Here is a 57,671-nt window from a genome sequence, read left to right as displayed (position 1 = left end):
AAGTATTGATACCTTTTTTCAATGCTTCATTTTCGATACAAGCTTGTTTATATCCTTTATTTGCAATTTGTAATGCATATGGAACTGTATTATTCGTTAATGCAATTGTAGAAGTACGTGGAACCGCACCTGGCATATTTGCAACAGCGTAATGAACAACACCATGTTTAATGTAAATTGGGTCATCATGAGTTGTAACTCGGTCTGTTGTTTCAAAGCTACCACCTTGGTCAATCGCAATGTCAACGATAACAGAACCAGGTCTCATTGATTTTACCATTTCTTCAGTTACAAGTTTTGGCGCCTTTGCACCAGGAATTAATACAGATCCGACTACTAAATCAGAATCTTTTACAGATTCCGCAATATTATAAGGGTTCGACATTAATGTTTGAACGGAATGACCAAAAATGTCATCGATTTGACGAAGACGTTCAGGACTTACATCTAAAATTGTTACATCCGCGCCCATGCCGATAGCAACACGAGCCGCATTTGTTCCTGCCATACCTCCACCAATAACCGTTACTTTTCCACGTTGAACACCTGATACTCCTCCTAAAAGGATACCCATACCGCCATTCATTTTTTCCAAATATTGTGCACCAATTTGCACGGACATTTTTCCTGCTACTTCACTCATTGGTGTTAAAAGTGGTAATGAACGATTAGGTAATTGAACCGTTTCATAGGCAATTCCTACAACTTTATTATCAAGTAATGCTTGTGTCAACTCAACTTCTGGAGCTAAATGCAAGTATGTGAATAAAATTAAACCTTCTTTAAAATATTTATATTCACTTTGAATTGGCTCTTTTACTTTCATAACCATTTCTTGATTCCATGCTTCACTTGCTGTTTCAACTATTTTTGCTCCAGCATTCAAATAGTCCTCATCCGTAAAAGAAGAACCTAATCCTGCACCAGTTTCAATAAAAACTTCATGGCCAGCACTTGTTAAAGTTACAACTCCCGCTGGTGTCATTGCTACACGGTATTCATTGTTTTTAATTTCCTTTGGTACTCCAATTTTCAACGTTGATCACTTTCCTTTGCTGTTTGTAGTTTTATTACCAAATTTTATACCATTATATCAATTAATGAGAAAATTGGAATCTATTATTTTTCACAAAACTAAAAATAAATTTTTTTAATTGGAAGGTTTTATCGAAATTTAAATAATTCACTTTTTCATCACTTTTGTAAGGAATTTTTGTGAACATTACATAATTTTGTAAATTATATATTTTCTTTATTTTGGTATTTGCTATAATGAAGGTATATTTTAAAGGGGGAATTTTAGATGACTCATTATAAAAGTATCGTAGTTGCAGTAGATGGTTCGAAAGAAGCTGAATACGCTTTCAAAAAATCTATTGAAGTAGCAAAAAGAAATCAAGATGCAAAATTAAACTTAGTAAATGTAATCGATACTAGATCATTCGCCGCTATTGAAGCTTACGATCGTTCTATCGCAGAACGTGCACAAAGTTTCTCTGAAGAATTATTAGCAGGCTATAAAAAACAAGCAGAAGAAGCTGGCGTAAAAGATGTAAACGTAATCATCGAATACGGTTCACCAAAAACGATCATTACAAAAGAACTTTCAAAACTTGTAGATGCAGATCTAATTGTCTGCGGTGCTACTGGTTTAAATGCTGTTGAACGTTTCCTAATCGGTTCTGTTTCTGAAGCAATTGTACGTTCTTCAAAATGTGACGTTCTTGTTGTTAGAACTCCTGATACTCCATAATTTAACAATGAATGTAATGCAAAAAGCCAAAGAATCCTCTTTGGTTTTTTTATTTTCTGTAAAATATATGATATCATGATAAATATTTTGTATAGAGATTCTTACTAAAATATGTTTTAGTTATAATGTGCGTTAGAAAAGAGACGATACAAAAATGAATAGAATTCCATATTTTGATAATGCTAGGGCAATATTAATTTACCTAGTCATCGTTGGGCATATTCTTTCAAAGTATATTGATGATAGTCATTTATTGGGCAGCATATATATGTTTATTTATACTTTTCATATGCCAGCATTTATTTTAATTTCCGGATTTTTTGCAAAAAAAATATACGAATCTGGCTATTTAACAAAGGTTATAAAAAAATTATTATTTCCCTATATACTTTTACAAATTTTCTATAGTGTTTACTATTATTATATTTTTGATGACTCAATTGAACTTAGTTTGTTTATTCCGAGATGGGCTTTATGGTTTTTACTAAGTTTAATATTATGGAACATATTATTATACTTTTTTGGAAAAATTAAGTATGGATTACCATTAGCTTTAGTTATTTCAATTCTTATTGGTTATGACGATTCGATTAATGAGGTATTAAGTCTTTCACGGACATTTTTCTTCTTTCCATTTTTCCTAGTAGGTTATTATTTAAAGACCGAACATTTATTAAAACTAAAATCACGCACGCATGTACTTAACGGAGTCCTACTAGCGATGATTGGTTTTATTACTATCTATTACTTTGTTCCAATCGAACAACATGTATGGTTATTAGGGAAACGTCCATATGATGAAATATCGACCGTTCCTATGCAATGGGCTTGGCTAGGTCGATTCGTTGCATATATCGTTATGTTTACTGCGACATATATGTTTTTAACTCTCGTATCAAATAAACGAAGATTTTATACATCCATCGGTTCAGTAACAATATCAATTTACTTATTACATATGGTTGTAATACGAATTTTTTACGATTCACCAATTAAAGAGTATATTCTAGAATCAAAACAATACTGGCTTATCTTTGTTTTTGCTGCTAGTATTTTATTTATTCTATCGAGAAAACCTGTTTACACTGTTGTTAACCAGATATGTACCCTCCCAACAAAGAAAAATATCCTAGGACATAAATGATTTTCTTTAAAGGTTGAGTATGATTCTGCATATAAAAAATCAACATTTCACATACGAAATGTTGATTTTTTGTTTTTAAAGTTTGTTTATTTATTTTGTTTCCAAATTTGAACTTTCTCAAAGAACATAGCAAGTGCTTGCTTGTTTGACATGTTTGGTACTTTTGCCAGCAGTACCTCACGTGGAGCTCTTTGCTCATCACTTTTCTTTTGTAAAATTAAAATGCTCTTCTCATGGGCTTTTGAAGCAAACAAGTTTTCAGGAAGTTGAATAACTGCTTGAATCCATGTGTGTTTCTTTAAATATTTATGTAGATCTTTAGCTTGTTCTGATTCAAAAAGATTAGCAGGAATTAAGAAAAATAAATATCCGCCATCTTTTGAATGATTTACGGATTGCTCAATTAATAAGTGATGAGCATAACTTAACCCTTCATGTGCACATAATTCATAATCAAGGGCAACATCTTCATTTGGATAATAACCAACAGGCAAATCACATACAACAGCATCAACTGGATCAACAAGCATTTTTTGTAAAGCATCTTGATGATAGAACATGACTGGTTGTTCAATTATTTCCGCTGTATCTGCTGCTAATCGTATTAACAATTCATCTACTTCAATACCTGTAGCAGAGCTTTTTCCATCAAGTAAATTCATTACAGTTAATAATAAATTTCCTGTTCCAACGGCTGGGTCTAAAATAGAAATTTGATTATTTTTAATATGTTCTTCAAAAAACTGCTCTACAAAATAACCAACAAGTAATCCAAGTGTATCTGGTGTCATTTGATGATTTGGTTGAGAAGTTTTTCTCATCCCTTTTAATATCGCAATTTGTATGGCTTTACGAATTTCTTCTTTTGATGCAGTACTACCTAACCATGAATCTTTTTCATCTAGGATATCTTCAAGAGCTTGTAAAACACCATCTAAAAATGTGATACTTTCTTTTTTCTCGTATTCTTTCGCTTTTTCATTAATATACGAAAATATTTGTTCAAACTTTTCCATCATAGACTCCTTTTGAAATGAACAACCCACTCAAAAATAGAGTGGGCGAACATTTAACGTATATTTTTCATCCTTGTTTATTCTATATTACAACAATTAAACAAGATACGAAAATAATTATTTCGCTAATGCTTCTTTCACAGCATTAATAGCAGCCTCATAATCTGGATGGCTTGTACCTTCTGAAACATACTCTACATAAGTAACAGTATCATTTCTATCAATTACAAACACCGCACGAGCAAGTAGACGGTTTTCTTTCATATATACCCCATAACTTTCTCCAAAAGAAAGATCACGATAATCTGATACAGTGTGAACACCATCAATACCTGCTGCTGCACACCAACGTTTTTGAGCAAAAGGTAAATCTACTGATACTGTGTAAAACGCAACATCTTCACCTAAACCTGCTACTTCCTCATTGAAACGACGCGTTTCTGCATCACATACCCCAGTATCTAATGACGGTACTGACGCAATTAAACGTACTTTTCCTGCTGAATCTTTTAATGTAACTGTTGACATATCATTTGCTAACACAGAAAAGTCAGGTGCTTTATCCCCTACTTTTACTTCATTACCTACTAATGTTACTGGTTTGTTAATAAATGTTACTTGTACCATAATCTCATCCTCCTTTTCTGAACTTATCTTACTAAAGGTAAAGTAAAATTTGCAAACAACTAAGCTTGAAAAATATAGCGTGAATCGTTACTGTGATCTTTAAGATTGAAGTGAAAAATAAAAACCATCTGTAAAACAATTACAGATGGTTCTCTTCCTAAGTTGCTGAGATTGATTGATCTGTTTCGTAATCTACTTTCTTTTGAACAATCACTTTATTTTTTGTATATACTTTTTCATGAACTACAATCGTATCGGCAATAACATCATTCAGCCCTTTATTTTTAGGCATAAAAGCAACAATAATATATAAAATTTTAATCGTATTATTAATAAATCGTCCTACAATCTCTCTGAATAAAACGGTCATCCAATCTAGCTTTTCCCCATTAACTCGTTTTACTTTTAATCCAAAAATCATTTTGCCGATTGTTTGATTCCAAATCTTCGTAGTTAAAACAAAGTAAGCATAATAAATTATCGCTGAAATAATCGTTATTGGTGCATACCAATTTGAGTCATTTAAACTCCAACCAAACAGACGAAAAACAGGATTTACTAAGATGCCAACAATTGCACTCACCAATAATGAATCAATGGCAAAAGCCCAAAATCTTACCCAAAAGCCCGCAGTTTTTTCTTCGTACTGTTCAATTTCTTCTACTGAATACTTATTAGGAGCAGGAACGATCTCATTGTTTGTATTAGACAAATTTGATTCGTTATTTCCAAATTCAGACATCTAATTCCCCTCCTTAAAATTCACCATATAAATACATCATACGTGGTGCATCATAACAAGACATAAGTTTTGTTAACATTCTCTCTTCAGGAGAAGGTCCAAAGAATGAGCTGATCTTCATACCAAGTAATGAAGTGAAATCACCAAAACCTGTTTCATATTCAAAAAGCTCTGCATCTTCTAAACCGTAGTCTGCTCGAAGTGAAGCAATTGCATCTTCTAGCCCGCCAAGCTCATCAACAAGACCTGCCTTCAATGCTTGTGAACCACCTAATACACGACCATCGGCAACTTTTTTCACTTGTGCTTCAGTCATTCCACGTCCTTGCTCAACTACATCTACAAATACCTCATAAGAATCGTTAATCATTTCTTGCAACATTGCTTTTTCTTCTTCTGTAGTTGGTCTTGTGCCACCGAACATATCTTTATGAGCACCAGACTTAATTGTTTCAAATTTAATACCAACTTTATCTGCTAGTTCCGAGAAATTATAACTTTGCATGATTACACCGATTGAACCAGTTAAAGTTTCACGATGTGCATAAATTTTATCTGCTGGTGCTGAAATATAATAACCACCAGAAGCAGCCATTGAGCCCATTGATACATAAATTGGAATTTCTCTTTTTTCTTTAATTTCTAATAATTTTTTGTGGATTTCAGCAGATTCAATGACACCACCACCTGGTGAATCAACAGCTAATACAACAGCTTGTACGCTATCGTCATTTAAAATTGCTTCTAGCTGTGCTAAAAAGTTTTGATGGTCATATTCTACTGTTGTCCAAGGTGTACTTGAACCCACATCTTGTATCGTCCCATCAACGGATAATAATGCAATGCGTTTATTAAAATCTCCTGGTTCCAATACAATTTCAGATACTTCTTGTTCAGTACTCATTAGACTATCAAAATTACTAAAGAAATCTGTTTTAAATAAAGCCATCACTGTGTTTAATCCAATAGAAAAAACTAATAATACTACTGCAGCTCCCAATGCGAGCCATCTTTTCATATTCATGTTATTGATTCCTCCTCACTCCATACATACGTATAAGATGTTCAATTGTTTCAAAAAATTTTGTTTCGCCTTTAAATTTACCAAAAAAAATGGAGATTCGAAATAAATACCATTTCAAATCTCCATAATGCGACACTATTCCCTAGGAAATAATATCTGCATTCCTATTTCACTGTTTGTTTATTCAGTTCTTTTTGACGTAATTCAATACGACGAATTTTTCCTGAAGATGTCTTCGGAAGTTCGTCGATAAATTCGATTGCACGAGGATATTTATATGGTGCTGTAATGTTCTTTACATGATCTTGAAGTTCTTTTATTAAATCTGGATTTGTTTTTAATTGTGGATCACGTAACACAACAAATGCTTTCACAATACTACCTCGAATTTCGTCAGGGCTTCCTACAACAGCACACTCTTTAACTGCTGGATGCTTAACTAGAGCATCCTCTACTTCGAATGGCCCTATAGTATAGCCAGAAGAAATGATAATGTCATCTCCTCGACCTTCGAACCAGAAGTAACCATCTTCATCCTTATATGCACGGTCACCAGTTAAGAACCATTCGCCTCGGAATTGCATTTGTGTTCTTTCTGGCTCTTTTAAATAACCTTTAAATAATGCTGGTGTTGATGAGTGAACTGCAATATCCCCTACTTCTCCAGGCTTTGTAGGTTCACCAAGATCATTAATAACATCTACAACATTTCCTGGAGTAGGTTTGCCCATCGAACCTGGTTTTGGTTGCATACCTAATAATGTTCCAACTAATAATGTATTCTCAGTTTGTCCATAACCGTCACGAACCTGTAGTGAAAATACGTCTAAGAATTTATTAATTACTTCACTATTTAACGGTTCTCCTGCAGAAACAGCACTTTTTACACTAGATAAATCATATTGTTCCAATTGATCTACTTTCGCCATTAAGCGATATTCAGTCGGAGTACAACATAAAACATTTATTTTATTATCTTGAAGAAGTTGTAAATATACTTTTGGATCAAATTGACCTTTGTGAACAAATGCAGTTGCTCCACTTCCTAGCACGGCTAAGAAGGGACTCCAAATCCATTTTTGCCAACCTGGAGCAGCAGTTGCCCAAACGATATCATTTTCTTTAACGCCTAGCCAATACTCTGCAGTTGTACGTAAGTGAGCATATCCCCAACCATGGGAATGAACAACACCTTTAGGGTTTCCTGTTGTACCACTTGTATAGGATAGAAATGCGATATCAGATTGTTTTGTTTTAATATCTTCAAAAGTATCTGATAAAACATCTAAGTTTTCATCAATCGAAATCCAGGATTCTGTTCCTTTACCATATACAAAAAGTTTTAATCCATCTAAATGTTTTACATCTTCAAATTGACTAATTTCATCTTCAAAAGCAATAATTGCTTTTGCTTGAGAGTGGGTAATGCGATAATCGATATCTTTTGCACGTAACATTTCAGAGCTTGGAATGATTGTTAGTCCTGCTTTTAATGCTCCGATGTATGTAGCATATGCTTCTACTGAGCGAGGGACCATAATGAGAACCACATCACCTTTGCCGAGTCCGTGATTAGCAAATAAATTAGCAACCTTATTTGCTTTTTTTATTAATTCTTTGTAAGAGACCTTTTCTAATTCCCCGTTTACATGATGAACGATTAAAGCTGTCTTTTCTTCATTTTGTGCATACTTTTCAATTTCATCAACAATGTTGTAATCTTCAGGAGCTAATAAATCTTCTCTTTTCATTTGTATCCCCCTTTTTTGCATCAAATGATACATTATACTAATTATAATAATACTCAATCGAAATTTCAAAATATTCCTCTATTTTGACTGAATTTAGGTAAAATCGTACTCTTATTATTTAAAAATCAATAATAATTTTCCGTTAAAACTAATAAATTTGGGATAAGATAATACAAATGAAAAAAGGCCAGTAGCATTTAGCTACCAGCCCTTTAATTTAATAATTATTGTTGGCCGCCACGTAATTGTGATTCAGCCATTTGCACAAGGCGTTTAGTAATTTCTCCTCCGACTGATCCGTTTGCACGAGAAGACGCTTCAGGTCCGAGTTGAACACCAAACTCTTGAGCGATTTCATATTTCATTTGGTCTAAAGCTTGTTCTGCACCAGGTACTACAAGCTTATTACGGTTACCGCTATTGTTGTTTGCCATGTCTCTCACCTCCTTGTGCATATAGAATGTGCGGTATCACATTTTTAATACACAAAAATTTAGAGGTAAGTATTTCCGGTTAATAGTTAAAAACTATAATAAATCAGCAAACTTATCTTTCGATTCATTTTTTTCAGGGAATCGATACACTTCACGATTTTTTACAGCACGTTCAATTAATTCATCAAACTCTGTGAAGCTTTCATAATATTTTATTTTATCAACTTTTGGTTTCGTTTTTGGATTAGCTGGCGTAAAGATTGTACAGCAATCCTCATATGGACGAATTGACGTTTCATAAGTACCAATTTGCTCAGCAATTTGTATAATCTCTAATTTGTCAAAAGCAATTAATGGTCTTAAAATCGGTGTATTCGTCACATCGTTAATAGCAGTTAAACTTTCTAACGTTTGACTAGCCACTTGTCCTAAACTTTCCCCCGTTACAATCCCAAGAGCACCAATTTCTTCTCGCACTTTATCTGCAATTCGCATCATTAATCTACGAGTAGTTGTCATCAATGTATTACTAGGAACACGATCACGAATTAATGTTTGAATTTCAGTAAAAGGAATAACATGTAAACGAATATTTGCACCAAATTTCGTTAATTCATTTGCTAAGTCTTTTACTTTTTGCAATGAATGATCACTTGTATATGGTGGGCTAAAGAAGTGAATTGCTTCTATACGTACACCGCGCTTCATTACTAAATATCCTGCTACAGGACTATCAATACCACCTGACAACATTAACAATGATTTTCCGTTTGAACCTACTGGCATGCCCCCAGCACCCGGTATTACTTGAGCCATCATATAAACTGCATCTTTTCGTATTTCAATGCGTAGTTCTACATCAGGTTTTCTTACTTGAACCGAAATATTTGGATTACTTCTTAATACATGACCACCGATTTCTCGTTGAATTTCATGGGATTCAAGTGGGAAAGTTTTATCGGAACGGCGAACTTCCACTTTAAATGTAATTTGTTGCTCCTTAAATTGTTCCATAATTAATAAAGAAAGGTTTTTCATTGATTCCAAATCTTTCTCACAATAAGCAACTGGGCTGAATGATTGTATACCAAAAATCGTAGGCATTCTATCCATTAAGACTTCATATTGTTCTTCCGTTTCAATTTCAATGTGCATACGATCGCGTTCTGAGTGAATGTTTAATGGGGCAATATCATTAAAAGTATTTCTTATATTCGTACGTAATCGACTAATAAAATCCTTCTTATTTCGTCCTTTTGTAGACAGTTCACCGTAACGGATTAAAATTTCTTTCCAAATCATTTATTATTCTCCTTTTAATTCTTTCATCACTTCAGTGAAAGCTTTTTTAAATTGTTGAATATCTTCATCAGTAGTTAGCCCACCAAAACTTAGTCGGATTACACCATTTACAAAATTGGGTGGTGTTTTTAATGCTAAAACAACATGACTAGTCTTTTTCTGTTTTGAAGAACATGCACTAGATGTTGAAACAATAATTCCCCTTTTTTGTAATGCATTAATCAAAATTTCCCCTTTTAAATCTTTCACACTAAAGGACAAAATATGGGCCGCACCATTTGGAGTTGAAAGTATATGAATAACGCTACCAAAGCTTGTTAAAAATTCCATTAATTCATTATGCCATTTTCGGTATTTTTTCATAGACTGTTCTAGGTCTTCCACTGCCATTCTTGCAGCTTTCGCAAGGGCAACTGCTTGTGGAACAGCAACCGTACCACTACGCAATCCATATTCTTGTCCTCCACCTAAAAGAAGTGGAGCAATATTCATTTTTTTACGGAATGCGATTACGCCAGAACCTTTTAATCCATGAATTTTATGTCCTGAAATGGATATAATGTCTGGACCTGCATCATCTTTAAAGTAAATAGGCATCTTACCAAAACTTTGGACAGCATCTACATGAAAAGTTGCTCGACTGCTTTCATGAATAATTTTCGCAGCCTCTTCGATTGGTTGAATTGCTCCCATCTCATTATTAACATGCATAATACTTACTAAAACCGTATCTTTACGAAGTTTTTCTTGAAGTTCTTGTAGTGAAATAACGCCATTTGAATCTACTGATAAATAATCAATTTCATACCCATCTGCTTGCAGTACACGAATTGATTCTAAAACAGAAGCATGTTCAATTTCAGTAGTAATAATATGTTTTCCTTTATGTGTATTCGCTTTTGCGATACCGAAAATCGCAAAGTTATTTGACTCTGTTCCACCAGCTGTAAAAAGGACTTGGCGGTCATCTGTACCTAAAATTTTAGCCATTTGAGCTCTTGCACGATCGAGTAAAGTATTAGACTCAACACCTGCCTCATGAATTGAAGCTGGGTTTGCATAAAAAGATTCATTAACCTGAATAAATGTATTTAAAACCTCTTTATAAGGTTTAGTTGTAGCACTATTATCTAAATATATCATTTTATCCTACCTTCTTTTAAATGCTTTTCAATTTGCTAATGGCTGGATTATAGAAGACACTATAATATTTTAAAAATTTGCATAATGTCATATCCATAATAAAGGGCTGTCTGAAAAGTCATTTTGAGACAGCCCTTTGTGACTGACGCTCCGCTTTCGTCACAGATAAATTGCGACGAGGATGGTGTTAACCACCGCAGGAGCAATAATTCATAAGGGATATTTATCAAGAAAGAATAGAGGTGTCCAAAAAGATTTAACTTTTTGGACACCCTCTATTTCTTTATTTCATTATAACGCTTATGTCAATCCACGACTACCCATCTAATTTTTCGCATACATTTCTTCTTCTACAAGCTCTTCAATTCGTTTAATTGCACCAGGCTCAGCTAGTTCAACAGCTGCCGCTGCATCTTCTAATGCTTTTATGTACCGGTATTGCTTAAAGGCTTCTTCTGCCTCTAGTAAAAGTTGATGTACCTTTGGATTTGTCGCTCTATAACGATTGCCATATTGAATCATACGTTCAATTAACATTACATTTAAAATCATTTCATTTGCATGTTTATTTGCTTCTTGAATGCAATGGTTTGCATGTTGTAAATTGCTATGAACTTTTTGCATATTTAATGGAATCTCTTGAAGGCTTTGCATCACAATAAATAATTGTTCCTCCGCTTCTTCAAGGCGAGCATCCATTTCTTCTGGAATACCAGGGATATTAGCTTTATTCAACTGTCGATCTGTTTCTTGTAAAAGACGCTTTAATGATTCAAGTTGTGCTCGAGCTTTATTTTCATCAATTCGTAAATTTTTCAAACGATTTGAGAACTGTTCTTGTTCTTCTTTAATTCGTTCAATTTCATTACTGATATCGATTAGCTCTTCCTGTAAGCTTGAATAAGCTGACTTCTCCTCTTGAACACGAGTAACAAGTAATTCGTAACGCTTTTGAATGACTTCAAGCTGCTTCAATCCGATTTTCGGGATTTCTGCTTCTTTATCAGATAAATGATAACTACTTTGGACATAGATTGCTTCATTACCTACTTCTCTTGTTACAGTTAACACTTCATTTAATATACTGAAAGTTTTATCACAGTTTTTATCAACGTAATTTTTCGCAATAACTTCTTTTTCAAGTAGGTCATAATAGTTATCAATTGTATCGTTGATTTCTTCGATGCGTGGACCCACTATATCTATTTCTAGATTAGCAAGTTTTTCTTTTAAAGCATCGAGTTCGCCTTCAACACTTTCCAAATACTCCGTTAACTCTAGATGTCTTAAATAATAAGCTTGATCTTCCATTTCTCGTTGCCCGTTTTTTAAGTCATGGATAGCAGTTGGTATCTTTGTTTGAATTTCAGTTAGTAAACTTGGAACCTCATTTAACAACTTGAACAATTCTTGAGCCTCATTCGAAAGCTGAAGGACAATTTCTCTTGCTTGTAAATAATTCCCTTCTACTGTTAGCACATCGTATTCTTCAAATTTTGGTGTGAACTGCTCAACTCTTTTTTCAAGAGCTTGTAATGCTGGACCAAAAGAATATTGATGAGCTAAAAGCGTTTTACGAGCCGAACGATACTGTTCTTTTAATTGTTCAATCTCAATTCTATTTTTTTCTTCACTTCCAATTAACTCTTCTAATTCATTTAATATCTTTGTTTTATTTTCTTCGCACTTTGCGATATATTCTTCTATCTCACGTTCGATAATGGAAGCTTTTTTAAATTTAAACCGATCTATGTATTCTTCAGCATCAAAAAGCATAGAATCAATTTTAATGACATGGACATCTATTACTTCTGTCCACATGTTTCGCCAATGTTCAAACATTTCTTCTGTTTGACCATTCATGTTTAATGCTTTGACTTTTGTTAGCTCCTCAAATATTGGATAATGCTGAATTTGCATTTTTTCTTTTTCAAGTCGCTGTATAACAACATTATGTTTTCGCCTGATTAATAACCCAACGATAAATAATGCTAATAGTACGATGACGACAATGATGATATACTTCATCGTAAGCCCCCTATTCCAAAATCACTACGCCTGCTATTTTGTAACTATAATATACCATGTTTTTTGGGTTTTGTTTAAAAAAATAAAGGTTTTTGTTAAAGTAAACTTTAATAATGATATGGAGGTTCCGTTTATGAAGAAAGATGGTCACATACACTCACCATTTTGCCCCCACGGCACTAGTGATGCATTTGAATTATATATTGAAAAAGCAATAGAAAATCAATTTACACACATTACATTTACTGAACATGCACCACTGCCTACAAATTTCGTAGATCCAACACCAGATAAGGATTCTGGTATGAAGCCGAAAGATTTAACAACGTACATTGAAACTTTAAAAAAATTAAAAGAACATTATGCAAAAGATATAACTATTAATATAGGACTAGAAATTGATTATATAATTGGTTACGAAACTGAAACCCGTGCACTTCTTGACATTGTCGGTCCTTCATTAGATGACTCGATTTTATCGGTCCATTTTTTAAAATTCAATGATTCTTACACATGTATCGATTTTTCTGAAGAAGTTTATTTAGATTTCGCACAAAAAGTCGGTGGCATAAATGAAATGTACAACCTTTATTATGATACTGTAATAAAATCTATTGAAGCAAATTTAGGTAGATTTAAACCAAGAAGAATAGGTCATCCAACACTAATACATAAATTCCAACTAGCTCACGGTGAACAAATTGAAGATGGTGATCGCATTAAAGAAATTTTACAATTAATGAAGGATAAAAATTATGAATTAGATGTAAACAGTGCCGGTTTGAGTAAAACATTTTGTAAAGAACCTTATCCACCATTACCAATGATTGAATATGCACGTTCAATCGAGCTACCAATTGTGTTTGGTTCTGATGCGCATTGTGTAAAAGATTTACATCAACACTATCATTTACTTTTTAAGTAACAACATTTGGAGGTCTCTATGTTTTCAAAGATAAATTATGAAGGCTCTATTTCAGCACAGTATAATACTCTATCCCAACAGTTAAATGCACTTCTTGATGGAGAAAAGGATACTATTGCAAATTTAAGCAATGCATCTGCTTTATTAAATCAATTTTTGAATAATATAAATTGGGTTGGCTTCTATTTAATGAAAGAAGGGGAACTTGTATTAGGGCCATTCCAAGGTCTGCCAGCATGTGTAAGAATTGCAGTTGGTCGTGGTGTATGTGGTACGGCTGTTTCTAAAAAAGAAACAATCGTCGTTGAAGATGTCCATGCATTCCCCGGTCATATTGCCTGTGATGCTGCAACAAATTCAGAAATTGTAATACCATTAATTAAAAATAATGAAGTAATTGGTGTTTTAGATATTGATAGCCCAAATAAAGGTCGATTCAGCGATGAAGATCGTCAAGGCCTCGAGCAATTTGTTAACACCTTAATGAAGCATTTATAACCATCTGGAGGTGTCCAAAAAGTAATAATTTTTTGGACACCTCTTTTCTTTCTTGATAAATATCTCTTATGAATTATTGTTCCTGCGGTAGTCGAAATAAATTTCCACTATCCTCGTCGCAAAGCAGTTGTCTCAAAATGACTTTTCAGACAACTCCTTTTATAATACTTAATTCATATTTTTTCAAAACAAAAAAACTTACTATGTATGATGAGAATCACCTCATAAATCATAGTAAGTTTTTTATGATTGTAACAGCATTGAGTCATCATAAAGACAAACTTGATTTTTCCCATTATTTTTTGCAACATACAGTGCAGTATCTGCCTGTAAAAAGATTTTTTGATACTCAGCAGGTGCTTTCTTATTCCAAAATACTAATCCAGCAGAAATCGTTACAGATGGGTCTGTTGCTTTTGGAATTGAATCAACAATTTGCTGAGAAAGTTGGAGTGCTTCATTTTCATGGATGTTTGTTACATAAACAGCCATCTCTTCTCCACCCCATCTTGCACTTATTCCGCGATCGTCAATGATATTCATTAATAGTTCACCAATTTGAACTAATATCGTATCTCCAATTTGATGTCCATAAGTATCATTAATCCGTTTAAAATTGTCTATATCAATAAGTAAAAACATTCCGGAATCGTCATTCTGTAACGATTGCTCCACAAATTTATCTAAATAGTTTCTAGCATACAATTTTGTTAAATGATCATGATCCACCATTTCTTGCAATTGATTTCTTAAAATTGAGTTCGCAATGGCTAATGATGAATGATGTATTAAAGATTGCATTAACTTAAAGCTATCAAAGGAGAAGAAATAAGAATCACGATGTAATACAATACTAAAACCATTGATACGTTGTTCAACAATCATAGGAATTGCCATTACTGATTTATAACGAACATCTTTTGAAATTAGGCGACTAAAATCTGCAATAAACAATGGATCATGGCTTTTATTAAAATGATTACCTACATGATTAATATAGATAGCACCCTCATCCATTTGGAATAAGTCCGTTGAAGCTTCCGTTAGTTTATATTCATCATTCTCTTTTAAGACAAAACATAACTCCATCGGTTGAAACGATTTCATTAATTGCTTTTGTAAGAACATAAACATTTCATTTATATCTAATCTCATATTTAGACGATGTGAAGTTTCATTTATTAATTGTAAATCGCTAATTAGCCGATGCGATTGATGGTAAAGCTTTGCATTTTCCAGCGCATTACCAGATGCATGGGCGAGCATTCGAATAAACTCTTTTTGCGTTGATGTAAACAAATATGAGTATGGTGCACTAACTTGTAGTATCCCATAAATCGCTTGTCTTCCTTTAATTGGTGCGTTCAAAAGAGTACAGTTTAAATCATCTGCATCTTCAGTTATGATTTTACCAGACACAAATGCTTCAATAGCTGATGGTCTTTCAGATAAATAGTCAAATTGCTTTATAGGAATTTTTGTCTGGCGATCTTGGTCATTAGATAAAATTAATTCAACATTAAAGTTCGGGAAATTTTCTTGAATAGTAATTAGTACATTTTCCAAAATCAAATCAATATCCATCGTTGAGTGAAATAAATCAGACATTGTATATAACTTCCGATATTGTTTTTCATTATGGCGAACTACGACATTTTTACTAATCATCGATAATGTTTTTGAGACAACATCGACAAAATCTTCGAAATATTCTGATTGTGTAAAGGCAGACCATTTAGGCGTTGATTTTACTAATAAGACCCCATGTATATCGAAATGTCCAACTTTCAACAAAATCATATGCGTGAGCTGTTTAAACTCGCTTGTCATTAGTAAATCATCCGGTACTTCCACCCATTTTTGTTGTCCAAACCATGATTCAAAATTTTCCCAAGGAATTTCATTTATCTCATTGGTTGAATTTATGTTAAAAGGTTTTAATGTTTCCCCTTCATATAAAAGAAAAAAACATTGATCAATATCAAAATGTTGATGTAAGCATTTATGTAACAGTAAGGAATATTCATAATAACTGTCTTGTTTTTCAAGAGCACTGATACATATACTTAACAAATCTGACTTGATATTAATTAATGTCTGCCGATGCTCAATCATGAAATCACCTTTTCTTTTCCTTTACGAAATCAATTACTATTAGCTTATAATAAAGTATACACCTTTTATGTCTTATTGACTATAAAATTGTAGGATACATACAAGTCCTACTATAGCATAATGTCTTTGTAATATTAATAGCAATAAGTACTTTATTCCTTCTTTTACCAACTACTTTGAAACATTATTTCTTGACGTCATATAGCAGAATATTATACAATGTTTTTTGTGTAAAATGAACGCAGCAGTTATATATGCTTGCTTTGTATTTTATTCCTCTAATATAGACAAGTTTATTGTGAATTAGATGGTGTATTGCGTAACCCTAATCGGCTGCTAGGGCGAAGGTACATGAAAATAAAATGCAATCAGGTTCGGGTATAACTGGTTTTTGTTTTACAACAAAAAAACCAAATTAAAAGGAGGAGACAAAACTATGTCTCGTTATACAGGTCCATCTTGGAAAGTGTCTCGTCGCCTTGGTATTTCATTAAGCGGCACAGGTAAAGAATTAGAAAAACGCCCTTATGCTCCAGGTCAACACGGTCCAAACCAACGTAAAAAATTATCTGAATACGGTTTACAATTACAAGAAAAACAAAAACTTCGTCATATGTATGGTATGAGCGAACGTCAATTCAAAAACCTATTCGTTAAAGCTGGTAAAATGAGAGGGGTTCTTGGTGAAAACTTCATGATTTTACTTGAAACTCGCCTTGACAACTTAGTTTACCGCTTAGGATTAGCTCGCACTCGTCGTGGAGCTCGTCAATTAGTTAACCACGGTCACATCTTAGTTGATGGTAAACGCGTTGACATTCCTTCTTACAGCGTAAAACCAGGTCAAACGATTTCTCTTCGTGAAAAATCTCAAAACCTTGCTGTAGTTCAAGAAGCTATCGAAGTAAACAACTTCGTACCTGAATACTTATCATTCGACGCTGACAAAAAAGAAGGTACATTTGTACGTCTTCCAGAGCGTTCTGAATTGTCTGCTGAAATTAACGAATCATTAATCGTTGAGTTCTACTCTCGTTAGTATTTGCTACTTTCAAATGATAAAAGCCTTAGAAATCTTGTTCTTACAAGGTTTCAAGGCTTTTTTATTTTGACACAAAATTATTACTGCTCCTAGAATGATTTAAAGAAAAAAGGCCAACCCAAGAAAACTTGGATTAGCCTGAAATATCAATTATATAAATTTCACCATATGGTATTTTTTCTTACCACGACGAATGATTGCAAAGGCATCTTCTAAACGATCTTTTGCATCCACTATATAATCAAGGTCTGTTACTTTTTCTCCGTTAATTGAGATAGCACCATTCGTTACATCTTCACGCGCTTGACGTTTTGATGAAGAAATTCCTGCTTCAACAATTAAATCTACAATGTTTTTATCTTCTTTTCCAATTTCAACAGAAGGCACACCTGCAAAGGCCACTTTCATTTCATCAACTGAAAGAGATTTTAAGTCACCAGAGAATAATGCAGCAGTAATACGTTCAGCTTGCTCTAGACCCTCTTCACCGTGAATAAGTTTTGTCATTTCAGCAGCTAATGTTTTTTGTGCTTTTCTTAAATGTGGCTCTTCTTGTACTGCAACTTCTAATGCTTCAATTTCTTCACGAGATAGGAAAGTAAAGATTTTTAAATATTTAACAACATCCGCATCCGCTGTGTTTATCCAGAATTGATAGAATTCGTAAGGTGATGTTTTCTCAGCATCTAACCAAACTGCCCCACCAGCAGTTTTACCAAATTTAGTACCATCAGCTTTCGTTACTAAAGGAATGGTGATACCAAAAGCTTTTGCTTCTTCGTCATGAGTTTTACGAATGATTTCCAGACCCGTTGTTATGTTCCCCCATTGGTCAGATCCTCCAACTTGGATACGAACATTATGATTGTCATATAGATGGCTAAAATCCAGACCTTGTAAAATTGTATAAGTAAATTCTGTAAAGGAGATACCTGTTTCAAGTCGAGAAGCAATTGTATCTTTAGCAAGTAAGTAGTTTACATTTACCAGCTTTCCGTAATCACGTAAAAAATCGATTACGCTCATGCCTCCAACCCAATCATAGTTATTAACTAAGATTGCACCATTTTCACCTTCGCCAAAATCAAAAATACGTTCCATTTGTGCTTTTAAGCCAGCAACATTCTTTTCAATTTGTTCAGCTGTTAATAAATTACGTTCTGAAGATCTTCCAGAAGGATCTCCAATCATTCCAGTTGCACCACCAACTAAAAGTACTGGACGGTGCCCCGCTTGTTGGAATCGACGTAATGTTAATAAAGGAACAATGTGTCCAATATGCATTGAATCAGCAGTTGGGTCAACACCAACATAAAGTGAGACACTTTCCTCATTTAATAATTTTTCCATACCTTCAGCGTCTGTTTGTTGGTATAACAATCCACGCCATTGTAAATCTTCAATTAATTGGTTTGTCATGATGTTTTCCTCCTACTTTCATTATCTTTGGTTTACAAATCAATAGTTTATACATAGACTCTGTTGCACTAAAAAAAGCCCCTACACGCAATTTTTATTGCATGCAGGGACGTTAAATATAAGTTAACGCGGTACCACCCAGCTTGGAAAGTAACAACTTTCCCACTCGAGATCGTCTATCGTGACGCGGACGTTCAAGCTCCAAGAACGTAATTCATGTTCCCACTTTGTCTAGCTTCCACCAGCCGCTAGCTCTCTATACAGTGAATGAAAACACTACTTCAAACTCTTCAACACTTGAAAAACTATAATGAATATTTTACCTGTTCTTCTCTCAATGTCAATATTTATGTTCGAATAATATCGAATTATGCTATAATAAACAAGATTTAGGGAGGTGGATTTATGAAAGAGTGGTTACAACAGTTCAAACAACGTATCGAACAATTCAACGAAAAAATTGAAACAATAGAAACATCTCAACGTTATAAATTTATACGAATTACTGGGAGTGTATTATGGAATTTAACACTCATTTTTGTAATTAGTTTATTAATAGGCATTGTTTTTGTTGGGGCTATCGGTGCAGGTTACTTTGCATCACTTGTAAAGGATGACCCTCTCTACGCTGGCGAAGAAATGAGGGAACAAATATACAGTTATGAAGAAACAAGTGAAATTTACTTTGCCGATGAAATTTATATTGGGAAACTTCGAACTGATTTAGAACGTCGTGAAACAACATTAGATGCTGTATCACCACTTTTAATAAATGCAGTTTTAGCAACTGAGGATGAATATTTCTTAGAACATAATGGCATTGTTCCAAAAGCGGTATTACGCGGACTATTACAAGATTTTACAAATTCATCCACACAAACAGGTGGCTCGACATTAACACAGCAATTAATTAAAAACCAAATATTAACGAATGAAGTTTCGTATGAACGAAAAGCCAGAGAAATATTACTTGCTTTCCGACTAGAAAAATTTATGACGAAGGATGAAATATTAGAAGCTTACTTAAATATTATTCCTTATGGTCGAAATGCGTCTGGTAAAAATATTGCCGGCGTAGAAACTGCTGCACAAGGTATTTTCGGTATTTCAGCAGCTGACTTATCTTTACCTCAAGCTGCGTATATTGCAGGTATTCCTCAAGCTCCTTTTGCTCATACACCATTTACAAATAAAGGTGTCTTAAAGGATCCAGAAGGGTTACAACCAGGAATTGACCGAATGAAAATCGTACTAAGCAGAATGTTGGAAGTAGGTTACATAACAAAAGCGGAATACGAAGAAGCCATAAATTATGACATTACAAAAGATTTCCGCGAACCAGAAGCACAAGCTACAGATAATTATCCATGGCTTACTTATGAGCTAGAAAATCGTGCAAAAGAAATTATTGCAAATATTTTAGCTGAAAAGGACGGAATTGATCCGAAACGCCTAATTGAAGAAGAAAATTTAAAAGATAAATATTTAATTTTAGCCGATCGCAACGTACGTTCAGGTGGATATCGCATTTATTCTACTATTGATAAAGATATGTACGATGCAATGCAAAAAGCAGCTAACAATTTCCAATATTATGGACATACATTTACAACGACAATAACTGATCCTGAGACAAAAGAAGAAAAAACAGTTGAAATGCCTGTTCAAGTAGGAAGTATTGTCATTGAAAATAAAACAGGAAAAATCTTAAGCTTTGTTGGTGGACGAGATTTTGAAATCTCACAACTTAACCATGCTACACAAGCAAATCGACCTAATGGTTCTACAATGAAACCATTATTAGCTTATGGTCCCGCGATTGAATATGGTGTAATCGGAGCAGGTAGTCCTGTGGTCGATGTGAAATTTACACGCAGTTACGATGGTTATAGTCCTTCAAACTATATTGAAAATGAAGAAAGAGGGTTAATGCCGGCTCGAGAAGCATTGGCTCATTCACAAAACTTAACAGCATTACGTTTATATGACTCAATATTAGATCGTCAACCAGCTACATTTTTAGAAAAAATGGGATTCTCTAGCTTATCTGAAGGAGATTATGTCAATCTAGCAACTGCTATTGGTGGACTTACAAATGGGACAACGGTGGAAGAAAATACAAATGCCTTTTCAACATTTGCAAACGATGGTCAATTTATCGATGCATATATGATCGAAAAAATAGTTGATTTAGATGGTAATGTAATTTATGAACACAAACCAGAACCTGTACAAGTCTTCTCAAAAGAAACATCTTATATGATAACTGATATGCTTAGAGATGTATTAGATTACGGTACTGGAGCCCGCGCTAAGAGTATGTTAAAGTTCTCATCAGACTTTGCAGCAAAGACTGGTACTACGCAAGAATATAAAGATGTTTGGCTAGTTGGCTATAATCCAAACATTACATTAGGAGTTTGGATGGGTTATGATCAACCAAAAACACTTTACCAATTTAACAATACTTACTATCAACCAAGTACACGTGTCAACATGCTTTGGGCAAATTTGATGAATTCAATATATGATGCAGAACCAGAACTTGTTGGTACAAAAGAAAGATTTAAACAACCTGAAAATGTTGTATATGCTTCATTCTGTGGAATTTCTGGAATGGCTCCATCAACCGCTTGTTCAAATGCTGGGTATGTTCGTAGCGATTTATTTAATCGAAACGTATTTGTCCCTTCTCAAACTGATGATAGCCTAATTTCAGCATCTGGAGAAAGTGTGATAGTAAACGGCAAAGCTTATCAACCATTAAGCTCTACACCAAGAGAATTTGTTGTTTCTGGTGGTGGTTTTGGCATTAACCCTGATTTTGCTAAAAGAATGCTAGGTCGATTAGGTGGAGACCCATCAAAATTACTACCATCCGGTAAAGTGGTGTCAACTGCTACTTTCAACGCAGACAGTAGTGCGCCTCAAGCAGTCACTGCAACTTTACAAGGGAACACACTTACTTGGACAAGATCTGGATCCAATGATGTCGTAGGATATCGCGTATATGATGTAACAAATGGACGTACATTAATTAGTACAGTACGTGATGGAGAAGGTCGTAGTGTTACAGTTCCAAACAATGGTACATTTACAGTAGTAGCTGTTGATATTACTGGTTTAGAGTCTGCAAATTCTAATCCTATCGCTTCTAATGTAGAAATACCAACAATACCTGAAGTACCGATTGACGGTGTTCCACCAGAAGATGAAAACGGTGGTTCAAATGAACAACTACCAACTAACCCCGAACAAACAGTTCAATAAAATACAAAAAACGCAAGGATGTTGGATAACAACATTCTCGCGTTTTTTATTTATGCTAATACTGTTGAAAGTAAAACTTCTTCTAATATTGCTACAGCTTGATCGATTTCCTCTTTTGAAACTGTTAGAGGTGGTAATAAACGTAGAACCTGTGGACCAGCTGCAACAAGTAATAATCCTTTTTCTTCTGCTTTTGCAACAAATGGTGCAACATCTTTACCGCAATCTATTCCAAGCATTAGACCTTTTCCACGGATTGTGAATTGATCACTTGGTAAAGTATTTTCTAACTTTTCAACGAAGTATGTTGATTTTTCAACAACTTCATCTAAGAAAGATTGTTGGAACACGATATCAATTACTGTTTGAGCTACAGCTACACCGAGTGGATTTCCACCAAATGTTGTTCCATGTGAACCTGGACCAAAAGTATCATATAACTCACTAGTAGCTAAAATACCTGCGATTGGGAATCCCCCACCTAGTCCTTTTGCCATTGAAACAATATTTGGTTTAAGTGAAGTTTGTTCAAAGGCAAATCGCGTACCCGTACGGCCAATACCTGTTTGTACTTCATCCACGATTAATAAAACGTTACGCTCTTGGCAAATTTTATTAATAGCATCTGCAAATTCTTCAGTGACTGAATTTACTCCACCTTCACCTTGAATGATTTCAAGCATGATTGCTCCAACTGAATCATCCACTGCATTATTTAATGCTTCCACATCGTTAAATGGTAAATAAGTAAATTTATCAACTAATGGTCCAAATCCTTTATGAATTTTTTCTTGACCAGTAGCACTCATGGCACCAAATGTACGGCCGTGGAATGAATTTTTAAAAGTAATTATATGACTTTTACCAGTATGTTTACGGGCTAATTTAATAGCAGCTTCATTTGCTTCTGCACCACTGTTACAGAATAAAGCGTATGATAAGTGATTATCTTTTACCAAACTAGCAGCTAAAGCTTCTTGACCTGGACTTTCAAAAAGGTTACTAGTATGCCAAATTTTTTCACTTTGTTCTTTAATTGTGTTAACTAGTGCTGGATGACTATGTCCTAAACAACATACAGCAATACCACTAGTGAAATCTAAATAGCTTTTACCACTGCTATCTTTTACTACTGTTCCATTTCCTTCTACAATACTGATTGGTCTTCTTGCGTAGTTATTAAAAAGCGCACTCATTTGACTAGCTCCTTTGATAAAATTGTAGTTCCTGTTAAACTATCATTTACGATTTGTACTGAAGGGATTCCTGCATTCAATACTTGAAGGGCACCTTGAACTTTTGGAATCATTCCACCATAAATATGACCCTCGTTAATCCATTGATTAATTAACTCTTCTGTTGCCTCTTGTTGATATTCCCCTTCAATACGAATCCCAGCAACATCCGTTACAAGAAGTAAACTTTCAGCACCAATTGCTAACGCAACTTCGCTAGCAACAGTATCTCCATTAATATTTAATGCTTGTCCATCTACTGTAGCACCAATACAAGAAATAACTGGAACTATATTTTGTTCAATTAATTGATTTAGTAAATCCGTATTTACTTTTTTAATTTTCCCAACAAAGCCATATGTTTCTTTGTTTAAAAATTCACTTTCTAGTAAATTTCCATCAAAACCATTTAATCCAATAGCATTTATACTAGCTTTGTTTAATTCATGAACTAAGCCAGGATTCACTTTTCCTACTAGTGTTGATTGCACAATTCCAATAGCATCTTCGCTTGTTACACGAATCCCGTTAATAGCTGTGGAAGTGACATTTTGCTTTTCTAATTCACGATTAATTGCAGGGCCACCACCATGGGTAATTACAATATCATAACCTTGTTGTTGTAATTTTTTGAAATTGGAAAAGAAGGCCTCATTTAAGCCTTCTAATGTGCTACCACCAAGTTTAATAACAATTTTCTTACGAGCGGTATGATGCGTTGATTTGAACGTAGTCATAAGTTAAATCACACCCCCATGCTAATCCTTTTCCTTCACCTTGGCCTAATGAAACATTTATTTTCACTTCATTTGCTTTTAAGATTTTAATCAGTTCTTCTTCAGAAAACTTAACTGGTTCTCCATTTTCAACCATTAAAGCATTTCCGATTTTAATCGTAATTTTTTCAGGATCCACTGTTGCACCACTATAACCTACCGCCGCAATAATACGACCCCAGTTAGCATCACAACCGAAAACAGCTGTTTTTACTAAAGGAGAACCTACTACAGTTTTTGCAATTTTACGAGCCTCTTCGTCAGAAATTGCACCTTCAACTTCTACTTCAATTAATTTCGTTGCACCTTCACCATCTCTTGCAATTGCTTTTGCTAAGTCTTCAGCAACTGCCTTTAATGTACTGTAGAAGTTAGCCCAATCAGGATGTGCTGGTGTTAATGGATCGTTTCCAGCAAGACCATTTGCCATTACAAGAACCGTATCGTTAGTAGATGTATCACCATCAACAGTAATTGAATTAAAAGTTAAATCAGTAATTTCAGATAATGCTTTTTGTAATTCATCGGATTCAATATTTGCATCTGTTGTAATAAAACCAAGCATTGTTGCCATATTAGGTTCAATCATACCAGAGCCTTTTGCTGTACCTGAGATGATAACCTCTTTTCCATCAACAATTGTGCTGTAAGTCGTATTTTTCATAACTGTGTCAGTTGTTAAAATGGCTTGTGCAAAATCAATACCATCTTCTAGGTTATTTCCTAAATTTAACATTCCAACACCACTACGAATTGGTTCCATATTTAAAATTTCCCCAATTACACCTGTTGACGCAACACCAACTAAAGAAGGATCAATACCTAATTTATCTGCAGCTAATTTTTGCATTTCATATGCATCTGCAATACCTTGTTTACCAGTACATGCATTGGCATTTCCTGAGTTAACAATAATCGCTTGCATTTTCTTTGTGTTGTACACTACTTCTTTTGAAACTTTTAACGGAGCAGCTTGTACTGCATTTGTCGTAAATACACCTGCAACACTCGCAGGTACTTCACTTTTTAAAATCGCTAAATCTTTCTTTTTATGTTTAATACCACAATGGATTCCAGAAGCAGAAAATCCTTTTGGTGATACGATGTTTTTACTTGAAAGTTTTCTAACTTCATATATTAAGTTTGTCATAAAGTATGGTCTCCCCCTTAAATGAATAACGGTATTACGTCTAGTCCTGTTTTTTCTGGTAAATCGAATTGTACGTTCATGTTTTGAATCGCTTGTCCTGCTGCACCTTTTACTAAATTATCAATAACACCGACAATCGTTGCTCGATTTGTACGCTCATCTAGTTTTACGAATATATCACAGTAATTTGAGCCTTTTACTCGGTTTGTACCTAAAGAAGCTACATCAGTAACAACACGAACAAACGGATGATTTTTATATGTTTCTAGTAAACAATCAGTCAGTTGTTGATTCGTAACACCTGGTAAAACTGGTGCATATGTTGTGGCTAAAATTCCACGAGTCATGGGAATTAAATGAGTATTAAAGCTAATGCTAGTTTTAGCATCTGCAAACATCTCAATTGCTTGTTCAATTTCAGGAATATGTTGATGTTCATTTACTTTATAGATAGCAAAGTTTTCATTCATTTCACTATAGTGTGTTAATTGAGAAGGTTTATTCCCTGCTCCAGAAACTCCACTTTTAGCATCGATGATTAGATGCTGTGGATCGATTAACCGTTCTTTTATTAAAGGTAAAATCGAAAGTAGGACAGCTGTAGGATAACAACCTGGATTAGCGATTAGTTCCGCTGACTTAATATTCCCAGCATTCCATTCAGTTAAACCATAAACACTTAAATTTACAATTTCCTGAGGAGCTGGTGTCTTTTTATACCATTTTTCATATTCATTTAAATCTTTTAAACGATAATCGCCCGATAAATCGATTAATTTTGGTCCTACACCTACAAGTGGCGGGAGTAATGTACTTGTTACCCCTGAAGGAGTACTAGTGAACACCACATCAAATTTCGATAATGTCTCCGCTTCTATTTTCTTTAAAGCTTGATCATGAATTGTTAATAAATGACCATACTTCGATGAGAAAATAGCTCCTTCCTCCGAAGATGTAAACAATTCAATCTTTTCGACTTCTGGATGATTATGCAAAAAACGGATTAGTTCTAATCCGCCATACCCAGTTGCTCCTATAATTCCAACCTTCAATCCACTCACCCCTAAATTTAGATAAAGATAGTATAAGTCTGTATATTTATTTAGTCAACTGTATTTTTATATATTCCAAATTTATGAAAGAATATATATAAAAAAGGACACTTATTTACATATGCAAATAAATGCCCTTTTATGACAGGTGAATAAATATTTATTTTATATAGTTATTTATTTCTATATAAAAAGTAATTTATTAATCTTCCATAGTAGATAAGTCACCAGTTGGTAAGTTTAATTCCCAAGCTTTTAATACTCGACGCATAATTTTTCCGCTACGTGTTTTTGGAAGTTTTTCTTTAAACTCAATTTCACGTGGAGCAGCATGTGCAGCTAAGCCTGTTTTAACAAAGTTACGAATATCTTCTGCTAATTCATCAGACGGTTCAACACCTTCTCGCAATGCAATAAAGGCTTTAATAATTTCACCACGTACTGGATCTGGTTTTCCAATTACTCCTGCTTCAATTACATCTGGATGCTCAAGTAGTTTACTCTCAACTTCAAACGGACCTACTCGCTCTCCAGCAGTCATAATTACATCATCTACTCGACCTTGGAACCAGAAGTAACCATCATCGTCCATATATGCTGAGTCTCCTGATACATACCATTCACCTTTTAAGAAATAAGACTCGTAGCGAGCAGGGTTCCCCCATATTTGGCGCATCATTGAAGGCCAACCTTTTCGAATTGCTAAGTTCCCCATTGTAAACGGTGGTACTTCATTTCCTTCATCGTCTACGATTGTTGCATAAACACCTGGAACTGGTTTCCCCATTGAGCCTGGTTTAATTTCCATAGTTGGATAGTTACAAATCATATGACCACCAGTTTCTGTCATCCACCAAGTATCATGAATACGATGGCCAAGTTCATCCATTCCCCAACGGATTACTTCTGGATTTAGTGGTTCCCCAACTGAAAGTACATGGCGTAGAGAAGATAAATCGTATTGTTCTAAAATACTATTTCCTGCTCCCATTAACATACGGAATGCAGTAGGTGCACTGTACCAAACTGTAACACCATATTCTTGAATTGCCCCATACCAAGCTTGAGGACTAAAGCGCCCACCAATAATAAGATTTGTTACACCATTTAACCATGGTCCAAATATTCCATATGCAGTGCCCGTTACCCAACCAGGGTCAGCTGTACACCAATAGATATCATTTTCTTGTAAGTCAAGTACCCACTGAGCTGTTTGGTATTGTTGGATCATTGCATTATGAACATGCAACACTCCTTTTGGCGCACCAGTTGAACCTGATGTATAGTGTAAGAGCATTCCATCTTCACGGTCTACCCACTCTATTTCAAATTCAGTAGAAGCTTCTGATAATTTTTTATTGAAATCAATGATATGATTATTTTCATCAATCTCTTCTCCTACTAAAAATACTTTTTCTAATTTAGGTAATTTTTCAACTGGAACTCGACTTAACAAGCTAGGTGTTGTAACAATTACTTTTGCTTCACTATCAGAAAGTCGATCATACACTGCACCTTCCATAAATGCTTCAAACAATGGACCTACAATTACTCCCATCTTAATAGCACCTAATAGTGAAAAATAAAGTTCTGGTGATCGTGGCATAAAAATAAAGAGACGATCGCCTTTTTCTAATGTTGAGTACTGTTTGAACACATTAGCTGCCTTATTTGATAAATCTTTCATTTGACCAAATGTGTAAGATTCTTTTCGAGTGCCATCATTAAAATAAAGAGCTACTTGGTCCCGGCGATGTGATTCCGCATGACGGTCAATCGCTTCATACGCAGCATTTAGCTTCCCCGTTGTATACCAACTAAATGCTTTTTCTGTTTCTTTCCAATCAAATGTCGCAGCTGTTTCATCATAATTTTTTAAATGATGATCCCCATTAACAACTGCTAATCTCTCTGTAATTTTCATCCCCATAAAAATTACCCCTTTCAAATCAGATACGACTCGGCTTATTCGTATAGATGTAATCTGTTGTATAAAAATAGCACTAACTACGAAGATTCCCGAGACATTAACTATTAACTATTATACAACAGTTAATAATTAAACATAATTGTATTTTACAATACTAGCAACATTTTAAGCAAAATATTTTTAATTTTTCAAAAATTAAAGGAATCTTTGCGAAAAGTAGCTTTTTTTTACATAAAATATAATATAATCTATCTATATAAAATTCATTTGGAGCGAATGGGAATGAAACATATTAAAAATTTTAATAGTATAGAGATGGATACGAGGCAAGGGTTAGTAAAAGTGGAGGGTCCAGTCCCACCTGAGCAGCTAGAAAAATATGAATTTCACGAAGATTTAGTAGCATTTAGACCACCTGAGCAGCAGAAAAAAGCTTTGATAGAGATCGCAAAATTAGATGAAGGTCGTATTATCATTATCCGCAATCAACAAACTATCGTAGGCTATGTTACATATTTGTACCCAGATCCTCTTGAACGCTGGGCAGAAGATCGAATTGAAAATATGATTGAACTGGGTGCAATTGAGGTCATTCCTGCATACCGTGGTAGTGGTGTAGGTAAAAAGCTTTTAGAAGTATCTTTTATGGACGAAGAGATGGAAAATTATTTAGTCATTACAACAGAATATTACTGGCATTGGGATTTAAAAGGAACAGGTTTAAATGTTTGGGACTACCGAAAAATGATGGAGCGCATGATGCAAGTTGTTGGTTTTGAGTATTATGCAACAGACGACCCTGAAATTACCTCCCATCCCGCAAACTGTCTTATGGCTCGTATCGGTAAACATGTAAATAATGATACAATTGAACGGTTCGATCGGTTACGCTTTAGATATCGTTTCATGTACTAAATTAATTAGTTTTAAGGGGGGAAATAGATATGATCGTTGAAGAAATTATGAATAGAGAAGTTTATTCATTATTACCAACTAATACAGTAAACGATGCCGTACGACTCATGCGTGAGAAGAAAATACGTCATTTACCAATTGTTAATGAACAAGGCAAGGTCGTTGGAATAATTACAGAGCATGATGTAAAAAATGCCCTTCCATCTTGTTTAAAAGAAGAACCAAATTCGACAATATACCAAACACCTATTGCAGAAATTATGATTAAAAACCCTATCATCGGGCATCCTTTAGATTTTGTTGAAGAAGTTGCCGTTACCTTCTATGAAACGAAAATCAGTTGTTTACCAATTGTATCAGGAGGAGAACTGGTTGGAATTGTTACAACAACAGATTTACTTTACACATATATCGAATTAACCGGTGCACATAAACCTTCATCTAAAATTGACATTCGCGTTTCCGATAAACCTGGTACGTTATCAGACATCACTCAAATATTTAAAAAACATAAAGCCAATGTGCTGAGTGTACTTGTCTTCTCAGATTCTAAAAATGAGAATTGCCGAATTTTATCAGTCCGAGCACAAATTTTAAATCCTCTTAATATCATTAGTGAATTGCGAGAACAAGGTTTTGATGTACTTTGGCCAAATGTTCCGGGTGTACAACAATGAAAAATGCAGTTTTTATTTATTCACCAGAACAACTCGGCTATAAATTTTCAGATTCTCATCCTTTTAATCACAAACGTTTACTATTAACGATGGATTTATTAAAAAATATCGATGCACTATCAGATAATGCTATCGTTCCGGCAAGAGTAGCTACTGATGAAGAAATTGCCCTTGCCCACGATGAAAAATATATGGATATAGTCAAAAAAGCTGGTCATGGATTATTAACAGCACAAGAATGCGAAAATTACGGTATAGGGACTGAAGATACTCCTATTTTCCCTAATATGCATGAAGCAAGTAGTTTACTAGTAGGTGGAACTTTACAAGCGGTTGATTACGTGATGCAAGGAAAAAGTAGACATGCCCTTAACTTAGGTGGAGGGTTACATCATGGTTTCCATGGTAGAGCTTCAGGCTTTTGTATATACAACGATAGTAGTGTAGCCATCAAATATATACAAAAAAAATATAACGCTCGTGTTTTATATGTAGACACTGACGCTCATCATGGTGATGGTGTACAGTGGACTTTTTATGATGACCCTGATGTATGCACGCTTTCTATTCACGAAACTGGCCGTTACCTATTCCCGGGAACAGGGAATGTTACTGAACGTGGGAATGGACAAGGTTATGGAACATCTTTTAATTTTCCATTAGATGCCTTTACTGAGGACGAAAGCTTCTTGAAAGTATATGAAAGTGCAATGCGGGAAGTGTTTGAATTTTTCAAGCCTGATGTAGTATTTACACAAAATGGCGCAGACGCTCACTATTTTGACCCGTTAACACATTTATATGGAACGATGAATATCTATCGAGAAATTCCTAAACTTGCCCACCAGCTTGCCCACGAATATTGTGATGGTAGATGGATCGCAGTGGGTGGTGGTGGTTATGATATTTGGAGAGTAGTTCCTCGTGCTTGGTCCTTTATATGGACTGAAATGAATGACCTACCTTCCCCTAATGGAAATCTCCCTGTAAGTTGGCTTGATAAATGGCAACAAGAATCACCAGTACCGTTAATCCCTACTTGGGAAGATCCAAACCCTTTGTATGAGCCAATTCCAAGAAAGGCCGAAATCGAAGAAAAAAATGAACAAATGCTAACGAAAGCATTACATATCATTCGAAATGAAAGAAAATAATAAAAATGGCAATCATGATTGTAATAAATCACGATTGCCTTTAATTATTAGTTTTAAACTAAACTTTTAATCAGCTGTTTTTACAGAATCTCGAACTTCAATTCTATGTGGAATGATTACTTCTTGATTATCAATCTCTTCTTTGTTCATGATTTTCGTTAATAATCGCATCGCTACAGCACCAATGTCATAGAGTGGTAACACAACACTAGTCAGTTGTGGGCGTACCATTCTCGCCAATTTCGAGTTTTCAAAACTAATAACTTCGATATCTTCTGGCACTTTCAATCCTCTATCTTGAGCCCCATGAATAATACCAATAGCTAATTCATCGCTACCAGCAAAAAAAGCTGTAGGAGGTTGTTCTAAAGTAATAACCGTCTCCAATGCTTCAATACCACTATCATATGAACCTTCTTCTGGGAGAATTAATTGCTCATCAATTTCTAATCCTGCATCAATTAATGCTTTTTTATAAGCTTCTAATTTAAATTTAGAATTGATTGTGTTATGGAGAGGTCCCGATACAAATGCAATACGCTTATGCCCATTCGCAATTAACATTTGTACAGCTTCATATGATGCTTGGAAATAATCGATATTAACAGAGGCAAATTGATTGGATTCATCAACTGTACCAGCTAGAACAATAGGAACTGGAGAATGATCCATAGATTGATGAAGTTTCGGTGTCACAGCATCACTCATCATGACGATCCCATCCACCTGTTTTCCGTACATAGTATCAAGGAGAGAAAGCTCTTTTTCTTCATTTTGGTCAGAGTTTGCCAAAATAATATTATATCGGTACATTGTGGCGATATCCTCTATCCCACGTGCTGCTTCAGCATAAATATTATTCGAAATATCTGGGATAATCACTCCGACTGTTGTTGTTTTTTTACTTGCAAGACCTCGTGCAACTGCATTTGGTCGATACTCTAAACGTTCAATCACTTCTAATACTTTTTTTCTTGTAGCAGGTTTCACGTTTTGGTTTCCATTTACTACTCTGGATACTGTCGCCATTGAAACGTTTGCTTCGCGTGCAACATCATATATTGTTACAGTCAAAGGATACGCCTCCTCGTATTTTTATCTTGTAAACTCATCATACGACAATTCTCATTTCTTTTTCAATATAAAATCTTTCTAAATACGAAGTAATAGAACGACATTTTTCGACTTTTCATCAAAGAAGTATCTAATAATTATTATTTTCCATACAATCTTAAAAAATGTAAAAACGCAAGAATGTTATCGATTTAACATCCTTGCGCTCCATAAGTATTCTTAAATTATGCTTTTAATTCATATTGCTTCATGAATTTTTGAATTTCATCGTAGAAAGCATTGAATTGTGGAATATCCATTTGTTGTTGAGAATCAGATAATGCAACAGATGGATCAGGATGTACCTCTGCCATTACTCCGTCTGCACCAATTGCAATTGCAGCTTTTGCACAAGGCAATAATAAATCACGACGACCAGTTGAATGCGTTACGTCAACAAATACTGGTAAGTGCGTTTCTTGTTTTAAAATAGGTACTGCAGAAATGTCTAAAGTATTACGTGTTGCTTTTTCGTAAGTACGGATACCACGTTCGCAAAGCATAATATTTTCGTTACCTTTTGACATAATATATTCAGCAGCATGGATGAATTCGTCGATTGTAGCAGCTAAACCACGTTTTAATAGAACAGGCTTGTTTGTTTCACCTACTGCTTTTAATAACTCAAAGTTTTGCATATTACGTGCACCAATTTGAATTACATCTACATAGTCAAGTGCCTCTTCAATATGAGCAGGAGTTACGATTTCAGTAACTACAGCTAAACCATATTCTTGAGAAATTTGTTTTAAAATTTTAAGACCTTCTAAACCTAAACCTTGGAAGTCGTAAGGAGATGTACGTGGTTTGTATGCTCCACCACGAATTAATTTTTGACCTTTCTCCTTAAGAGAAGCTGCAACTGCTGCAACTTGTTCATATGATTCAACAGAACAAGGACCAAATACGAATGTAGGAGCACCTGAACCAATTTGTTCTCCATTGATATTAATGACAGTATCTTCTGACTTTTTCTTACGTGATACAAGTAATTCTTTTTTCTTCTCAGCTTCTAATTGTTTTAAAGCTGTTTTAAAGATTTGTTTAAAAATATAATCAACCGTCATTTGATTTAACGGACCTTTGTTATTCTCTCTTAATAGGTTTAACATATGGCGTTCACGAAGAGGATCGTATCGGTTAACCCCTTGTTTTTCTTTAATTTTACCGATTTCGTTTACTACCTCTGCTCGTTCGTTAATTAAACGTAAAATTTCTAAATTTAATCCGTCAATTTGACTACGTAATGCTTCTAAGTTTTGCTCACTCATTCCCTTTTCTCCTCTCCCTGTACCGAACTCTTTCAGAACGCTGAAATGTGTGATACATTTTAAGATAATAACTCTATTATAATCAAGAAAGTTCAGAATGTCACGCTTTTAATTTAGCGCTTCAACTCGCTAAAGTATTTTCATATATTTTCAGAAAGGAAGCGGTTACAATGTGTTCGAAATTATTTGCTTTAGATATAGGCACTCGTTCCGTCGTAGGTATTATTCTTGAAGAGCAAAACGAGCATTTCCATGTATCAGATATTATTGTAAAAGAACATAAAGAACGTGCAATGGTTGATGGTCAAATACATAATGTTTTGTATGTTGCTGAATTAATAAAAGAAATTAAATCTGAACTGGAACAAAAACACGGCCCGTTAACAAAAGTAAGTGTTGCAGCTGCAGGTAGAGCATTAAAAACAGAACAAGCTAGTGTGACAATTAATATTCGCAATCGGCCAATCTTTACAGAAGAAGATATTAGTCGCTTAGAATTACAAGCAGTTCAACAAGCCCAAGCTAAACTACTTCAAAATAAAGAAGACGTAAAAATGAGTCACTATTATTGTGTTGGTTATTCTGTACTTTATTACAAATTAGATGGTGAAGAAATTGGTAATTTACTAGACCAACAAGGTGATGAAGCAACGGTTGAAGTCATTGCCACTTTTTTACCTCGAGTCGTTGTGGAATCATTACTCGCTGCTTTGAAACGTTCCGATTTAGAAATGGAAGCTTTAACACTCGAACCAATTGCTGCAATCAATGTGTTAATTCCACCTACGATGCGAAGATTAAACGTAGCATTAGTTGACATTGGTGCAGGAACTTCCGATATTGCGATTACAAATCAAGGCACCATTGTTGCATATGGAATGGTACCTACTGCAGGAGATGAAATAACAGAAGCATTAAGTGACCAGTATTTATTAGACTTCCCTATAGCAGAAAAAGCTAAACGTCAACTTTCAACAGATGAAACAATTGTTATTCAAGACATTCTTGGATTTGATCAAGAAATACCGAAAGAAGAAGTAATAGAAGCCATTATACCTGCCATTCGAAATTTAGCAGAATCTATAGGTAATGAAATTTTAAGATTAAATAATCAAGAAGCACCTAAAGCGATCATGTTAGTTGGTGGAGGAAGTTTAACACCAAATTTAACAACGGAACTTTGTAACATTTTAGCACTTCCTTCTAATCGTGTAGCAGTTCGAGGAATAGATGCAATTCAAAACTTAACAAAAGAGGAATTCATTCCAGCTACACCAGAGCTTGTTACACCAATCGGTATTGCAATTGCTGCGAAAAAAGCGCCAGTACAATATATGACCGTTGTTGTAAACGAGCAAATAGTTCGTCTATTTGAAATGAAAGAAATGACCGTTGCAGATGCATTTTTAGCTGCCAACATCCGAGCGAAGCAACTTTATGGAAAACCTGGACAAGGTATTTCTATTACTGTAAACGGACAAGATATTTTTATTCCAGGCGAACATGGGCAACCTGCCACAATTCTCGTTAACGGTGAAACGGCTTCAACGAAAACACTCATCCATCATGGGGATAATATTTCATTGATTGAGGGTATTGATGGAGTTGATGCTAAAGCAACAGTTCGTGATATTGTCGATGGTGCTTCTGTAAAAACAGTGACGATTCAAGGAACAATGTATATCGTTGAGCCGAAAGTGAAAGTTAACGGTGAAAATGCCCCTCTTGAGTTGGAACTAAAAGACCGTGACCATGTTGAAATTGAAACGGTTGAAACTATTGATGAATTATTAAAAGCTATCAATCGATTAGATATACTTCATAAGCTGCAGTCATTTTTCATTCATGTCAACGGCCAACCGATGTTTTTACCGGAATTTACTGCTAAGTTATTTATTAATGGAAAACCTAGCAAATTACAGTATTCAATTCAAGGTGGTGATACATTAACAATTGAAGATTCACCTCTTCCAACTGTACAATCTATAGCAAATAAATTAGATACTTTACTTGAAGAAAAAATAATCGTAACCTTCCAAAATGAACAGCTAGAATTAACGAAAGTTTGTAGAGAAGTACTAGTAAATGGTGCTGTTGTACAACCGAATACTACGATTCAAAATGGAGCTACCATTCAAATTATAGAAAAAGATACGAAACCATGGATTTTCCAAGATGTTTTCCGCTATTCTAATTGGCAACTGCCAACTAATTTTAAAGGGCATTTTACAATTTTGAAAAATGGGATTGCATCTTCATTTGACGAGGAAATTTTCGGTGGCGATAAACTAGAAATTATACTATCTGAATATCCTGTAACAAACATGACCGTGTAAAGTTATTCTACAAAATAAAAAAACGCAAGAATGCTGGTTTTTCCAGTATACTTGCGTTTTTCTTATTTAAATGGAAGATGGACGAGCAATCTCTGCCATATCTACACCTTCGTATGTTTCCATTTCTAAAGGTTCTTCCCCTTCGTATGAAACTGTACCATCATCAAATACACGTGGTACTTTTGACGTTTTTGACTTCACTTTATCAACTAATTGAGTTGATTGCTCTTTTAATTGATTTGAAAGTTGTACTGTTTTTTCTTTAGCTGTAGAAGAAAGTACGACACTTTTATCTTTTAATTGGACAGCTTGGTATGCAACGTCACTTCTTAAATCTCTACCTGTTTTAGGTGCAAGTAGCATGCCAGCTGCTGCTCCAACAATTCCCCCTACTAATGCACCAATTACAAAGTCCTTCATATTTAAAGTTTCCTCCTCGTAGATATCAACATTATTTCCCGTATAAACTTGAGGTAAATTTGCTACAACTTCATTTTTTACTTCATTATAATTTGGCTTTTCCCCGTTCATTTTGCCATCCCCCATTCGCTTATTTACTACGTTTTGTTTTTGAAGATTCTTTAACTATTTTTTCTGCTGCTTTATCCACATCTTCTTGGTCAATGACTTTTCGCTGTTTCCACTTATCAGCAATTTCCATGGCTACATTGCTCCATTGAACCACTTGTGCAATCTTTTCTTCATTTTTACTAACTTCTTTTGTAATAGAAGATGTGATTTGATTAATAGAATTGTTTAAACCTGTAACTGAAGTACCAATATTTTTTACCGCATCAACAACAGAATTCAGTTTTTCTGATTTTTGAGTTATATCTTCTGCCAATGTATTTGTTTTAGCAAGAAGAGAGGTTGTCTCACGAGTAATTCCTTCCATTTGTCCTTCAATTCCTGCAACTGTCCCAGCAATACTATTTAACGTATTTTTAAGGGAAAATAATGTCATCCCTACGCTAATACATAGGACTAAAAAGCCAATTGCTGCTATCAATACTGCAACATATAAAATGATTTCCATGATGTCAAAACCTCCGAGACTCGTTTAGTGTTTTATTCGACAAAAAAATAATAAATCCTTTTTTACTTTGAAAAACACGTTCTTTTACAGGAAAAATCATTGAAATGATTTTAGAAAAAACAGCCTAAACATAATTGTTTAAGCTGTTTCTTCACCATTTTTCAAAACATTTTCAAATGCATCTTGATACTTATGAACATCACCTGCACCCATAAACAAGAACACAGCATTAGTATGCTTTTTTAGTATTTCAATATTTTCCAACTGCAGGACGCTACTACCTTCAATTAGATTTGCCAAATCAGAGATTGTTAATTCTCCTTGTTTTTCCCGGGCAGAACTAAAAATCTCGCATAAATAAATGGCATCAGCCTTTTTTAAACTATCCGCAAATTGTTGCAAGAAAGCTTGCGTACGACTAAATGTATGCGGTTGGAAGATAGCCACGATTTGTCTGTCAGGATATTTTTGTCGAGCTGATTGAATTGTTGCATTGATTTCAGTCGGATGATGTGCATAATCATCAACAAGAACATTATTACCAATTTTCGTCTCTGTAAAACGTCTTTTTACACCAGAATAAGTACTTAGACGCTCTTGAATTACATCAGCTGGTATTCCTTCATAATGACATAAAGAAATAACGGCTAATGAATTCAGAATCGCATGATCCCCATATAGAGGAATTGTAAATTTATCATAATATTCATTTCGCACATATACTTCAAATGTTGTACCATCCGTAGTTTTCTCAACGTTTCTAGCAGCAAAGTCATTGTTTGCCCCTAAGCCATAATATACAACTGGAACATTTGCTTGAATTTTTTGTAAATGTTCATCATCACCACACGCGATGATGGCTTTCTTAACTTGTAATGCCAGTTGTTGGAAAGCAGAATAAACATCATTTACGTCTTTATAATAATCTGGATGGTCAAAATCAATATTTGTCATTACTGCATAGTCTGGATGATATGCTAAAAAGTGACGACGATATTCACATGCTTCCATAACAAAATAAGAAGCATTTTCTTCACCTGAACCTGTGCCATCTCCAATTAGGAAGGAAGTTGGCATAAATCCTCCAATTACATGACTCATCAAACCAGTTGTTGAAGTTTTCCCATGAGCACCTGTAATGGCAATAGATGTATAATTTTTGATATAGTCTCCTAAAAATTTATGATAACGAATTACTTCCACGCCTAATTCTTTCGCTCGAACAATTTCAGGATGTTCGTCAGTAAATGCGTTTCCAGCAATTACTGTCATTCCTTTTTGAATATTATCTGCATTAAAAGGTAGGATTGTTATATTTCGATCTCTTAATGGTTGTTCAGTGAAGTAATATGTCTCAACATCAGACCCTTGAACTTGTTCCCCAGAATCAAATAAAATTTGAGCAAGTGAGCTCATACCTGAACCTTTAATTCCTGTAAAATGATAAACTGTCATATTAAAAAACCTCCCGGGATACCTAGGTCCCAATGAATAAAGTAAAACTACACAAATTTTATTAAAATTATTTAAAATTATATTTATAACTAGTTTGTGCCATTTAGTAAAAACTTACCCCATTATAGCACTATTTTTATTAAACATTAACTGTAGGAATGCACGAAATTTCCTAAATTTTTTCTGAAAAAAAATGAGAGGGAATTCCCCCTCATAATGTACCTTTTCACTTGAAAGAAAATTAATTAGTCAAACATATTAGAAATATCAGCATCTGTAATATAAACTTCTCTCGGTTTACTTCCCCTCTGCTCAGAAATAAATCCATGACTCTCTAACAAGTCAATTAGTCTAGCTGCTCGGTTATATCCAATGTGATATTTTCTTTGAATCGAGGAAGTAGAAGCTGTGCCTTGTTCATATACAAAGCGGCAAACTTCTTCAAACAATTCATCTTGTTCTTCAATCATTTCTGTTTTCTTTAATAATTCATCCTGTTCAAATATATAGTCTGGTTCCCCTTGTGAGCGTACATGATCGATTATTTCTTCAATCTCATCATCAGTAACAAATGTACCTTGTAAGCGAATTGGTGCACTCATCCCGTTTCCTAAGTACAGCATATCTCCTCTTCCAAGAAGACGTTCTGCACCTTGACTATCTAATATTGTACGTGAATCCACTTGTGAAGATACCGCAAATGCAATTCGCGTTGGGATGTTTGATTTGATTAGTCCTGTAATAACATCAACTGATGGGCGTTGTGTTGCTACAATTAAGTGAATACCACAAGCACGAGCTTTTTGTGCAATACGGCAAATTGCTTCTTCTACATCAGCTGGAGACATCATCATTAAATCCGCTAATTCATCGATAACGATTAAAATGTAAGGTAACTTAAGAGCATAATCACCATTTGACTCTGCTAATTTATTATATCGCGGTAAGTCACGAACACCTGCATGAGCAAATAATTGATAGCGTCTTTCCATTTCTTCCACAGCCCATTTTAATGCAGCAGTTGCTGCTTTTACATCCGTAATTACGGGACTCACTAAATGTGGAATATGATTAAATGGTGCAAGTTCTACCATTTTTGGGTCAATTAACATTAATTTTAACTCGTGAGGCGTCGCCTTATATAATAAACTAACTAAAATGGAATTAATACATACTGATTTACCCGAGCCTGTTGCACCTGCAATTAAACCATGGGGCATTTTTCGTAAATCAATCGTAACGGGCTTTCCTGTTAAATCAAGTCCTAACGCCGCTTCTAATGGCGACTCCGATTCAATAAAGCTTTCACTATTAGTAACTTCAGATAATCGAACAGCACGAGCAATACGATTCGGAATTTCAATACCTATTGAACTTTTCCCAGGTATCGGTGCTTGAATTCGAATATCTTTTGCAGCTAAAGCTAATTTTAAATCATCTGCTAAGTTCCGTATTTTACTAACTTTTGTTCCATGACCGACTGTAATTTCGAACTGGGTAACAGCTGGACCTTGCATAATAGACTCCACTTGTGCTGTTACTTGGAAGTGAGACAATGCCTCAACTAAAACATCCGCTTGAGATTCCATCCAATCACGGTCTTCTGTTTTTTCTTCAGGTGGTGATAAAAACTCAACAGATGGTTTAACATAAATTTTGCTTGTTTTTTTCTCAACAACATCTTGAATCGGTTCGTCAATCTTTTGTTGTTTTTCTTCTAATGTATCTTTTGGCAACTCATTTTCAACCACATCAATATTCGCTTCTATTTGTTTCTCTGTATGTACCTCTTTATCTGATGTTATATCAGAATTCGGTAATTCAGAAGAGATAGGAGCAGTCACTTCTTCAACTTTTTCTAATTGATTTTTATTTGTTTGTAATAAGCCATTTGTATGCCTAGATAATTCCTTAATTACATCATTATGTTGAGTAAGTTGTTTTTGTGCTAATTTTGCTGCGTATTTTTCTTTGTCAGATTTTAACATTATCACGTTAAATGGCAATGTACCGCGCTTTTTCTCTTTTACATCTGTATCTTGTTCATCAATAATTTCTGTTTTTGAATCTTCAGTTGTGTCTTGATTTTGTTCAATCAAGTCTCTTTCATGAGTAGCATCAAGATTGGAAGAGTCATTTTCTTTTTGTATTTCTTCAGTACCCTTCTCTTTAATCTCTTCAACTAAGATTGGAATTTCTTCGACATGATCATACAGTTCACTTTTCAGATCTATTACAGGTTCCTCTATGTCGTTTTCAATCACTTCTTCAATCTCAATTGAAATAGGCTGATGGAGAATTTCACTTTTTACAGACTCTATAACCTCATTATTTTGAACATGGTGTCCAGTTTCTTCTAGCTTCTCTACAACGATTTCATTCTGTTGATTATTTACCTCTTTTTGAACTGCAATAATTTCAATCATTTCCGATTGTTCTTCATCAATTTTTACCTTTTCAAATGGTACATGCTGATTGCTCTGGTCTTTAAGTTCTTCTAAAATTTCTCGTGCATCTAGTTGATCATCAGAAATTTTAGTTGTATGCGATTTATTGTTAATTATCGTTTGTTGTGTAGTTTTATTTTCAGGGTGTTCTACACTTGATAGCACCTGCTGAGTTTCTTTTGAAATCAATTTTTCATCTACAATTTGTGTTGCACTTGCAATCTCTTTTGAAGTTTGAAGAACCTCGTTATAAATTTTGGCTGCTTCTTTGTTCGGTGGTTTTAAAACCTGCTGATGATTTTCTTCATCTTCCTTTGATTGCTCATACTTTTGTTCGGATCCCTGTTTTTTCGTTAATAATTCATTAATGTTACTTGGTTTCCTAAATCCGTGAACCGGTGATGGCACATTCGTTGGTACAAATCTTCTATGAGCAACCGGTGGATTTGGACTTTCTTGTACGACTTTTGGTGTTGGATTTACTCTTTTAATTCTTGGACTAGTTTCTTCTTTTTTTTCTACTTTTCGAATGCTCGAACTATAGTTAACTCCAGATGTGTTTCCTTTAGAACGTTGACGTTTCTCTAGTAATTCCCGAATACCCGATACTTCCACATCATAGACTTTTGATATTGCATTTTTTTGATAATAGTCTGTTATGTTCCTACTATCTCTAAATTCATTTACTTCTTGATCGAAGTTTTTTGGTGTGGAAGAAACCTCTTTTTCATAGTCATCTATTAGAGGAAACCGAAAACTTGAACGTTTTTGTTGGTGTTGTTCAGTTGTTGTTTCTCTATAGTTAGAGTATTCTTGTTCATCGAATGGCTCTTCTTCGTAATATTCGTCATCATCATCTCTATCATTTAAAAACAATTTATTCAGTTGTTTTTTAAACCAATTCACTTTATATCACTCTCTTCTACAAACATAGCATTTTTATTCTAAAGTAATTATATGTATAAGTGCAGGATAATTTAACCATAAAGAGATATTTAATAGATTTTTTTCTATGTTAATATGTTTTAGATTAATATAAAATTTCTCATACATAATGATACAAATTGCAATATATATATCAAAATCATACCACATATTCATTGCAATATTATAACAATGATGCAACATTTAGTTAAAAGATAAAGGACGTCTAAAATTAATTTTTAGACGTCCCCCTATAATCTCTTGAAGTTTAAAATACAACTTTTAGAGAAAAGAGTTTTAATAAATTTTTTTGATACGAAAGAGGTTGTCCAACTTACTTCGACTTCCTAATTTAACGCATTAAAGAGTTGAAGGTATTTCAAATGGTGCCCCAACTTCTGCATCATAATTTAACACTAAAATTCCTTTTGCAGAAGGTGCATTTGGAATTGCTAATTCTTTTGCAGAGCAAAGCATACCACTTGAAGCCACACCGCGTAACTCTGATTGTTTAATTACTAAACCAGAAGGCATTACAGCACCAATTTTAGCAACTACTACTTTTTGTCCAGCTTCTACATTCGGTGCACCACAAACGATCTGTAATACTTCATCTCCCACATTTACTTTACAAATGCTTAGTTTATCAGCATTTGGATGTTTTTCTTTTTCTTCAACATAACCTACAACAAATTTTGGTGTAAAGTCTACATCAAGTGAAACATTTGCGCCATTCTCTTTTAAAGCAGCCTCTAATTTCCCAACGATTTCAGGTGTTACTTCAACATTTCCTTGAGCTTCAATTTGCATATATTTGCTTGCATTAAATAAATTAAATGCTTTAATTTCACCCGTTGCTTTTTCTTTTAAAATGGCAACATCGCCAACTTTTTCAACTTCTGTATTTACAATACTTTCTGTTGCTAATTGTACTAATAATACATCTCCAACATGTGGTTTGTTATAACTAATAATCATTTTTCATCTTTCTCCTTATTTACTTTATTTTTAGCCAATATAAATATCGGCTCTAATTCGCCTTTTTCATATACAAACGATAAAGAAGTGATCGGCACTGTGCCTACAGTAAAGAAATGCATCGTCATTTGTGCTAATACATCATACCCTACTTCATTACGAATATCACCAATAATTAATACATCTTGATGAGGAACAGATAACGTCATATCCCCTTCTACTTTTTCTTCCATCTCTTTTAAAAATGTTTCATTTAAAATTCGACTCGCATCGTAGCCATCATTATGATTTAGGAAATAGAATACATTTCCTGCCACTTCATCTTTCTTTGTGTTTGTCGGTAATTTTCGAACGGAAAAACGGGCAGCTTCACGAATTTGATTTGCTGATACTTGTAGCTTTTCCAACATTGATTCGTCAATTAGTCGATAGGTTGTCCCTAAATCAAGAGCGTAGAAAATACGAGTTTCAGCAGTGTGGTCTGTCGTAATAAAAGGATGTCCCTCATTAGATTTTAAAGGAAAAGAAGTGGACCTTACAACAGGGTACACAAGGGATAAATCATGGAACCCTTCTTTTTGTTCTTTTTCCATTGCATCAAAGGTTTGTACAATCGTATAAACTACTTCATCAATTGCCTTTTCCTTTATTGAATGATATTTAGCTAAAATATCAGATAAGGTAAGTTCCATACCTTTATTTAGTGATTTATGGTTTAAACGTAATGTTTCTTTTTCATCATCAAAAATATATTCGTATCGTTCAGTACCTAAACGCGACTTTATCTGTTCAACCAGTTGCTTTGATTTCATAGTTTTACGCCTCTTTTACACAATAGTTAAGGATAACAAGTAGAAATCCTATTTAAAAATAAACGGCTCACCAATTGTGAACCGTAATTAATAAAGTATTTATCTAGAGTATTGTACAAAAGTTTTATTAACTAGTCGATTAGTTTGTCCTATAGATTGTACTAGTATTATTCAATTAATTCTACTGATCTAGCAATCGACATCATATCTGTTAATTTTTCATCGATTTTTTTATTTTTAGTGATAGTAGAAATCTTTACACCGCCGCTACTTGTAATAAGTTCGTAATTTTCATCATCAATTTCAACAACAGCTGAAAATCCAAAGGCTCCATCTGATTCGTATGTACTTTCTTTAATCACCTTTTTTGAAGAGTCTTTCTTGAATAAATTGTAGTGAAGTTTGCTATCTTGCTGCTCATATTGATTAACAAAAAGTATATATTGGTCTTTGCCTTTTGTTAAAATTAAGTTATTTAAATCTTCACTCTCTTTAACACTATAGCCTGATGGAACAAATAGCTGTATTTCCCCAATTGTTTTATTTGGTTTGTTTGAGTTTTCCTTGAATACAGTTTCTGCACTTGCTAAGCCAAGTTCCACTTGCTCATCGATTGGTTTCCCACAACCAGTAAGCACAAATGCAACCATCATAAATACAACTACATGAACCCATTTCAATTTCATATGTATCCCCCGCTTTCTGAAAAAGGCGTATGCTATAAAATATTATCTTGATAACATAAATATTGTCCAATAAGAAGTTTGACAATGTGTTCGAACATTTCTGTACGGTTTATCAGTCCAGCTGTAAAAACGCCAATTGCTCCTGAGTGATGTCTAGTATCTTTTTCTTTTGTAAATTCATCCATTACTGGACCTAATTCCTTACCCGCTCGTAACTCTTTTGCAATGTCTTCAGGTAGTAAAAATTGAGCACCCGCGCAAGATAAAACCGTTCCATCTGGCAAGGCTACAGCACCCCAATTACAGCAATACATTAAGCCATCTAATTCATGCACTCCACCTTCTAGCCCAAAATTCAATTCAGCATTAGCAACTTTTAAAGTATTTAATGCCCGATTAATTGCTCCTTGGCGAGTTTCTTCATTAGAAAAGGGTTGTTCCGAAACATTGGACGCAACTGAAAATTGTTCAAATTGAACATCTTCAAAATATGTACGAACTACATTTTCAATAGCAGCTGTTTTTGCTTTATTTTTAGTTCCAATTGCAACTTTCATGGATTTCATCTCCGAAATGTTTAATTTACGTTTAATTAAGACGTTTGTATCAAAAAAAAGTGGCCGTCTGAAAGTACTTTGAGACGGCCACTTTGCGCCGAGGATGGTGGCATTTTAATGCGACCACCGCAGAAGTAATACTTCCTTTGAGTATTTTTTGAATAAGGAAGAAGGTGTCCAAAGAGTATTTTCTTTTTGGACACCTTCTTTTTACTAAATACAATTTTAAGCGTTGTTAATAATTGTTTCAACTGTTGTTCGGTCAAGTGTTCTAATAAGTTTAACAAGTAATTCTTTTGCAGCTGCATAATCATCAACATGGATAATCGAAGCAGCTGTATGAATATAACGCGAACAAATGCCAATTACTGTACTTGGAATCCCTTTTTGTAACGTATGAACTCTTCCTGCGTCTGTTCCACCTTGTGAAACAAAATATTGATATGGAATGTTGTTCGTTTCTGCAGTATCTAGAACAAATTCACGTAATCCATGGTGTGTTACCATTGTTGGATCATAAATACGTATAAGTGTTCCTTTCCCTAACTGTCCAAACTGAGTTTTATCGCCTGTTGTATCATTTGCTGCCGAGGCATCTAGTGCAAAGAATAAATCAGGTTGAATCATATTTGCGGATACTTGAGCACCACGTAAACCAACCTCTTCCATTACATTGGCACCTGAATATAAATGATTGACAACTTTTTCATCTCTTAATTCTTTTAACAATTCAATGGCTAATCCACAACCATAACGATTATCCCATGCTTTCGCCATAATTTTTTTAGGATTAGCCATTACAGTAAATGGACAAATTGGAATAATTGATTGCCCTGGTCTAATCCCCATATCAAGAGCATCTTGTTTACTGTCAGCGCCTACATCAATAAGCATATCTTTGATTTCTGTAGGTTTATTTTTATCTGTACCTCTTAGTAAATGAGGAGGAATAGATGCAATAACACCTGGGATTTCTTGTTCCTTGGCATAGATAGTTACTCTTTGAGCTTGTAGTACTTGGTTTGACCAACCACCTAAAGTTTGAAAACGGATCATCCCATTTTCTGTAATATTCGTGACCATAAATGAAACTTCATCCATATGGCCAGCAACTAAAATTTTGGGAGCATTTTCTTGTTCGGATTTTCTTACTCCAAAGATGCCACCTAAATTGTCCTGAATAATTTCATCAGAATATTTTTCAAGTTCACTACGCATAAATTTACGGATATTTCGTTCATCACCAGGAGCACCCGGTAATTCCGTTAAAGTTTTAAATAATTGTAACGTCTCAGTATTCAACAAGAACACTCCCTGTTTATAGATTCATACGTCCTTTATTTTACCACATATTTCTTCTCTTTTTAGTTTGCACATTAAATTAAGCATGTTCTAAAATAATTTGATTATCCTTATAAGATAATTTATGAAGTGATGGATTTGTAAATGTGAGAATTTTAGTTATGGTATAAAATATCTGTTGGAATGGAGTGTGGCAGAGTGCAGCTAACTGCATTTGCTGGCAAAATTAATTGAGGCCAACCCTAGATGAGAGCTTCTAAATCAACTTTATCCAGATCAAAACTGAAACATTTTTACTATAAACAAAATTTGAAACAATCATATCGTTTTAAAGAATAACAAGACATACTTCTATATTTGATGTTAAAATAAGGGATAATTTAAAGGAGGATGGCATATGAAATTACGAGATTTTTTAATTGGCGTGGCAACAGGTTTAGCTGCAGCAGTAATTATTAAAGAAGCTTCTGACAGAATTTCACCATTTTTACCTGCCAATCAAGTACTGAATAATGTAAAGTTTGAATTTAAAAAAGAAACACCGATTGATGGTTCATGGATTTATATGCAAACAGAAGATTTTAATAATGGTATTTCTACAATTCCAGTTTATCGCGGAGGCATTACTAGAGTTGTGAATGGAGAATTAGAAACATTTGAATTCGCTGCAGATGCTCGTTCTGGTGTAATTGTAGAATTAGTAAAATCGTAATAAAAAGTGGGGAAAAGTTTCGAAAAACTTATATCCCCACTTCTTTTTATGAATTCATTTGAAATTTAATTTTCGCTTCTTTTGTTCGTTTTAGAGATGATACAACTTCTTTTCCATCTGCTGACCATTGAATCATACGATAATAGGCATCGTGATAGAAAATAAATTTATAATTATTTGCTAATGCTTCCTTCATAATTTTTTCTTTAGCAAATACACTTGTCATTGGATAATCATCATACGCCATCACCCACAATGGATTTTGATGTGCATGAGTAGCCATTATATCTGCCATATGAATCATTGTTTCCCCGTTTTGGGTTAATTTAATGATTGCATGTCCATCACTATGGCCACCTGTATGAATCATTTCAATTCCTGGCGCTATCGTAATAGAATCTGTAAATGTTTCCACTTGATGTTGAATCGGTTCCCAATTTTCTTTCCAGTACGTATTTCTAGAACGGATATTTGGATTACGCATTTCATTCCATTCTACTTCTGTAGTATAAATCTTTGCATTCGGGAAAGATGGTACAAGAGTATCCCCTTCCCAATATGTTAACCCACCAGCATGATCAAAATGCAAATGAGTCATTAAAACTACATCTATATCCGCAGGAGTTAAACCTAATTTCTTTAAACTTTCAAAAACAGTTGATTCTTCAGTAACCCCATAGTTTCGAAGCTGTTTCTCTGTTAGCTTATTAAAACCTACTCCGCTATCAATTAAGTAGTTCTTACCCTCATATTGTATTAGGATTGGTTCACATGCCAATTCAATTTGGTTTAATTCATTTGTAGGATATTTTCTTGACCAAAGTGGTTTTGGAACTACCCCAAACATTGCTCCGCCATCTAAAGAAGTGACTCCCCCATCGAGCCATGTTAATTGCATTTTGTGAAATTGAAGTTGATCCATCCATTTCTCCCCTTTTCCCTAAAAACTTTATATTGTAGCGACTTCCGTTTAGTTGCCGCATGAATATACTACTTTTTCGAAATAAACTGAGATTCTAATCTGTAGATTGGCTGACCCTTTGCGGAAAACTTCTCTTCGTATTCCGTCATAATGTTATCTTCTGGCTCATCTGCGTGTAAATCTAGAGAAACAAATTTTAATAACATACCATACTCTGACATACTAATTAGAGAATATTCAAATAAACCACGGTTGTCCGTTTTAAAGTGAATTTCCCCATTATCAATTAAAATTGATTCATACAATTTTAAAAATCCTTCATGAGTTAATCTGCGTTTTGCATGGCGTTTTTTTGGCCAAGGATCTGAAAAATTCAAATAAACACGACTAACATCATTTTTTGTAAAGTATTTATCTAAATCAGCTCCATTTACTTTTAACAAACGTAAATTCGGAGGAGTGTTTGCATCTATTACCTTCTCAAGTGCACTTACGATGACACTATCATATAATTCTATGCCAATATAATTAATATCTGGATTCGCCAAAGCCATTCCAGTTACAAATTGACCTTTACCTGTTCCTACTTCAATATGTAGTGGGTTATCATTTCCAAAAACTTCACGCCAGTTTCCTTTAAAGTTTTCTGGGTTTGGAATAATAATTTCTGGGTGACTATTGATAAACTCTTCTGCCCAAGGTTTGTTTCTTAATCTCACTTACATGTTCCTCTTTTCTTTGCTGTTCGTTTTATATGAGTTGAACTTATATCCTAACGTTCATGCCCATTAAATTTCTTATATTATAACTTAATTATCTACTAATTCCATAATATCGCTACTTTTCATTCACCAAATTCCAACTTTTTGGCTGAATATCAAATTCTATAGTCGATTCCTTAGTTAATGGTTTGATAATTTCTCCGTCAGTGTGACAAAGAATCTGTTCTTTAACACTGATTTTTACATTTTCAGCACTCGTTTGTACGACTGCCTTTAAACGAGTATGTGCTCCGAAAAATACCATTACGAATAATAATAATAACTTTATTCTCGGAAGATTATGTACTAGTGTTAGTTCTAGTATTCCATCATTTGGTTTAGATTTTGGGGATATTTTCATACCTCCCCCAAAATAAGGTTGATTGCTCAGTGTAACAAACCATACATTTTTATAGGATCTCTCAACACCGTCTATACAAACTGTTAAATCAAATATCTTAAATTTAAATAATCCATACACTAAAAAATAAACATAACTCAATTTTCCTAAGCCAATTGAATTCAATCTTTTTTTAAGCTTAGATTGGTTTGCTAGATTCGCAACAAAGGCATCGAAGCCAATACCTGCATTATTGATAAAACTCTTCTGAGTAGTAGTATTTATTTTTAAAAGACCACTATCCATTTGTTCATATGTACACTCTTTTTTTAAGATTAATTGTTCAATTTCTTTGGCATTGTGAAATGAAAAATAGCCACGAGAAAAATCATTGCCTGAACCTGCTGCAATATTTCCAACGAAAACATTTCGAAAACCCTTTACCCCATTTAGCACTTCATGAATGGTACCATCTCCACCTACAACAATAATGAGTAATTTTTCCCCATTTGACAATGCTGTTTCACCTAGTTGTTGTGCAATCTCTTTTGCATGTTCTTTATATTGTGTTAAATGGAAAGTATAAGAGATATTCAGTTCTTTCCTAAATTGTTCCCAAATTTTCTTCCCTTTTCCATTCCCCGCAAATTCATTGATAATAAAATGTAGCTTCATCTCTACTCCTTAAGATTTTCAACATTCCATATATCACGATTAAAGGAGGTGGTTTGAACATGGTTTAATATTGATTGTGCTGCTTGCATTTGCATTCGTTTCATTGGAGAGATTGAGCGCTTCAATTGCATTAACCATTTTGGGAATTCTCTTTTATCAATAAATTGAACATTATAAAGAGAACCAGGATAATCAAAATAACCGTTTCTTGAAAGCAATACTTTTCGAATTGGTAAGTCTACTCCTTGATTCGTGAAAATTTGCGAAATAACGGATTCCATTCGATTTAATTGGATGAGTGGGTTGAGTATTTTTTTATCTACTTTCCCTACTTTTTCTGTCCAAAATCGTTCGCTATTTCCAACATAAACAGCCATGTTATCGTTTTCCACCACTGTAATACAAATACATTCTGTTGGTGTTAAAATGATAACATCCAACTCAACTGGTGCTTTTTTGACTTTAATAATTGGATAATAGAAAATTAAATAACTATCTGGCAATTGTTGAAGTATATTTCTTAACAACGTATCTCGTAGAAACTTAGGATCTACATAGGATTTTTCTCGTAAAGTCGAACTAGCCCACTTTAATTGAAAATGGAAAAATTGATCTAGAAACATCACTTTTAATTCTTCTAGCGTTTGAGGATGATACACAATTTTTGGCTCAAAAAATAAGGTAGTTGTTTCATCTTCAGGAATAATCTCATCGTTATCAACTAACTCATTTTCAACATTGACTTCCTCTATATTTTCTTCTGTTTCATTTCTTCTAAATATCTTTTTAAAAAATGTAAAACGCTCTTTTGGCTCTTCGTTTTCCTCATCAGTCTCTATATGTTCCCAATTAGGAAGTTCTTCTCCAGACAACCATTGTGTTTTGACTCTATCCCACTGGTTTTGTTTCAATCGGACAAATTGAGTTGGATATCTCGTTAAGGCCGTTTCGTATCTCGAAATATAATCTTGAAGTTTTACTAATTGAGCCAAATAAAACACTCCTATCTACTACAGTTACTTTAATTTTACATGAGGAAGGTAAAAAAAAATAGTGGATAGCCAATTAGCTAATCCACTATTTCAAATTATTTTATGTCAGTTACTTGAAAATTACTAGGAATTTTTGTTTCAAATTGTGCCTGCAGTTTACGTGTCCATTCACCAATTACACCATTATTAATTTTTGTACCATCAATTTCAGTCACTGGAGTAATTTCAGATGTTGTAGATGATACAAACACTTCATCCATTTGTAAAATTTCAGATTTTGTAAATGCTGTCTCTTTTACTGGAAGATTCACTTCTTTCGCACAAGTTAAAACTACTCGACGCGTAATTCCATCGAGAATCAGGTTGTTGATTGGATGTGTATATAATATGCCGTTTTTAATACCAAACACATTCGTAGACGAGCCTTCTGTAATAATATCTCCACGATGCAAGATCGCTTCATAACAACCTTTTTCATGGGCTTCTTGTTTTGCTAGGACAGCGCCTAGTAAATTTAACGATTTGATATCACAGCGTAACCATCGAATATCTTCCACAAAGGTTGCTTTTACACCTTTTTCTTTATTTTCTAAAGGTCTAGGTGATTCTTTCACATTACCAGTCAACACAGGTAAAACTGTATCTCCTGGAAAATGGTGATTTCGAGAGGCTGTTCCTCTTGTAATTTGAAAATATAGATTCCCCGTATTTAATTCATTCTCTTCCACCAATTGATGTAGCAACATGTGTAATTTATCTTTCGTATAAGGTACTGTTATACGAATTTTTTCTGCACTTTTATAAAAACGATCAATATGTTCCTTTGCAGTAAACATTTCCCCGTTATACACTTTTATTACTTCATAAACTCCATCACCAAATTGATAACCGCGATCCTCTTTATCAATTACAATTTCTTCATCTTTAACAATTTTATCATTCCATAAAGAATATCCCATTCTAGCACTCCCCATTCATATTTACTTTGCCAACTCAACGATTGCCTCAGCATATATTGCTGCAGCCTTTATTAAGTTATCAATGACAACAAATTCGTCAGCTTGGTGGGCAACATCCGGTTCTCCTGGGAATAGCATGCCAAAAGCTACCCCTTTCTTCATTACCCGCGCGTACGTTCCTCCACCAGTTGATAATGGTTTTGAATGGTCGTTTGTATATTTTCTATATACTGACAACAACGTTTGAACGAGGTTGTCTTCTTCAGGAACATAATGTGGTGCTGAGTTTGATACAACATCAAGACTAAAACCATAAGAAGATGTTCGTTTAGTAGCCTCTGTAATTTTTTCTTCAAATGGATATGAAACCGAATAGCGCATACTAACTTGAATTCTTGCACCTTTTTCACGGTGGAATAAAATAACTCCAGGATTTAATGTTGTTTTGCCTGACATTTCATCTGAATGATTTAATGATATTTTCGTTCCATAATGGTCGCCATCGAATGCTTCCACAATAAATGAAACAAATTGTTTACTTGCTTTAGTTAATAAATAAGGCTTTAAAAATTTTGCTAAAAGAACCGCTGCATTAAGACCCTTTTCCGGCTCCATAGCATGAGCAGATTTTCCTTGAACTGTTACAATATATTTATCATTTTCTTGATTTATTGTACCTTGGATGTGATTTTTATTTATAAATTCCTGGAAATCTCCCATAATATCATCCTGTACATTTTGAACAATTGCCTTTGCAAAGTCAGGCACCATATTTGAACGTTGACCTGATTGGAAAGCAATTAATTGTTCATCACTTAACGTCTCTTTTAACGTAAAATCTAGTAATGCAATTCCTTTTTCAGCATTGATAAGTGGAAAATCAGCATCAGGAGCAAATCCGATAGTTGGCATTTCTTCTTTACTAAAATAATGGTTCACACATCGAAAACCACTTTCTTCATCAGTTCCAATAATCATGCGAACTCGTTTATTTAAAGGAATACCTGCATCTTTTATCATTTTCATTGCAAGCCATGCTGCCATTGTTGGACCTTTATCATCGATTGCTCCACGGCCATATAGTTTGCCCTCCGCAATTTCACCTTTAAATGGCGGATAATTCCAAGAATCGCCTGCTGGTACTACATCGACATGACATAAAATCCCGACTAAATCTTCTCCTTGCCCCATTTCTATATGTCCTGCAAAGTTATCTACATTTTTAGTAGTAAATCCTTGTTCTTCACCTTTATTTAGCATAAATTGTAATGCTTGCAATGGACCTCGGCCAAATGGTGCATCACTTGTCGCATTTGCTTCATCTAGCACACTCTCAATTTGTATTAATTGTTGTAACTCATCAATTAACTCTTCTTTTCTAGATTGTGCTAATTTTAACCAATCCATTAAGAACCACCTCACTAATTAATACGATTATTTTACTCTTTCTTTATAAAAGTACAAAGAAATAAGTTATATTCGGTTAATTTCTTTCATAAAATAAATATAGATGGCACGACTACCTATAAAATTTTCAGAATTTTTACAAATTATTTAAAACTAAATTTCAATGTAAAAATTATATTAATTGACTGAGAATTATGGAAAAGTTAATAGTTTATTGATATAATTGCGTTGTCAAGGTAATTATTTTGACACAAACTTTATAATAAAGGGGATGTCCGAGGCAACAATTTAAACAGCTTTTGAGAACACCTCTATATGTAGTCGTCCGCTAGTCTTTGCCATGAGAATTAAGATCGAAGGAGTGGTTCATTTATGAAACCAACTACTGACAGAATGCTTAATCGTATTAAAGACGTGTACATGTTTATCCTGGATAAGGGAACAGTGTCTACACAGGATTTAGTCGAAGAGTTCAACATCACTCCTCGCACCATTCAAAGAGATTTGAATGTGTTAGCCTTTAACGACTTGGTTGAAAGTCCAAGTCGAGGTAAATGGACAACGACGAAGAAAAAAGTTAAATTGACATCTTAGACTTTTCGAATTAATTTCGTATATAAAAAAAGAATGACCTTTCGTCGGGGTCATTCTTTTTTCTTATTGTTTTGTTGTAAAGAAGCTAATTCTTCTTCTGTTAATTCACGATATTCACCAAGTTCTAAATTCTCATCAAGTACTAAGCTACCCATTGATAATCTCTTTAAATAAGTTACTTTCTTGCCAACGGATTCAAACATCCGCTTCACTTGATGGAATTTACCCTCTTGAATAGTAAGTTCAATTTCTGATGTGCTTCCTGATTTTAAAATGACAAGTTCTCCTGGTTTTGTAACATAGCCATCATCTAATTCTACACCGAGTTTAAATGCTTCTATATCCTCTTCAGTAACTTCCCCATCTATTAATGCATAATAAGTCTTAGGTACATGCTTTTTAGGAGATAGAAGATTATGTGCTAGTTGACCATCGTTTGTAATTAACAATAACCCTTCAGTATCTTTATCTAATCGCCCAACAGGAAATGGTTTAAAATGTTGTGCTAGCGGATCTAATAAATCAATTACTGTTTGATCATAATTGTCTTCCGTAGCAGAAATCACGCCAGGAGGTTTATTCATCATTAAATATATAAATTCAGTGTATTGAACAACTTCACCATATACACTTACTTGTTGTACTTCAGGATTAACGTGTATGCTTGCATCCTTTACTACTTCACCATCTATTGTTACTGCTTTTTGCTTCAATAATTGTTTTACTTCTTTTCGAGAACCAAATCCCATGTTTGCTAATAATTTATCTAAACGCAACCTTAAACCCCCTACTTAAACCCAAACTTCCCGGCAATTTTTGAAATACGCTCACCTAATAGTTTTTGTGCTAGTCCTAATCTGAAAGACGCGTAGCCATAAATTCCTGCACCTACCCCAATACAGATTAATAAATAAACGAGCGCTAACAACTTACTTGTTGGTTCTGCAATTAGGTATAGTCCTTTATTAACCACGATGACTGAAATTGCCATGACAATTGTTAAAATACAAATTAAAATAACTCTTCTGAATACTAATTTCGAACGATATTGAAGGACTTTATGAATAACAAGGATATTAATCACAATCGTCACAATATAACCAATAACCGTAGCTAAAATCGCTCCATCAACTTCAAATAATTTTATAAGCGGTTCATTTAGCATAAGTTTCACTAATAAACCTGTCAGTAAACTAAAGATAATCCATTTTTGATAATCGATTCCTTGTAAAATTGCAGCCGTTACAGAAAATAACGCAAATAGGATTGCTGCTGGTGCATAGTGAGCTAATACAAGCGCACCCATATCATCTTTTTCGTATAACACATGGTAAACATCGGGAGCTAAAATCATAATCCCAATACTAGCTGGTATCGTAATGAATAATAACACTTGATATGTTTTATTCATTGCACCTTTAAGACCATTAAAGTCACCCAGTGTATAATATTTTGTAATCGTTGGGATTAACGCCATTGAAAAACCTGTCGCTAACATAACCGGTATTATAACGATTTTATGAGTTAATAAATTTAACATCGATAAATACGTATCCGTCACTTTTGCTAAACCGATTTCATTCATTGCTCGATTAAAAGTTAGCATGTCCACTAATTGGAATAGTGGGTTTGAAAGTCCTACAAAAACAATTGGTATCGAATATTGTAAAATTTCTTTGTAAATATTTTTAGTTGATAATTCTCCAGTTGATACGGAGGTAGCTAACAATTGATTAAATTCTGGTTTTAGCTTTCTCCAATAATAATAAAGAACTACTAATCCACCAAGGGCACCTACAAATGCAGCAAATACTGCAAATTTAATCGCAGTTCCTGGAGTTCCTTTAAATAACACAACAACAATAAAGGATCCACCAAGTAACACAATAATACGAACAATTTGTTCGACTAATTGTGATACAGACGTTGGCATGTAATGATCATGCCCTTGGAAAAATCCTCTGACTAAACTCATAAATGGTACAACTAATAATGCAAAACTTACCCAACGAATCACCGATGCAATTTGTTCTACATTATAAATTTGTTCTTTATCATTAATAACAACGCTTGCAATTGGTGTAGCCATTAAATTTAATATCAAAAAGGCAATAAATCCAGTAACAATCATTACTAACACACCGGATTTAAATAATCGTCGTCCAGCTTCGTAATCACCAAGGGAATTATACTTCGATACAAACTTCGATACTGCTAATGGCAACCCCGAAATTGCCACTGAAAGCATAATATTGTATGGAATATAAGCATATTGGTATAATCCAATATTCTCTTTCCCTACAATTGAATAAAACGGGAAAAGATAAATTAAACCTAATACTTTAGAGAGAAACAATCCGATTGTTAATATCGCAGTTCCTTTCATCAATGAAGACATATAAACATTCCAATCTTTATGAAAATGTAGAGATAATTTATGTATTTAAAGAAAATAATAGCCGACTTATATAGTCGACGCCGTTTACTAACATCAAGTTCGAAAAACAATCTACATGTTAGTTTACCTCTGAAAGACAATTTACTCAAATAGTTTCTTCATATTTATGTATAATATGGTGTACATAGAAACATTTTATGAAATGATTGATAAAGAAAGTGAGATTAAATATGTTTGACGTTATCGTAATAGGTGGAGGTCCCTCTGGTTTAATGGCTGCAATTGCTGCTGCTGAACAAAAGAAAAAAGTGTTACTAATAGAAAAAAGTAATAAACTAGGCAAAAAATTAGCTATTTCTGGTGGCGGTCGTTGTAATGTCACAAATCGATTATCTGTAGATGAAATTATTAAACATATCCCAGGAAATGGTCGATTTTTATACAGTCCTTTTACAGTGTACAACAACGAAAATATCATCGAGTTTTTTGAAGGACTCGGTGTGAAATTAAAAGAAGAAGATCACGGACGTATGTTTCCAGTATCAAACCGCGCGCAAGATGTTGTTGATGCATTAGTAAAAGAATTAAAAAGACTACATGTTGAAATACGTTTACAAACATCCGTAGCAAAATTATTAATGGACGATGAAAAGGTATTAGGTGTGCGCCTTGATGATGGCACGGAATTGCTAGCGAAGGCTGTGATTGTTGCAGTTGGCGGTAAAGCGGTTCCTCAAACAGGTTCTACTGGGGATGGTTATCCTTGGGCAGAACGAGCAGGTCATACAGTTACAGAGCTTTATCCAACTGAAGTACCAGTAAAATCAAAAGAAACATTTATTGAATCCCGTGAATTGCAAGGCTTGGCTTTACGTGATGTTGCAGTTTCAGTTTTAAATAAAAAAGGTAAATCAATCGTTACACATCAAATGGACATGCTGTTTACCCATTTCGGTTTAAGTGGTCCAGCGATTTTACGTTGTAGTCAATTTATTGTAAAAGAACGTAAGAAAAATGGAGGAGCACCTGTTAAAATTCGAATTCATACGTTAACTGAGTTTAACGAAGAAACATGTCTCCAATATTTAAACAAATTAATTAAAGAAGATCCAAAAAAAGCAGTTAAAAATATTTGGAAAGGGATTGCGCCGGAACGTTGGCTATTATTTTTAATGGAACGTGCAAATATTAATCCATCACAAATCGCTGCTGAACTTTCTCAAGATAAAATACGTTCATTTGCGCGTGAATTAGTAAGTTTTGAAATGGAAGTACACGGAACACTGCCTTTAGAAAAAGCCTTTGTGACAGGCGGGGGTGTGTCCGTTAAAGAAATTGAACCGAAGACGATGGCCTCAAAAATGAAATACGGCTTGTACTTCTGTGGTGAAATTCTCGATATTCATGGATACACAGGTGGCTATAATATCACAAGCGCGCTTGTTACCGGACGCATCGCTGGTATGAGTGCAGGATCTTTATAAATATCAACCGGGCTAACATATCATATGCCCGGTTTTTTTAATTAGACATGGTAGTGAAGATTCTATTGACCATGAAATTTTTATGTTATTTGCATGATGAAGACAATTTTTACCTATTCCATTCACCTTTTTCGTCTTCATCAGCTGTATGAATTCCGGTTTGAGCTATTTTCTTCTCCATTTTCGTATTCATCAGCCATATGAATACCATTTCGCTCTAATTTCCTCGCCATTTTCGTATTCATCAGTCATATGAATACCATTTTGCTCTAATTTCCTCGCCATTTTCGTATTCATCAGTCATATGAATACCATTTTGCTCTAATTTCCTCGCCATTTTCGTATTCATCAGTCATATGAATACCATTTTGCTCTAATTTCCTCGCCA

The 57,671-nt window shown here is 34.3% G+C and carries 49 protein-coding genes and 1 other annotated feature (1 of these 50 running past the window's edge); of the genes, 13 read left to right on the top strand and 36 right to left on the bottom strand.

What is annotated here, in order from left to right; all coding sequences use genetic code 11:
* On the bottom strand, positions 1-1,036 hold the 5' portion of the coding sequence (gene ald / locus D8M03_RS00380) for an alanine dehydrogenase (protein ID WP_121212696.1). The gene continues 80 nt to the left of window position 1, outside the view; 1,036 of the gene's 1,116 nt are visible here — the first part of the coding sequence; its start codon is at positions 1,034-1,036; the stop codon falls past the left edge of the window.
* Positions 1,037-1,303: 267 nt separating this feature from the next.
* Between ald and D8M03_RS00375 the strand changes: the two genes are divergently transcribed.
* Together D8M03_RS00375 and D8M03_RS00370 are read left to right on the top strand one after the other, a co-directional pair.
* The gene (locus tag D8M03_RS00375) at positions 1,304-1,753 is read left to right on the top strand and encodes a universal stress protein (RefSeq protein WP_121212695.1); all 450 of its coding nucleotides are present in this window, start codon (positions 1,304-1,306) and stop codon (positions 1,751-1,753) included.
* A gap of 154 nt (positions 1,754-1,907) precedes the next feature.
* Entirely contained in the window at positions 1,908-2,897 is a 990-nt protein-coding gene (locus D8M03_RS00370) for an acyltransferase family protein (RefSeq protein WP_121212694.1), read from the top strand.
* 86 nt (positions 2,898-2,983) lie between these two features.
* On the opposite strand, the gene D8M03_RS00365 is transcribed toward D8M03_RS00370, so the two are convergent.
* The 9 genes from D8M03_RS00365 to ezrA all read right to left on the bottom strand — a co-directional run bounded on the left by D8M03_RS00365 (position 2,984) and on the right by ezrA (position 12,964).
* Entirely contained in the window at positions 2,984-3,913 is a 930-nt protein-coding gene (locus D8M03_RS00365; protein WP_121212693.1) for a class I SAM-dependent methyltransferase, read from the bottom strand.
* Positions 3,914-4,030: 117 nt separating this feature from the next.
* Positions 4,031-4,540 (bottom strand): thiol peroxidase, encoded by a 510-nt coding sequence (gene tpx / locus D8M03_RS00360; RefSeq protein WP_121212692.1) that lies wholly within the window; start codon positions 4,538-4,540, stop codon positions 4,031-4,033.
* A 157-nt stretch (positions 4,541-4,697) separates the two neighbouring features.
* The gene (locus D8M03_RS00355) at positions 4,698-5,282 is read right to left on the bottom strand and encodes an RDD family protein (protein WP_121212691.1); all 585 of its coding nucleotides are present in this window, start codon (positions 5,280-5,282) and stop codon (positions 4,698-4,700) included.
* A 13-nt stretch (positions 5,283-5,295) separates the two neighbouring features.
* Positions 5,296-6,306: a signal peptide peptidase SppA gene (gene sppA / locus D8M03_RS00350; RefSeq protein ID WP_121212690.1), complete on the bottom strand. Its 1,011-nt coding sequence runs from the start codon at positions 6,304-6,306 to the stop codon at positions 5,296-5,298.
* 164 nt (positions 6,307-6,470) lie between these two features.
* Positions 6,471-8,057 carry an acyl-CoA synthetase MbcS gene (mbcS, locus tag D8M03_RS00345; protein WP_121212689.1) on the bottom strand — a complete coding sequence of 529 codons (1,587 nt, stop codon included), beginning with the start codon at positions 8,055-8,057 and terminating at the stop codon, positions 6,471-6,473.
* Between the two features lie 224 nt (positions 8,058-8,281).
* Entirely contained in the window at positions 8,282-8,491 is a 210-nt protein-coding gene (locus D8M03_RS00340) for an alpha/beta-type small acid-soluble spore protein (RefSeq protein ID WP_121212688.1), read from the bottom strand.
* Between the two features lie 93 nt (positions 8,492-8,584).
* Positions 8,585-9,793, bottom strand: coding sequence for a tRNA uracil 4-sulfurtransferase ThiI (gene thiI / locus D8M03_RS00335; protein WP_121212687.1), 1,209 nt, complete (start codon positions 9,791-9,793; stop codon positions 8,585-8,587).
* Positions 9,794-9,796: 3 nt separating this feature from the next.
* Positions 9,797-10,936 carry a cysteine desulfurase family protein gene (locus tag D8M03_RS00330; protein ID WP_121212686.1) on the bottom strand — a complete coding sequence of 380 codons (1,140 nt, stop codon included), beginning with the start codon at positions 10,934-10,936 and terminating at the stop codon, positions 9,797-9,799.
* 324 nt (positions 10,937-11,260) lie between these two features.
* Positions 11,261-12,964, bottom strand: a complete 1,704-nt coding sequence (ezrA, locus tag D8M03_RS00325; protein ID WP_121212685.1) for a septation ring formation regulator EzrA — start codon at positions 12,962-12,964, stop codon at positions 11,261-11,263.
* Between the two features lie 133 nt (positions 12,965-13,097).
* On the opposite strand from ezrA, the gene hisJ reads away from it, so the two are divergent.
* The gene (gene hisJ / locus D8M03_RS00320) at positions 13,098-13,889 is read left to right on the top strand and encodes a histidinol-phosphatase HisJ (protein ID WP_121212684.1); all 792 of its coding nucleotides are present in this window, start codon (positions 13,098-13,100) and stop codon (positions 13,887-13,889) included.
* Positions 13,890-13,907: 18 nt separating this feature from the next.
* Positions 13,908-14,387 (top strand): GAF domain-containing protein, encoded by a 480-nt coding sequence (locus D8M03_RS00315; RefSeq protein ID WP_121212683.1) that lies wholly within the window; start codon positions 13,908-13,910, stop codon positions 14,385-14,387.
* Positions 14,388-14,630: 243 nt separating this feature from the next.
* On the opposite strand, the gene D8M03_RS00310 is transcribed toward D8M03_RS00315, so the two are convergent.
* Complete coding sequence (locus D8M03_RS00310; protein WP_121212682.1) at positions 14,631-16,502, bottom strand: sensor domain-containing diguanylate cyclase; 1,872 nt, start codon at positions 16,500-16,502, stop codon at positions 14,631-14,633.
* 436 nt (positions 16,503-16,938) lie between these two features.
* Between D8M03_RS00310 and rpsD the strand changes: the two genes are divergently transcribed.
* Positions 16,939-17,541 carry a 30S ribosomal protein S4 gene (gene rpsD / locus D8M03_RS00305; RefSeq protein ID WP_121212681.1) on the top strand — a complete coding sequence of 201 codons (603 nt, stop codon included), beginning with the start codon at positions 16,939-16,941 and terminating at the stop codon, positions 17,539-17,541.
* A 153-nt stretch (positions 17,542-17,694) separates the two neighbouring features.
* Here rpsD and tyrS read toward each other — a convergent pair whose 3' ends face one another.
* Positions 17,695-18,963, bottom strand: a complete 1,269-nt coding sequence (gene tyrS / locus D8M03_RS00300) for a tyrosine--tRNA ligase (RefSeq protein WP_121212680.1) — start codon at positions 18,961-18,963, stop codon at positions 17,695-17,697.
* A gap of 102 nt (positions 18,964-19,065) precedes the next feature.
* Positions 19,066-19,266: a binding site (T-box leader), on the bottom strand.
* A 102-nt stretch (positions 19,267-19,368) separates the two neighbouring features.
* On the opposite strand from tyrS, the gene D8M03_RS00295 reads away from it, so the two are divergent.
* Positions 19,369-22,233 (top strand): transglycosylase domain-containing protein, encoded by a 2,865-nt coding sequence (locus D8M03_RS00295; RefSeq protein ID WP_121212679.1) that lies wholly within the window; start codon positions 19,369-19,371, stop codon positions 22,231-22,233.
* A 50-nt stretch (positions 22,234-22,283) separates the two neighbouring features.
* Here D8M03_RS00295 and D8M03_RS00290 read toward each other — a convergent pair whose 3' ends face one another.
* The 5 genes from D8M03_RS00290 to acsA all read right to left on the bottom strand — a co-directional run bounded on the left by D8M03_RS00290 (position 22,284) and on the right by acsA (position 28,376).
* Complete coding sequence (locus D8M03_RS00290; RefSeq protein ID WP_121212678.1) at positions 22,284-23,429, bottom strand: acetylornithine transaminase; 1,146 nt, start codon at positions 23,427-23,429, stop codon at positions 22,284-22,286.
* Positions 23,426-24,205, bottom strand: coding sequence for an acetylglutamate kinase (gene argB / locus D8M03_RS00285; protein WP_121212677.1), 780 nt, complete (start codon positions 24,203-24,205; stop codon positions 23,426-23,428). Before argB ends, D8M03_RS00290 begins: the two co-directional genes overlap by 4 nt.
* Positions 24,168-25,394, bottom strand: coding sequence for a bifunctional ornithine acetyltransferase/N-acetylglutamate synthase (argJ, locus tag D8M03_RS00280; protein ID WP_121212676.1), 1,227 nt, complete (start codon positions 25,392-25,394; stop codon positions 24,168-24,170). The genes argB and argJ overlap by 38 nt, the downstream gene beginning before the upstream one ends.
* 17 nt (positions 25,395-25,411) lie before the next feature.
* Positions 25,412-26,446, bottom strand: a complete 1,035-nt coding sequence (argC, locus tag D8M03_RS00275; RefSeq protein WP_211330840.1) for an N-acetyl-gamma-glutamyl-phosphate reductase — start codon at positions 26,444-26,446, stop codon at positions 25,412-25,414.
* A gap of 202 nt (positions 26,447-26,648) precedes the next feature.
* A complete protein-coding gene (gene acsA, locus D8M03_RS00270; protein WP_414674138.1) occupies positions 26,649-28,376 on the bottom strand; it encodes an acetate--CoA ligase in 1,728 nt (575 codons plus the stop codon).
* Positions 28,377-28,658: 282 nt separating this feature from the next.
* Between acsA and D8M03_RS00265 the strand changes: the two genes are divergently transcribed.
* The 3 genes from D8M03_RS00265 to D8M03_RS00255 are packed head-to-tail and all read left to right on the top strand — an operon-like array spanning position 28,659 to position 31,122.
* Positions 28,659-29,291 carry a GNAT family N-acetyltransferase gene (locus D8M03_RS00265; protein WP_121212674.1) on the top strand — a complete coding sequence of 211 codons (633 nt, stop codon included), beginning with the start codon at positions 28,659-28,661 and terminating at the stop codon, positions 29,289-29,291.
* A 29-nt stretch (positions 29,292-29,320) separates the two neighbouring features.
* The gene (locus D8M03_RS00260) at positions 29,321-29,968 is read left to right on the top strand and encodes an acetoin utilization AcuB family protein (RefSeq protein WP_121212673.1); all 648 of its coding nucleotides are present in this window, start codon (positions 29,321-29,323) and stop codon (positions 29,966-29,968) included.
* Positions 29,965-31,122 (top strand): acetoin utilization protein AcuC, encoded by a 1,158-nt coding sequence (locus tag D8M03_RS00255; RefSeq protein WP_121212672.1) that lies wholly within the window; start codon positions 29,965-29,967, stop codon positions 31,120-31,122. The genes D8M03_RS00260 and D8M03_RS00255 overlap by 4 nt, the downstream gene beginning before the upstream one ends.
* Before the next feature lie 66 nt (positions 31,123-31,188).
* On the opposite strand, the gene ccpA is transcribed toward D8M03_RS00255, so the two are convergent.
* Together ccpA and D8M03_RS00245 are read right to left on the bottom strand one after the other, a co-directional pair.
* Positions 31,189-32,196 (bottom strand): catabolite control protein A, encoded by a 1,008-nt coding sequence (gene ccpA / locus D8M03_RS00250; protein ID WP_121212671.1) that lies wholly within the window; start codon positions 32,194-32,196, stop codon positions 31,189-31,191.
* Between the two features lie 224 nt (positions 32,197-32,420).
* Positions 32,421-33,506, bottom strand: coding sequence for a bifunctional 3-deoxy-7-phosphoheptulonate synthase/chorismate mutase (locus D8M03_RS00245; RefSeq protein WP_121212670.1), 1,086 nt, complete (start codon positions 33,504-33,506; stop codon positions 32,421-32,423).
* A gap of 170 nt (positions 33,507-33,676) precedes the next feature.
* Between D8M03_RS00245 and D8M03_RS00240 the strand changes: the two genes are divergently transcribed.
* A complete protein-coding gene (locus D8M03_RS00240) occupies positions 33,677-35,842 on the top strand; it encodes a cell division protein FtsA (RefSeq protein WP_121212669.1) in 2,166 nt (721 codons plus the stop codon).
* 66 nt (positions 35,843-35,908) lie between these two features.
* Here the strand turns inward: D8M03_RS00240 and D8M03_RS00235 are convergent, their stop codons facing one another.
* The 9 genes from D8M03_RS00235 to D8M03_RS00195 form a co-directional block, all read right to left on the bottom strand.
* Positions 35,909-36,373 (bottom strand): YtxH domain-containing protein, encoded by a 465-nt coding sequence (locus tag D8M03_RS00235; protein WP_121212668.1) that lies wholly within the window; start codon positions 36,371-36,373, stop codon positions 35,909-35,911.
* 19 nt (positions 36,374-36,392) lie between these two features.
* Entirely contained in the window at positions 36,393-36,878 is a 486-nt protein-coding gene (locus tag D8M03_RS00230; RefSeq protein WP_121212667.1) for a DUF948 domain-containing protein, read from the bottom strand.
* 138 nt (positions 36,879-37,016) lie between these two features.
* A complete protein-coding gene (gene murC, locus D8M03_RS00225; RefSeq protein ID WP_121212666.1) occupies positions 37,017-38,333 on the bottom strand; it encodes a UDP-N-acetylmuramate--L-alanine ligase in 1,317 nt (438 codons plus the stop codon).
* Between the two features lie 245 nt (positions 38,334-38,578).
* A complete protein-coding gene (locus D8M03_RS00220) occupies positions 38,579-41,686 on the bottom strand; it encodes a DNA translocase FtsK (RefSeq protein WP_121212665.1) in 3,108 nt (1,035 codons plus the stop codon).
* Positions 41,687-42,064: 378 nt separating this feature from the next.
* On the bottom strand, positions 42,065-42,682 hold the full coding sequence (ytpR, locus tag D8M03_RS00215; protein WP_121212664.1) for a YtpR family tRNA-binding protein: 618 nt from the start codon (positions 42,680-42,682) through the stop codon (positions 42,065-42,067).
* Positions 42,679-43,494, bottom strand: a complete 816-nt coding sequence (locus D8M03_RS00210; protein ID WP_121212663.1) for a DUF1444 domain-containing protein — start codon at positions 43,492-43,494, stop codon at positions 42,679-42,681. Before D8M03_RS00210 ends, ytpR begins: the two co-directional genes overlap by 4 nt.
* A 167-nt stretch (positions 43,495-43,661) precedes the next feature.
* Positions 43,662-44,180, bottom strand: a complete 519-nt coding sequence (locus D8M03_RS00205; protein ID WP_121212662.1) for a hypothetical protein — start codon at positions 44,178-44,180, stop codon at positions 43,662-43,664.
* Between the two features lie 32 nt (positions 44,181-44,212).
* Positions 44,213-44,737 carry a DUF84 family protein gene (locus tag D8M03_RS00200; protein ID WP_121212661.1) on the bottom strand — a complete coding sequence of 175 codons (525 nt, stop codon included), beginning with the start codon at positions 44,735-44,737 and terminating at the stop codon, positions 44,213-44,215.
* 225 nt (positions 44,738-44,962) lie between these two features.
* The gene (locus D8M03_RS00195; RefSeq protein ID WP_121212660.1) at positions 44,963-46,039 is read right to left on the bottom strand and encodes a M42 family metallopeptidase; all 1,077 of its coding nucleotides are present in this window, start codon (positions 46,037-46,039) and stop codon (positions 44,963-44,965) included.
* 397 nt (positions 46,040-46,436) lie between these two features.
* Here D8M03_RS00195 and D8M03_RS00190 point away from each other — a divergent pair, with 397 nt between their 5' ends.
* Entirely contained in the window at positions 46,437-46,751 is a 315-nt protein-coding gene (locus D8M03_RS00190; RefSeq protein WP_121212659.1) for a hypothetical protein, read from the top strand.
* A gap of 46 nt (positions 46,752-46,797) precedes the next feature.
* Here the strand turns inward: D8M03_RS00190 and D8M03_RS00185 are convergent, their stop codons facing one another.
* The 6 genes from D8M03_RS00185 to pepV all read right to left on the bottom strand — a co-directional run bounded on the left by D8M03_RS00185 (position 46,798) and on the right by pepV (position 52,807).
* On the bottom strand, positions 46,798-47,673 hold the full coding sequence (locus D8M03_RS00185; protein WP_121212658.1) for a YtnP family quorum-quenching lactonase: 876 nt from the start codon (positions 47,671-47,673) through the stop codon (positions 46,798-46,800).
* Positions 47,674-47,741: 68 nt separating this feature from the next.
* Positions 47,742-48,392: a tRNA (guanosine(46)-N7)-methyltransferase TrmB gene (gene trmB / locus D8M03_RS00180; protein WP_121212657.1), complete on the bottom strand. Its 651-nt coding sequence runs from the start codon at positions 48,390-48,392 to the stop codon at positions 47,742-47,744.
* Between the two features lie 118 nt (positions 48,393-48,510).
* Entirely contained in the window at positions 48,511-49,449 is a 939-nt protein-coding gene (locus D8M03_RS00175) for a diacylglycerol/lipid kinase family protein (RefSeq protein ID WP_121212656.1), read from the bottom strand.
* A gap of 2 nt (positions 49,450-49,451) precedes the next feature.
* On the bottom strand, positions 49,452-50,441 hold the full coding sequence (locus D8M03_RS00170; RefSeq protein ID WP_121212655.1) for a nuclease-related domain-containing protein: 990 nt from the start codon (positions 50,439-50,441) through the stop codon (positions 49,452-49,454).
* Between the two features lie 95 nt (positions 50,442-50,536).
* On the bottom strand, positions 50,537-51,400 hold the full coding sequence (dat, locus tag D8M03_RS00165; RefSeq protein ID WP_121212654.1) for a D-amino-acid transaminase: 864 nt from the start codon (positions 51,398-51,400) through the stop codon (positions 50,537-50,539).
* Between the two features lie 21 nt (positions 51,401-51,421).
* Positions 51,422-52,807 carry a dipeptidase PepV gene (gene pepV, locus D8M03_RS00160; RefSeq protein ID WP_121212653.1) on the bottom strand — a complete coding sequence of 462 codons (1,386 nt, stop codon included), beginning with the start codon at positions 52,805-52,807 and terminating at the stop codon, positions 51,422-51,424.
* Between the two features lie 372 nt (positions 52,808-53,179).
* On the opposite strand from pepV, the gene D8M03_RS00155 reads away from it, so the two are divergent.
* Complete coding sequence (locus tag D8M03_RS00155) at positions 53,180-53,401, top strand: DeoR family transcriptional regulator (protein WP_121212652.1); 222 nt, start codon at positions 53,180-53,182, stop codon at positions 53,399-53,401.
* A 50-nt stretch (positions 53,402-53,451) separates the two neighbouring features.
* Here the strand turns inward: D8M03_RS00155 and D8M03_RS00150 are convergent, their stop codons facing one another.
* Together D8M03_RS00150 and D8M03_RS00145 are read right to left on the bottom strand one after the other, a co-directional pair.
* A complete protein-coding gene (locus D8M03_RS00150; protein WP_121212651.1) occupies positions 53,452-54,177 on the bottom strand; it encodes a pseudouridine synthase in 726 nt (241 codons plus the stop codon).
* Between the two features lie 11 nt (positions 54,178-54,188).
* Entirely contained in the window at positions 54,189-55,799 is a 1,611-nt protein-coding gene (locus tag D8M03_RS00145; RefSeq protein ID WP_121212650.1) for a putative polysaccharide biosynthesis protein, read from the bottom strand.
* 230 nt (positions 55,800-56,029) lie between these two features.
* On the opposite strand from D8M03_RS00145, the gene D8M03_RS00140 reads away from it, so the two are divergent.
* Positions 56,030-57,283, top strand: a complete 1,254-nt coding sequence (locus D8M03_RS00140; protein WP_121212649.1) for a BaiN/RdsA family NAD(P)/FAD-dependent oxidoreductase — start codon at positions 56,030-56,032, stop codon at positions 57,281-57,283.
* Positions 57,284-57,671: the final 388 nt, after the last annotated feature.

The organism is Ureibacillus endophyticus (assembly GCF_003628435.1).
Lineage (GTDB): Bacteria > Bacillota > Bacilli > Bacillales_A > Planococcaceae > Ureibacillus > Ureibacillus endophyticus.
This window is presented reverse-complemented; position numbering and strand designations above follow the sequence as displayed.

Bases quoted from the DNA above. Each gene is read 5' to 3' on its own strand.
- D8M03_RS00375 (WP_121212695.1), top strand. From the start codon at position 1,304: ATGACTCATTATAAAAGTATCGTAGTTGCAGTAGATGGTTCGAAAGAA.
- D8M03_RS00370 (WP_121212694.1), top strand. From the start codon at position 1,908: ATGAATAGAATTCCATATTTTGATAATGCTAGGGCAATATTAATTTAC.
- D8M03_RS00365 (WP_121212693.1), bottom strand. From the start codon at position 3,913: ATGGAAAAGTTTGAACAAATATTTTCGTATATTAATGAAAAAGCGAAA.
- tpx (WP_121212692.1), bottom strand. From the start codon at position 4,540: ATGGTACAAGTAACATTTATTAACAAACCAGTAACATTAGTAGGTAAT.
- D8M03_RS00355 (WP_121212691.1), bottom strand. From the start codon at position 5,282: ATGTCTGAATTTGGAAATAACGAATCAAATTTGTCTAATACAAACAAT.
- sppA (WP_121212690.1), bottom strand. From the start codon at position 6,306: ATGAATATGAAAAGATGGCTCGCATTGGGAGCTGCAGTAGTATTATTA.
- mbcS (WP_121212689.1), bottom strand. From the start codon at position 8,057: ATGAAAAGAGAAGATTTATTAGCTCCTGAAGATTACAACATTGTTGAT.
- D8M03_RS00340 (WP_121212688.1), bottom strand. From the start codon at position 8,491: ATGGCAAACAACAATAGCGGTAACCGTAATAAGCTTGTAGTACCTGGT.
- thiI (WP_121212687.1), bottom strand. From the start codon at position 9,793: ATGATTTGGAAAGAAATTTTAATCCGTTACGGTGAACTGTCTACAAAA.
- D8M03_RS00330 (WP_121212686.1), bottom strand. From the start codon at position 10,936: ATGATATATTTAGATAATAGTGCTACAACTAAACCTTATAAAGAGGTT.
- ezrA (WP_121212685.1), bottom strand. From the start codon at position 12,964: ATGAAGTATATCATCATTGTCGTCATCGTACTATTAGCATTATTTATC.
- hisJ (WP_121212684.1), top strand. From the start codon at position 13,098: ATGAAGAAAGATGGTCACATACACTCACCATTTTGCCCCCACGGCACT.
- D8M03_RS00315 (WP_121212683.1), top strand. From the start codon at position 13,908: ATGTTTTCAAAGATAAATTATGAAGGCTCTATTTCAGCACAGTATAAT.
- D8M03_RS00310 (WP_121212682.1), bottom strand. From the start codon at position 16,502: ATGATTGAGCATCGGCAGACATTAATTAATATCAAGTCAGATTTGTTA.
- rpsD (WP_121212681.1), top strand. From the start codon at position 16,939: ATGTCTCGTTATACAGGTCCATCTTGGAAAGTGTCTCGTCGCCTTGGT.
- tyrS (WP_121212680.1), bottom strand. From the start codon at position 18,963: ATGACAAACCAATTAATTGAAGATTTACAATGGCGTGGATTGTTATAC.
- D8M03_RS00295 (WP_121212679.1), top strand. From the start codon at position 19,369: ATGAAAGAGTGGTTACAACAGTTCAAACAACGTATCGAACAATTCAAC.
- D8M03_RS00290 (WP_121212678.1), bottom strand. From the start codon at position 23,429: ATGAGTGCGCTTTTTAATAACTACGCAAGAAGACCAATCAGTATTGTA.
- argB (WP_121212677.1), bottom strand. From the start codon at position 24,205: ATGACTACGTTCAAATCAACGCATCATACCGCTCGTAAGAAAATTGTT.
- argJ (WP_121212676.1), bottom strand. From the start codon at position 25,394: ATGACAAACTTAATATATGAAGTTAGAAAACTTTCAAGTAAAAACATC.
- acsA (WP_414674138.1), bottom strand. From the start codon at position 28,376: ATGGGGATGAAAATTACAGAGAGATTAGCAGTTGTTAATGGGGATCAT.
- D8M03_RS00265 (WP_121212674.1), top strand. From the start codon at position 28,659: ATGAAACATATTAAAAATTTTAATAGTATAGAGATGGATACGAGGCAA.
- D8M03_RS00260 (WP_121212673.1), top strand. From the start codon at position 29,321: ATGATCGTTGAAGAAATTATGAATAGAGAAGTTTATTCATTATTACCA.
- D8M03_RS00255 (WP_121212672.1), top strand. From the start codon at position 29,965: ATGAAAAATGCAGTTTTTATTTATTCACCAGAACAACTCGGCTATAAA.
- D8M03_RS00245 (WP_121212670.1), bottom strand. From the start codon at position 33,506: ATGAGTGAGCAAAACTTAGAAGCATTACGTAGTCAAATTGACGGATTA.
- D8M03_RS00240 (WP_121212669.1), top strand. From the start codon at position 33,677: ATGTGTTCGAAATTATTTGCTTTAGATATAGGCACTCGTTCCGTCGTA.
- D8M03_RS00235 (WP_121212668.1), bottom strand. From the start codon at position 36,373: ATGAACGGGGAAAAGCCAAATTATAATGAAGTAAAAAATGAAGTTGTA.
- D8M03_RS00230 (WP_121212667.1), bottom strand. From the start codon at position 36,878: ATGGAAATCATTTTATATGTTGCAGTATTGATAGCAGCAATTGGCTTT.
- murC (WP_121212666.1), bottom strand. From the start codon at position 38,333: ATGACAGTTTATCATTTTACAGGAATTAAAGGTTCAGGTATGAGCTCA.
- ytpR (WP_121212664.1), bottom strand. From the start codon at position 42,682: ATGATTATTAGTTATAACAAACCACATGTTGGAGATGTATTATTAGTA.
- D8M03_RS00210 (WP_121212663.1), bottom strand. From the start codon at position 43,494: ATGAAATCAAAGCAACTGGTTGAACAGATAAAGTCGCGTTTAGGTACT.
- D8M03_RS00205 (WP_121212662.1), bottom strand. From the start codon at position 44,180: ATGAAATTGAAATGGGTTCATGTAGTTGTATTTATGATGGTTGCATTT.
- D8M03_RS00200 (WP_121212661.1), bottom strand. From the start codon at position 44,737: ATGAAAGTTGCAATTGGAACTAAAAATAAAGCAAAAACAGCTGCTATT.
- D8M03_RS00190 (WP_121212659.1), top strand. From the start codon at position 46,437: ATGAAATTACGAGATTTTTTAATTGGCGTGGCAACAGGTTTAGCTGCA.
- D8M03_RS00185 (WP_121212658.1), bottom strand. From the start codon at position 47,673: ATGGATCAACTTCAATTTCACAAAATGCAATTAACATGGCTCGATGGG.
- D8M03_RS00175 (WP_121212656.1), bottom strand. From the start codon at position 49,449: ATGAAGCTACATTTTATTATCAATGAATTTGCGGGGAATGGAAAAGGG.
- dat (WP_121212654.1), bottom strand. From the start codon at position 51,400: ATGGGATATTCTTTATGGAATGATAAAATTGTTAAAGATGAAGAAATT.
- pepV (WP_121212653.1), bottom strand. From the start codon at position 52,807: ATGGATTGGTTAAAATTAGCACAATCTAGAAAAGAAGAGTTAATTGAT.
- D8M03_RS00155 (WP_121212652.1), top strand. From the start codon at position 53,180: ATGAAACCAACTACTGACAGAATGCTTAATCGTATTAAAGACGTGTAC.
- D8M03_RS00145 (WP_121212650.1), bottom strand. From the start codon at position 55,799: ATGTCTTCATTGATGAAAGGAACTGCGATATTAACAATCGGATTGTTT.
- D8M03_RS00140 (WP_121212649.1), top strand. From the start codon at position 56,030: ATGTTTGACGTTATCGTAATAGGTGGAGGTCCCTCTGGTTTAATGGCT.